The organism is Vibrio sinaloensis (assembly GCF_000808535.1).
GTDB classification, from domain to species: Bacteria; Pseudomonadota; Gammaproteobacteria; order Enterobacterales; family Vibrionaceae; genus Vibrio; species Vibrio sinaloensis_D.
Genome location: NZ_JWLV01000023.1, coordinates 1 through 57,671, shown reverse-complemented (window position 1 = coordinate 57,671; position 57,671 = coordinate 1). Strand labels below are relative to the sequence as shown.

Genomic DNA, 57,671 nt, shown 5'->3' with positions numbered 1-57,671 from the left:
TCGCGATTGAACGGGTCATTTTCAAATGGATTTTGCCCAAACTGGTCGCCATTGAAACTGCCATGGAAGCCCTGACCACCGACCGTTTTTACCACCATTTTGCTCATCAGGTACTTCGCAATAGCTGCTCGTGGGGCTGGCAGAAGCACCAACATGCCCAATGCGTCTGTCATAAAGCCAGGTGTGAGTAAAAGCACACCCGCAACGGCAAGCATGACTCCTTCAAAGATTTGCTGTGCTGGCAATTCACCTTGATTAAGGCGGTTTTGTACCGACATTAAGGTTTGCAAACCTTGGCTACGGACTAGCGATGCGCCAACAAACGCAGTGATCAGCACCAAAGCGATGGTTGGCCATAAACCTAGGAAACCACCAACTTGTATAAACAGGCCTATTTCAATAATAGGTACGAAGATAAACAGTAATAATAAGATAGGAAACACACGCCCTCCTTTGTTGATGTCAGTGTACGTGCTCTGATGTGTGAGCTCAAATTGAAGCTGTAAAAAAGCGTGATAAATCCCTCAATAGACGCCTACCCCTAAAGGGCTATTCATACCCTGTTCATATCTTGCAAAACTTTAACTAAACAAAAGCGAAAAAGGTGATCCAGTTACTATTTTTATGCGCTAGGTACAGTATTATGTGCCACATAAGTCAGGACGGATTTAACAGCCTAAAACTCTGACGAATGGATTCTTAAACTACAGATTGGCTAGTAATTCACTTTATTATCAGAATAATTATCTAAGGATCCTGTGATGGCTACCCTAACCGATGCTCCAAAAACAGCAGCCCCTGCTACCCGTATCGAAGAAGACCTACTAGGTGAGCGTCACGTACCGGCTGATGCCTACTACGGCATTCATACTCTACGTGCTATCGAGAACTTCAATATTTCTAACATGACCATTTCTGACGTACCTGAGTTTGTACGCGGTATGGTGATGACGAAGAAAGCAGCCGCTCTTGCCAACAAAGAGCTAGGCGTGATCCCAAAAGACGTTGCGAACTACATTCTTGAAGCGTGTGACTTGATTCTTGAAACAGGCAAGTGCATGGATCAGTTCCCTTCAGATGTTTTCCAAGGTGGTGCGGGCACTTCTGTCAATATGAACACCAACGAAGTGATCGCCAACGTTGCTCTTGAACTGATGGGCAAAGAGAAAGGCCAATACGAGTTCATTAACCCAAATGACCACGTCAACAAGAGCCAATCCACTAACTGTGCATACCCAACGGGGTTCCGTATTGCGGTTTACAACAGTGTTCACCAGCTAATGGAAGCGATTGAGTACCTAAAAGGTGCCTTCGAACTTAAAGCACAAGAATTTAAAGACGTATTGAAGATGGGTCGTACTCAGCTTCAAGACGCGGTACCGATGACAGTGGGTCAAGAGTTCCACGCATGGGCGGTAACCCTAAACGAAGAGATTCGTGCGTTGGATTACACTTCAAAACTGCTACTGGAAATCAACCTAGGTGCAACCGCTATCGGTACTGGCTTGAACGCAGCACAAGGCTACCAAGCGGCAGCAGTGAAACACCTAGCGGAAGTGACTGGCCTTGAAGTGGTGCCTGCTGAAGATCTTATCGAAGCGACCTCTGACTGTGGCGCTTACGTAATGACGCACGGCGCGCTAAAACGTCTAGCGGTTAAGCTGTCTAAGATCTGTAACGACCTACGTCTGCTTTCTTCTGGTCCTCGCGCGGGTCTCAACGAGCTGAACCTGCCTGAACTTCAAGCGGGCTCTTCAATCATGCCAGCAAAAGTAAACCCAGTAGTGCCAGAAGTGGTTAACCAAGTGTGTTTCAAAGTGCTTGGCAACGACAACACGATCTCGTTCGCAGCAGAAGGCGGCCAGCTTCAACTTAACGTGATGGAGCCAGTGATTGCTCAAAGCATGTTTGAATCAATCACCATCTTGAAAAACGCTTGTGTGAACCTACGTGATAAGTGCATCGATGGCATCACAGTCAACAAAGAAGTGTGTGAAGCCTACGTTTATAACTCTATCGGTATCGTCACTTACCTAAACCCATACATTGGCCACCACGAAGGTGACATCGTCGGTAAGATTTGTGCGGAAACCGGTAAGAGCGTGCGCGAAGTGGTATTGGAGCGTGGACTACTCACCGCAGAAGAGTTGGACGACATTCTTTCCGTCGAGAACTTTATGCACCCAACCTATAAAGCAAAACGCTACGAATAAGCGAATCGATAAGGCCCCAAACGGGGCCTTTTTTAGGCTTGCATACGGTTAACCCCACTCATTGCATGGTTTTTGCGAGCCTCATTATTTAAACATTCAACCGCAGAGCAGAGTGTTTAGATAATTAAAATCAAAATACACTTTATGAGGTAACAATATGGTAGCAGTCGAACTCATCGTCGTTCTGCTCTTCATCTATTTGGGAGCAAGAATTGGTGGTATCGGTATTGGTTTAGCGGGTGGTGCGGGTGTGATAGCCCTATCACTGGTCTTGGGTGTTCCTACTAGCCAGGCGTTTATTCCGATCGATGTCATCTTAATTATCATGTCAGTGATTACCGCAATCGCAGCGATGCAGGTTGCTGGTGGTATGGACTGGTTAGTACAAGTGGCAGAAAACTTTTTGCGTAAGCACCCCGAGCGCATCACCTTTTACGCGCCGATTGTCACTTTCCTAATGACACTAATGGCAGGTACTGGTCACACTGCGTTTTCAACCTTGCCAGTGATCGCTGAAGTTGCGAAAGGCCAAGGCGTACGTCCGTCTCGCCCGCTTTCTATCGCGGTTGTCGCATCACAAATCGCGATTACGGCTTCGCCAATCTCGGCAGCGGTAGTTGCGTTTGCCGCGATGCTTGCGCCAATGGGTGTTGACTACCTAACGCTGCTTGCGGTTTGTATTCCAACCACTTTTGTCGCTTGTATGATTGGTGCGTTTGTAGCGAACTTTATGGGCAGTGAGTTGAAAGATGATCCGATTTATCAAGATCGTCTAGAAAAAGGACTCATCAAGCTATCGACGGAAACAAAGCGTGAGATCTTGCCAACGGCGAAGACAGCCACCTACATCTTCCTTGCGGCAATTGGCTTTGTTGTTTGCTACGCAGCCGCCATTTCTAAGTCTGTAGGTCTGATTGTGGACCCTGCACTAGGACGCAACGAAGCCATCATGACGGTAATGTTGGCGGCGGCAGCTGCAATCGTGATGATCACTAAAATTGACGCGGCAAAAATTCCATCGGCTGCAACATTCCGCTCTGGTATGACGGCTTGTGTGTGTGTTCTTGGTGTGGCATGGCTAGGCTCAACATTCGTTAATGCGCACGTTGACGGCATTAAAGAAGTCGCTGGCGCGCTATTGGCAGACTACCCTTGGATGCTTGCGTTGGTTCTATTCTTTGCATCCATGCTGCTTTACTCACAAGGTGCAACCACTGTCGCGCTCATGCCAGCAGCACTCGCAATCGGTGTTGCCCCGCTGACAGCCGTTGCTTCTTTTGCAGCAGTGAGTGCGCTGTTTGTACTGCCCACTTACCCAACGCTGCTTGCCGCGGTTGAAATGGACGACACAGGCTCAACACGCATTGGTAGCTACGTCTTTAACCACCCGTTCTTTATTCCGGGAGTAGTGACGATTGCCTCTGCCGTTGCGCTAGGCTTTACGTTCGGCAGTCTATTTATTTAGACTCACCAATGACTGATAGAGGAGCTTCGGCTCCTCTTTTTTTATTTCATCCTTAGTAAAAAAACCTAGGTCACAAATCAAGTTTGATATTAATCAAAAAAGTTCTCGAAAGTTCTTTGTGCATTTAAATCCGCCGCTTTGAATAAAATTCCCACCTATCTTTTTTTTACTGGTTTACCGCCCCTGACAAAAGGGTTTACATCAATCCTTTGGCATAGAAATCCCTTCTTTCTAACCAATTAACCACATAAAAAAAACACTCATCACACCACCTATTTTTTACTGAATATTTTTGTGAAGATCACCAAAGTTACAGAGTGAATGACATTTTAAAATAACCCACAAGAGCTAATAAGTTCCTAATTAAATAAAAACAAATTTACCAATAACTTATTCCCTAAGTTATTTATTTTTTAAATCTAATAGTCGCTGATTCACTTTTATTTGTGGACACATAAATAAAAGTAAGGAGATCACCATGACAACCCAAACTGTACCTACTGAAGAAAAAAAAGGTGGCTTCTTTGCCAACTTTAAATTCCCTTCCGCCTATACAATTCTTTTCGTACTGATTGCACTGGTTGCTCTACTGACATGGATAGTGCCAGCAGGTCAATATGATCGCGTAATGAATGAAGACTTAGGTCGAGAAGTCCCTGTTACTGGCACCTATCAGCCGGTAGACGGTAACCCTCAAGGCGTGATTGACGTACTTCTTGCACCGATTGATGGTTTCTATGACCACAATAGCTACGAAGCTGCGGCGATTGACGTTTCACTATTCATTTTGATCATCGGTGGCTTCCTTGGACTTGTAACCAAAACAGGGGCCATTGATGCTGGTATCGAACGCGTGACCGATCGCTTAAAAGGTCGTGAAGAGTTGATGATACCTATCTTGATGGCACTGTTTGCGGCCGGCGGTACCGTCTATGGTATGGCAGAAGAATCATTGCCTTTCTATACCCTACTTGTTCCAGTCATGATGGCGGCGCGCTTTGACCCTCTAGTTGCTGCAGCTACTGTTTTACTTGGCGCGGGTATTGGTACTCTAGGTTCGACAATCAACCCATTCGCCACCGTTATCGCGGCAAACGCAGCGGGCATTCCATTTACAGATGGTATCGTGCTACGTGTAATCGCTCTGCTTATCGGTTGGGTTATCTGTGTCGCTTACGTGATGCGTTATGCTCGTATGGTTCGCAACGACCCAACAACGTCTGTGGTTTACGATAAATACGAAGAAAACAAAGCTCACTTCCTAGGTAACCAAACTGGCGAGCGCTTAGAATTCACCGGAACTCGCAAGCTTATTCTAAGTATCTTTGGTGCCTCGTTCGCAGTCATGATCTACGGTGTATCGGTTGCAGGTTGGTGGATGGCTGAGATCTCAGCGATGTTCCTAGCATCAACCATCATCATTGGTCTGGTTGCTCGCATGAGCGAAGAAGAGTTTACCAACAGCTTTATTGACGGCGCTCGTGACCTACTGGGTGTTGCGCTAATCATTGGTATCGCACGTGGTATCGTAGTGGTCATGGACCGCGGTATGATCACTGACACGATTCTGTTCTCAGCTGAGCAAATGGTGACAGGTCTATCGTCTGTTGTGTTCATCAACGTAATGTTCTTCCTTGAAGTACTGTTGTCATTCCTAGTGCCTTCAAGCTCAGGTCTGGCGGTATTGACCATGCCAATTATGGCGCCATTGGCTGACTTTGCAGGCGTAGGTCGCGACCTAGTTGTAACGGCGTACCAATCTGCTTCAGGCCTGGTGAACCTAGTGACTCCAACGTCGGCAGTGGTTATGGGTGGCCTTGCGATTGCCCGAGTTCCTTACGTCCGTTACGTCAAATGGGTAGCGCCACTGCTTGCGATTCTAGCTCTGTTCTGCATCGCAGTACTCAGTGTCGGTGCAATCATCTAACACTGACTTTTCCTTGCCCAGGCTCACAGAACAACGAGCCTTACTCAAAAGCCGCCTTGTGCGGCTTTTTTATTTGGCCTAATCACCGTTGCCCGCAAAGTCGAACGCATCTTCAATGACGCAAACCCAGCGTTTTTCACGCCTCTCCCTTTACGAATCAACCACCTAACACTCACCCTTCATCTGGCAGCTAAGCCACGCTAAATAGCGTTGTCATCAAGGTTATAGCGATAACAAATAAAAAGAGTAAATAACAGAACGTTTTTATATTAGATATTTTATCTTCATGGCACAGTTTTATTTATTTCAAACAGAAAATTTCTAGGAACTAGCAAACTGAGTTTTGTGATCTATGTATAAGTTACCAACAAAACATTTGTTACCAGAGGATTAATTTCGACCTAAAAAACACTTATCTAGAAAGTTTGAGTGCATATTTCTAACCTATTCACTTTTTTATCACGCAATTATTTTTGAATACATTTCCCTTTCTACACCTAACAACAAACCTTGGTGAATATTTCATGCATAAACTTCCCCAAATAATGCGTGATTAGGGTGTTCACAGCGAAATAACAAGTGCATAGATATTGTTAAAACCCTTTAAATACGGGGCTTTGAGCATAAAAAATGAATTGTGAGCGATCTCTAAGATTCCTCCCCAGAGAGGCGTAATATTAATTCCAGAACAAATAAGTGAATAAATAAATTCACTCTTCTTTTCCCTACAAATTAAATATTAGCTTTATTTAAAAGCTAATTAAAAATAAGAGAGATACGATCATGAGTAAGTTTTACGTAGGTTCTGAAATCGGTCAATTACGTCGCGTTCTTGTTCACCGCCCTAGACGAGCTCTGACTCACCTAACACCATCTAACTGTCACGATCTGCTATTTGATGACGTGTTGGCAGTAGAGCGTGCAGGTAAAGAACATGACGTATTTACTCAAACTCTACGCGATCAAGGTGTTGAAGTTCTTCTTCTTACTGACCTACTAGCGGATACGCTAGCCGTGCCAGAAGCGAAAGAATGGTTACTAAACCGCCAAGTATCAGACTACCGTTTGGGTAAAACATTCGCCAATGACGTTCGTTGCTACCTAGGTGATCTTCCAAACCTAGAGCTAGCAAAAATTCTAACGGGTGGCCTTTCTTACGCAGAGATGCCAATGAAGTCTTCCTCAATGATGCAAGGCCTACATGCGCCAACAGACTTCATTATTGAACCTCTACCAAACCACCTATTCACTCGCGATACGTCTTGCTGGGTTTACGGCGGCGTATCAATCAACCCAATGGCGAAACCAGCTCGTCAACGTGAAACAAACCATGTTCGCGCAATCTACCGCTGGCACCCAACATTCGCTGGCCAAGACTTCATTAAGTACTTCGGCGATGAAGAGAGCATTAACTACGACAACTCAACCATCGAAGGCGGTGACGTTCTTGTTATCGGTCGTGGCACTGTTCTTATCGGTATGTCTGAGCGTACAACGGCTCAAGGTGTTGAGCACTTGGCATCTAGCCTATTCAAACATGGTCAAGCGAAACAAATCATCGCAATGGAGCTACCAAAACACCGCTCTTGCATGCACCTAGACACAGTAATGACACACATGAACGAAGACACCTTCTCGGTTTACCCAGAAGTGGTTCGCAAAGATGTGAAATGCTGGAGCCTAACTGGCGATGAGTCTGGCGCTGTCAACGTGAAAGAAGAAGGCTACTTCGTTACCGCTATCGAGAAAGCGCTGGGCGTAGACAAGCTGAACCTAATCACAACAGGTGGTGACAACTTCCACGCAGAACGCGAACAGTGGAACGATGCAAACAACGTTCTAACCGTGAAACCAGGCGTTGTTATTGGCTACGAAGGCAACACTTACACCAACGAAAAATACGACAAAGCAGGCATCACAGTTCTACCTATCCCAGGTGATGAGCTAGGTCGTGGTCGCGGCGGCGCTCGCTGCATGAGCTGCCCAATCGAACGTGACGGCATCTAAGTAAGTGATTAAAAGGCGAGAGTTCTGGCTCTCGCCCCCTGCAGAGAGATTTTCAACATGACAAAACAAACAGTTGTTGTAGCACTAGGTGGTAACGCTCTACTTCGTCGCGGTGAGCCATTAGAAGCAGAAGTACAACGCCACAATATCGAAATCGCGGTTAAGACCATTTCTGAAATCGCACAAGAGTACAACGTCGTACTTGTTCATGGTAACGGCCCACAAGTTGGCTTATTGGCACTGCAAGGTTTGGAATACAAAAAAGTCGCCCCTTACCCACTTGATGTACTAGGCAGCGAAACGCAAGGCATGATCGGTTACATGCTAATGCAAGAGTTCAAAAACCAAATGCCGAACGTCAACGCAACTTGCATGCTAACGCAAATGACCGTGGATCCAAACGACCCAGCATTTGCGGACCCAACTAAGCCAATTGGCCCAATTTACGAAGAAGCCGAAGCACGTGAACTGGCTGAGAAATACCACTGGACCATCAAGCCAGACGGCAAGCACTTCCGCCGCGTGGTTCCTAGCCCACAACCAACAGGCATCATCGAGCACGAAGCGATCACAGCGCTTATTGAACAAGGCCACTTGGTGATTTGTACTGGCGGTGGCGGCATCCCAGTGAAGCGCGAAAACGGCAAACTGGTGGGTGTTGAAGCGGTAATCGATAAAGACATGTCTGCAGCGTTCCTCGCGAAACAACTTGATGCCGATGCACTGCTTATCCTGACTGACGCTGATGCTGTTTACCTAGATTGGGGTAAACCAACACAGCACGCACTGCGCGGCACAACGCCAACTGAACTAGCGAAATACGAGTTTGATGCAGGATCCATGGGACCAAAAATCGAAGCCTCGTGCGAGTTCATCAAGCAAGGCGGAAAAGTGGTCGGTATCGGCTCTTTGGAAGATGGTTTACGCATCCTTCAAGGCACCGCGGGTACCAATATCACGAAAGGCTAAACGAATTATTACCCCATAGCTGGAGCGAGACATCGAGAGGTCGACCCTCGTTGAATCATGACACTCATGCCTCGCTCCCCACTGTGGCAAAACTTAAAGCAACAAACACTATTAATTTCTGCGTTTTCTTACCTCTTTCCCTGCAATAAGAGAGCGCTAAACCCTAAGAAGGAAAACATCATGGCTTTCAACCTACGCAACCGTAACTTCCTAAAACTACTAGACTTTACTCCACGTGAAATCCAACACTTCTTGGATCTATCAGCGGAGCTGAAAAAAGCGAAATACAACGGCTATGAGCAACCTCGTCTAAAAGGCAAAAACATTGCCCTAATCTTCGAGAAAACATCAACTCGTACACGTTGTGCATTTGAAGTTGCAGCATTTGACCAAGGCGCTCAAGTTTCTTACTTAGGCCCATCTGGCTCTCAAATCGGTCACAAAGAGTCAATGAAAGATACAGCACGCGTTCTTGGCCGCATGTATGACGGCATCGAGTACCGTGGTTTCGGTCAAGAAATCGTTGAAGAGCTAGGCGCTTACGCTGGCGTGCCAGTATGGAACGGCCTAACAGACGAATTCCACCCAACTCAAATCCTAGCTGACTTCCTAACTATGATGGAACACGGCCGTGGTAAACAGCTACACGAAATGAAGTTTGCTTACCTAGGTGATGCGCGCAACAACATGGGTAACTCTCTAATGGTTGGCGCAGCGAAAATGGGCATGGACATTCGCCTAGTAGCACCAAAAGCATTCTGGCCAGAAGAAGAGCTAGTAGCAACATGTCGCGAAATCGCAGAAGAAACAGGTGCGAAGATCACTCTAACTGAAGACGTTCAAGAAGGCGTTCAAGGCTGTGACTACCTATACACTGACGTATGGGTATCGATGGGCGAAGCGAAAGAAGCATGGGCTGAGCGTATCAACCTAATGATGCCTTACCAAGTCAACATGGACATGCTAAAAGCAACAGGCAACCCACATGTGAAATTCATGCACTGCCTACCAGCATTCCACGGTGAAGACACAACAGTTGGTAAACAGCTTGCGGCGGAATACCCACAACTGAAAGACGGTGTGGAAGTAACAGACGAAGTGGTTGAGTCTAAACACTCTATCGTATTCGACGAAGCAGAAAACCGCATGCACACCATCAAAGCTGTAATGGTTGCTACTCTAGGCGACTAATCTGCAGGGAAATGCGGACGGCAGGATTAGAGTTATCACTCCATGAATAAAGTCCGCATTTTTTTTCACACAGATTGAAACAAAATAGCGACCCAAACGCCTTCAAGCAAGTTCTCACAATGACTGAGAAAACGAAGCGAAAATATGCGAAATTCGCATAAAAATCCAATTTCTGGATACTTTTCGCAAACGCTTGCAAGGCGTTTTTTTGTGCGTATAATCCTCCGCAATTTGTCTAAGGAGTAGCAAAAATGACACAGCCACTGACAACAAATTGTTGTTACCAAACGCGCCCAGAATCGGGATCGTTGTCTGTTTCATTTTCTCCATTGATTCTATTTTAAAGCCTCCTATTTTAGGGGGCTTTTTTTTGTCTGTAATTTACGTTTGATTTGAGACAAGGACACACTGTTATGGCGCATTCATTGTTTAAAAAGCACATCATCTCCATCCCAGAGCTCAGCCGCAAAGAGCTAGAGCTTATCGTCGATACCGCAGCAAGATTAAAGGCAGAACCCAACCCTGAATTGCTGAAAAACAAAGTAGTAGCCAGCTGCTTCTTTGAGCCTTCAACGCGTACTCGCCTATCGTTTGAAACGGCAGTTGAGCGTTTGGGTGGCAGCGTAATCGGTTTTGACAACGGTGGTAACACGTCTCTAGCGAAAAAAGGCGAGACATTGGCGGACTCGGTTCAAGTTATCTCATCGTATGTGGATGCGTTTGTGATGCGTCACCCACAAGAAGGGGCAGCGCGTCTTGCTTCTGAGTTTTCTAATGGCGTGCCGATTGTTAACGGCGGTGACGGAGCAAACCAACACCCGACTCAAACGCTGCTCGACCTGTTCTCTATCCATGAAACGCAAGGCACTTTAGACAACCTCAACGTCGCTTTTGTCGGTGATTTGAAATACGGCCGCACCGTACACTCTCTTACTCAAGCGCTAGCGAAATTCGACAATGTGCGCTTCTTCTTTATCGCACCAGAAGCGTTAGCTATGCCTGATTACATCTGTGAAGAGCTTGAGGAAGCAGGCATCAAGTTCAGCATGCACAACAACATTGAAGAAGTGGTGCCAGAGCTGGATGTTTTATACATGACTCGCGTACAAAAAGAGCGTTTTGATGAGTCTGAGTACGCGCACATGAAGTCTGCGTTCATCTTAACCGCCGCCACTCTTGAAGGAGCGCGCGACAATCTAAAAGTGCTTCACCCTCTACCACGTGTTGACGAGATCACTGTCGATGTCGATAAAACCAAGCATGCTTACTACTTCGAACAAGCAGAAAATGGCGTCTACGCCCGCGAAGCATTACTTGCCCTAGTTCTTAACGAAAACATTTAATCAGCTGGAGAGACATCATGGTGAAAGAAACTCAACTACAAGTAGAAGCAATCCGCAACGGCTCTGTGATTGACCATATTCCTGCGCACGTTGGTATCAAAGTGCTAAAGCTGTTCAAAATGCACAAAGCGAATCAGCGCATAACGATTGGTCTTAACTTGCCATCTTCAGCGCTGGGCGCAAAAGATCTGATCAAGATTGAGAACACCTACTTAACCAAAGAGCAAGCAAGTCAACTGGCACTCTACGCACCAAAAGCGACGGTTAATCAAATCGAAGAGTACAAGGTGGTCAGCAAGCTGAACTTAACGCTACCAGAGAGCATTGAAAGTGTGTTTGTCTGCCCGAACAGCAACTGTATTTCTCATGGTGAACCGGTAGAAAGCCGCTTTAAAGTTCAACAAAAACAGGAAAACGTGCACCTGAAATGTCACTACTGTGAAAAAGTATTCTCACGCGAAATCATGGCCGAAGCACGTTAAGCTCACTTTTCAAGGGCTACCATCTGTAGCCCTTTGATTCGTTGGATATTTATTCAACCAATAGGATAAATATCCAATCCATTCAGAACAAATCACCAAAAATCAAGATTTTACTTAGTTTTTTATTTGGCGATCCCATTCACAAAGCCGCACTATCTTTGGTGGTAAACTGGCTCCATATTCAACTAAGTCACCACGATAGAGTGACCGCTCAAGCGTTGGGCACAGAAGGGAGAATGGAGTGCCTAAGTTTACATGGACGATTTATCCGTACGTCACCTGAGGAGTTCCCATGAGTGAAACTCTAAACCCTATGAACATCGATTATACCGAAGATAAAACCCTGACAGCGGCTTGTAAGCGCTTGCTACAACAACAGAGTTTTGCCACTCAAAACGAACTGCGTGAAGCCTTAATTAACATTGGTTTCGAAGGCATCAGCCAATCGACTGTGTCACGCTTGTTGTCACAGTTGGGTGTGGTTAAAGTGCAAAATGCGTGTGGCAAAAAAGTCTACTGCATTACGGTAGAGACCGCCCCTGTGCGCGTCGAATCTTCGATATCTTCGCAAATAGAGTTCATTACCCACAACCAAGCCATGGTTGTGGTAAAGACACACCCAGGCAGCGCCCAGTTAGTGGCTCGCTTAGTCGATATTGATCCGCATACCGAGATCCTAGGTACCGTTGGCGGTAACGACACGGTATTGGTGATCCCGAAAGACACCGACAACATCGACGCATGTGAGCGCGTGGTTCGCACTCGACTTGGCGTCGCATAAGATTTCGGGCTAGGCGAAAACCTAGCCCAACATCATCGCTGATAGTAATTTTCTTATCGATGAAACTAATTGCCGCCCTTCCCTGTCTTATTGAGTTAAAATAAACCAAATTTTACTCAAGTGACGAATTTATGCGCTTTGCCTTATCACTGCTTATTCTCTGTTTTACGGTCGTTTCTGCACCTGCATTGGCGCTCTTTGGCAATTCCAACTCCAGTCCGAGTTTTGCAAACAACAGCAATACGTTTGTTCCTGTCGATGAAGCCTTTCCGTTTAATTTCTACCAACAGGGTAATCGTGTCTTCCTCGATTGGCAGGTAAAACCCGACTACTACCTGTATCAGCATCGTATTTCCGTCACAGGAGAGAATGTCAATGTCGCCCAGGTTGAGATGCGTGATGGGGATCCCTACAAAGATGAATTTTTCGGTGATGTAAACATTTACACCACACCACTTTTTGCTGAAATTAACCTAGCCGATTACCAATCTGGGGCGCGTCTGATTGTCCAATATCAAGGCTGCGCAAAAGCGGGGTTTTGTTACCCACCAGAGACACGGGTGATTGATGTCACCAGCTTTGAGTTTGACTCGGCGTCTAATGTCATCCCAGCGCAAAGTGGGACTAAAGCCGACGCCATCAATACTCCAAGCAAAGAAAGCGCACCACAATCTAAGGAAACAAGTCTAGCAGCCCAACTTAGCGACAGTTGGTGGACACCACTGCTGTTTCTTGCCCTTGGTGTGGGTTTGGCTTTTACGCCTTGTGTCTTGCCTATGTACCCTATTTTAACCAGCATCGTGTTAGGCAGCGGCAAGCTTAGCCACCGACGCGCATTAGGTTTGGCCTTTATTTATGTGCAAGGGATGGCGTTGACCTACACCCTACTCGGTTTGGTCGTTGCCTCTGCTGGCTTGCAGTTCCAAGCCGCCATGCAGCACCCTTATGTCTTGATTGGTTTGAGTGTTTTGTTTGTCGCGCTGGCGCTGTCGATGTTTGGCTTATACACCATTCAGCTGCCAAGTAGTGCACAAACTTGGCTCAACAACCTCAGCAACAAGCAGCAAGGCGGAAGCTCTTGGGGCGTCTTTGCTATGGGGGCGATTTCTGGACTAGTTTGTTCACCTTGCACCACCGCCCCACTGTCGGGCGCACTTCTTTACGTAGCTCAAAGCGGCGATTTGCTCACCGGTGGTGTGGCGCTCTACGCACTTGCGCTTGGGATGGGCATTCCACTGATGCTGGTTGCCGTGTTTGGTAATAAACTGCTACCAAAAGCAGGTAACTGGATGGATCGCGTGAAGACGCTATTTGGGTTCGTGTTACTTGCTGCGCCAATCTTCTTGCTTGAGCGCATCTTGCCGGAAGCATGGGCAACAGGCTTGTGGTCAGCACTGGGTATCGCGGCATTCGGTTGGCTTTACCATATTAAGAACAGTTTAGAGTTTGGCGGCTGGAAGCAGAGTACAGTCGGTATTATTGCCGTTTTGGGCTTGTTTGCGTCCGCCCAACCAACGCTCAATTATTGGTTTGGCAATCACAGCGAGCAGCAAGTGCTGTCAACCATTGAGTTTCAGCGCATCAACAATGTCGCGGAATTGAATCAGCAACTCGCGCTCGCCAAACAAGCGGGCAAACCGGTGATGCTCGACTTCTACGCTGATTGGTGTGTCGCCTGTAAAGAGTTTGAGAAATACACCTTCCACCAGCCAGATGTCGAAAACAAGTTGCAAGGTTTTGTTCTCCTCCAAGCAGATGTCACTAAGAACACACCGCAAGATATTGAGCTGCTTAAAGAACTGAAGGTGTTAGGCCTACCCACTATCGATTTCTGGGACGCAAACGGAAATGCGATCAGCAATGCACGCGTCACCGGCTTTATGCAAGCCGAACCTTTCTTAGCGCATTTGGTCACCCATAACCTATAAGCGCCATTTATATCGCGCCTTGAAGACTCAAGGCGCGACGACTCATCCCATCTCTTTTCAGCCTAACTATCGCTAGATGAGCTTTAGGCTACCCATAAGCCAAATGCCTTATAACCTGCCACGAACGTTGACGCGGCTATAGTTCCAAAACGCAATTCGCTCATCTATATGCAATTTTTCTAATAAAACCCGATACAGTTCAGACTTTTAGTGCATAAACATTGTCCACATTGCTAAAGGTGACAATAATTCTGTTAACCAAATTGTTATAAGTGCTTAACGTCATGGATTCGACCTACAACATCATCATCGCTGACGATCACCCGCTATTTCGCAATGCCCTGTTTCAATCTGTGCATATGGCGGTCAGCGGCGCGAACTTGCTCGAAGCGGATTCCTTAGACGCCCTACTTGCCGTACTCGCTCGTGAAGAGGATCCTGATCTTCTGCTGCTTGATCTCAAGATGCCTGGTGCGAATGGCATGTCTGGCTTAATTCATCTGAGAGCCGAGTATCCAGATCTGCCTATTGTGGTGGTGTCTGCCAGTGAAGAGCCGTCGGTCGTCACCCAAGTGAAAAGCCATGGCGCGTTTGGCTTTATTCCAAAATCAAGTGACATGCGTGAGCTCGTTAGCGCACTGAATCAAGTACTCAATGGTGAACCCTTCTTCCCTGAAGGTTCGATCACCAACAATGCGGCATGCAACGATTTGGCTCAGAAAATTGCCACCTTAACGCCTCAGCAATACAAAGTCCTCGGAATGCTATCTGATGGCCTACTCAATAAGCAGATTGCGTATGAATTAAATGTTTCAGAAGCGACAATAAAAGCCCATATGACGGCGATATTTAGGAAGTTAGGGGTAAAAAACCGAACTCAAGCTGTCATTCTACTTCAGCAGCTTGAATCTGAAGCTTAACTGACGCCAACCTGACACTTTTTAATAATAAACTTTGCTAAACTCTCCGAGTCAGGCAACAATCTGATTTACCCCTCTGTTCACTAACTCTGGGAGTACATCTCTTGCTAAGTGTCTTAATCACTCAATTCGTCGTTTTGTGGGCCGTGATTGATCCGGTCGGCTCCGTCCCTGTCTACCTATCACAAACTCATCACTTAACCGCTAAGCAGCGCAGACTTGTTGCGTTAAAAGCGGTGGGCATCGCCACTGGGGTGCTGTTGTTTTTCCTTGTAGTGGGTCAGCTTTTACTTGAAGCCATGCAAATCCCTTTACCCGCCTTCCAAGCAGCGGGAGGGCTGGTACTGTTGCTATTTGCACTGACCATGATTTTTGGTGAGTCCAAACCTGAACAAGAGACAAAACTCAGTGAGGAAATCAGTCATTCCGATCTGGCTGATCTGGCTGTGTACCCTCTCGCCATTCCGTCGATTGCATCACCGGGGGCGATGATGGCGATCGTGATGCTTACTGACAACCATCGCTATTCGCTGATCGACCAAGGATTAACCGCAGCCGTGATGATTGCGGTGCTACTAATTACGTTGCTTTTGCTGCTGGGTGCGACTCATATCCAGAAATGGATTGGCAATGTCGGCGCTGCGATTATTAGTCGGGTGATGGGGCTTATTTTAGCCGCGGTAGCCGTGAATAATCTGCTGATGGGAATTAAAGATTTCTATGTCGGTGGATAAATTTCCGCTGAATAGACCAGCAAACATTAGACTTTTGGCTAATTTAACACAACATTAACATCACAGTTTCTTACCAGATCTATTTAAGCGCCTAATTTTTAGGCACTTTTTGTTTTATACGCCCCGACTAAAGTTGAAAAGAGTTCTTGCCCCACCCTTGCTAATGTAGATATTGAAACATTTTCTTAACAACAAAACCAATCGTAAGGAGGCGGCAATGGCGTTTGAAAGTCAGGATAAAGCCAAAGCCTATTGGGACAAAAACGTAAAACTGATGATCAACCTAATGGTGGTTTGGTTTGTCGTTTCTTTTGGCTGCGGCATCTTATTTGTCGACGTACTTAATCAATTTCAACTAGGTGGTTACAAGCTAGGCTTCTGGTTTGCTCAGCAAGGCTCTATCTATACCTTCCTAGGTATTATTTTCTACTACGCGTGGAAAATGCGCCAAATTGACCGTGAATTCGGCGTAGATGAGTAAGGAGTAACTCAGATGGATTTGAAAACTATCACTTACCTCGTTGTTGGTGCGACCTTTATCCTCTACATCGGTATTGCGATTTGGGCACGTGCTGGTTCAACTAAAGAGTTCTATGTTGCAGGCGGTGGTGTAAACCCTATCGCTAACGGCATGGCAACCGCAGCTGACTGGATGTCTGCAGCATCGTTTATCTCAATGGCAGGTCTGATTGCCTTTATGGGTTACGGCGGCTCTGTATTCCTAATGGGTTGGACAGGCGGTTACGTACTTCTCGCACTACTACTTGCGCCTTACCTACGTAAGTTCGGCAAGTTTACTGTACCAGAGTTCGTAGGTGAGCGTTTCTACTCAAACGCGGCACGTATCGTTGCGGTTGTGTGTCTTATCATCGCATCGGTCACGTACGTTATCGGTCAGATGAAAGGTGTAGGTGTTGCATTCGGTCGTTTCCTAGAAGTGGATTACTCAACGGGTCTTCTGATCGGTATGTGTATCGTATTCATGTACGCAGTAATGGGCGGCATGAAGGGCATTACCTACACGCAGATTGCTCAATATTGCGTACTCATTTTAGCTTACACTATCCCTGCAATCTTTATCTCTCTGCAACTGACGGGTAACCCACTGCCTCAACTTGGCTTGGGTAGTACCATACAGGGCACCGATGTTTATCTACTCGATAGGCTCGACCAAGTGGTGACCGAACTCGGCTTTAGTGAATACACCACGCAAGTCCGTGGCGACACGCTGAACATGTTCGTTTACACCATGTCACTAATGATCGGTACAGCAGGTCTACCACACGTAATTATCCGTTTCTTCACGGTACCTAAGGTACGCGACGCACGTACATCTGCGGGTTGGGCTCTAGTCTTTATCGCTATCCTATACACAACGGCTCCAGCAGTATCTGCAATGGCTCGTCTAAACCTAATGGATACAGTGAATCCAGCGCCAGGTCAGCACCTTGCTTACGATGAGCGTCCAGACTGGTTCAAGAACTGGGAGAAAACAGGTCTACTTGGTTTCGACGATAAGAACGGTGATGGCAACATCCAGTACACGTCTAGCGCAGCGACTAACGAGTTAAAAGTTGACCGTGACATCATGGTACTGGCTAACCCTGAGATTGCTAAGCTACCGAACTGGGTAATCGCTTTGGTTGCTGCAGGTGGTCTAGCGGCAGCACTATCAACGGCGGCTGGTCTCTTATTGGCTATCTCGTCCGCGATATCCCATGACTTAATCAAAGGCGTAATAAATCCAAATATATCCGAGAAGAAAGAGCTACTCGCCAGTCGAATCTCCATGGCAGTGGCGATTGCGGTGGCTGGTTATCTCGGCCTCAATCCGCCAGGCTTTGCCGCCGGTACGGTAGCGTTAGCCTTCGGTCTTGCTGCATCGTCCATCTTCCCGGCACTAATGATGGGTATCTTCAGCAAAGGCATCAACAAAGAAGGCGCAATCGCAGGTATGATTGCAGGTATCAGTATCACGCTATTCTACGTATTCCAACACAAAGGCATCCTATTCATTGCTGATTGGAAATACCTAGAAAGCTGGGGTAGCAACTGGTTCCTAGGCATCGAGCCAAACGCATTCGGTGCAATTGGTGCTCTATTTAACTTCATCGTTGCATTCGGTGTGTCGAAAGTCACTGCTGAAACACCACAAGAAGTGAAAGACTTGGTGGAACACGTACGTGTACCTGCAGGTGCTGGCGACGCTGTTGACCACTAATAACAATACCTAAACCACAAAAGCCCCTATTGGGGCTTTTTTATTCCAAATTTTGCGTTACCGTATTCGAAGTCTGTTGTAGCAAGGAAGCCAAGATGTTCAAAAATAAGCACTTTATAGTCGCTCTATTAGTCGCCCCAATTCTATCGATCATCGCCTATTTCGGTGCTGATATGGCGGTCAGTGAGAAACCTCACGCAGCCAAAGAAGGGCAAAGCTATAAGTTGATTGCCAAATCCAACTGCCGATATACCAGCGGTCTTTGCGGAATGGAAAATGGTGAATTTAAAGTGCAGTTTCGTTCAGAAAAGCTCACCCCATCTGAGCTACAGCTCTCATTGAAGTCTCAATTTCCACTCGAGGGCATCAAACTCTCATTGGTCGACAGCCAAGATCAAACAGGTCAACCTATCGATATGGTTTCAGCCGATCAAGCAGGTCAAAACTGGTACATTACGTTACCCAAACCTGCCTCAGCGGAAAGTTGGCTCCGCGTCGCGATTCAAGCCGAAGGCACGCTCTACTATGGCGAAACTCAAACCGCCTTTGTGAAATACGAGACGTTATTTACTGAATAATGTTCATCAAGAAATATTGAAGGGTTGGCACAAATGCCAACCCTTTTTTCTTCTAGCCAACTGCCTTAGACTCGATTCAATATTGCTCTTAGTTTTAGCGGTTTCACTGGTTTGGGTATAAAGGCAAACCCATTCGACTTAATGCCATCCATCATGTCGTTGGTACGGTCAGCACTGATGATTACACCTTCAAAGCTGTCTCCCAGACGCAATCGGCACTGCTGCAATACCTCAAGGCCTGTTCGACCGTTATCGAGTCGATAGTCCGACAAAATCACATCAGGAAGCCAACTGTCTTCGATGGATTTCAAACTCGTTACAATATCCGTTGCAGTGCGTACGTCACAGCCCCAACGCGCGAGCAGATTCTCCATCCCAACCAGGATGTCCGTTTCATTATCCACACACAGCACTTTCAAGTGACTTAAGTCAGAAACGGGGGCCGCAGGTTGCACTTGCGGTTGGACGAGCGCCTCCAACCCTCGTTTTAAGGTAATCGAAAAAACACTGCCTTGCCCCGGCCATGAGCGCATTGAAATCTGATGGCCGAGAACATGCGCGATACCCTTAGATATCGCTAAACCTAAGCCCAGACCTTGATCAGATCGCACTTGGCTACCGCGCGTAAACTCTTCAAAGATCTCTTGCTGCTTCTCTTCCTCAATGCCCGTGCCGTTGTCCCAAACCTCAATCCGAGCTTGGCCATCGACGCGACGTACGCCAAGCACCACCTTACCCTTTGGATTATACCGAAACGCATTGGTTAAGAAGTTTTGCACCACGCGACGCAGCAGTTTTGGGTCTGACTGAACGATCAACTGGCTCGGAACCATTTCGAAATCAATCCCCTGCTGCTTAGCGAGCGCACTAAATTCCGCATTGAGGTTAGCCAGCACATCATTGATCGCAAAGGCATGCACGTTGACATCTAGCTTCCCAGACTCAAGACGTGAAATATCCAGCAAGTCACCAATCAAATCTTCCGCCGCGCCTAACGCACTCTCTATGTGTTGCGAGAGTTTCTTGGTCTCTTCTTCTTGCGCGACTTCCGACAAAGACGATGCAAATAAACGCGCAGCATTGAGCGGCTGCATTAAGTCGTGACTCACCGCAGCCAAAAAGCGAGACTTCGATTGAGACTCTAACTCTGAACGTTGCGTTGCAGCAACAAGCTGTTTATTGAGGTTTTCCAGTTCTTGAGTCCGCTTGTGTACACGCTCCTCCAAGGATTCGTTGGCTTCTTTTAGGGCCTGCTCTGCATCTCTAAATACGGTGATATCGGTAAAGCTCATTACGAACCCACCACCCGGCATCGGATTACCTTGCACTTCAATCACTCGCCCGTCAGGACGGATACGTGATGAGGTATGACGCGTGCCTTGCTCCAAGTGATACACACGGCGGCGTACATGCTCTTCCGGATCGCCCGGGCCACAGAGTCCTTGTTGTGCATTGTGTCGAATCACATCCGCAATCGGCCGACCAACCTGAATCAATCCCGTCGGAAAGGTAAACAGCTCCAAATAACGCTGGTTCCAAGCCACCAGCCTGAGCTGCTTATCAACCACCGCAATGCCTTGACCAATGTGTTCAATCGCCCCTTGCAGTAACCCGCGACTAAAGTCATACAGCTCAGAAGCTTCATCGACAATGGTTGCGACTTCTTCCAACTGCATATTGCGCCCTTGCAAAGCGGACGTAAGTACCAACTTCGCTGACGAGGCACCAAATACCCCTGCCAACACTCGCTCTGTATGGCGAATGAGGGTGGAAGGCGCTTGTTGATTCGGCAACATGGTTTCATGCTGCTGCATCCAATATTGTTTGAAGGCATTGCGCACCCGCTGCCTGCCCACAAAGCGAGACGCGAGCATCTCCAATTCGCCGACCGTAACTCGGCTTTGGTAGAGACTCATGTTTTCACTTTCCGGCAACGGCGTACCGACAAAGGAGGCAGACTGTAGTCGCTCACTCAAACTTGAGCGAGTAACCAAAGAGACCAACACATAGCTGATCGCGTTGATGGTCACACTGAGCACAATGCCCCAATCGGAACTTTTTATTCCGGCGTTTTCTAATAGATCGGGTGGTGTCACGACCCACAATAAGAAGTTGCTGCTGGCATCCCCGGCTAGCATGTCGGTTTGGCTCATCAGGGTAATCAACCAGATGGTAAACCCTAATCCAAGCCCAACATAGGCGCCTTTTCGGTTGCCCTGACGCCAATACATCCCACCGAGGATGGCTGGAGCAAACTGGGTAATAGCAGCAAAAGAGAGAAAACCAATCGCCGACAAAGAGTGAATATTGCCCAAAGCTTGATAAAAGCCCCATGCCCCAAGCAAGAGAAGTAAAATAAGACCGCGTCGAATAATCAGCAGTAGCCCTGAAAAATGACGATGATTGCGCTGCGACAATCGCATTCTGCGCAGTAACAGAGGCATCACCAAATCGTTCGACACCATAATCGCCAGCGCAATGGTTGATACGATCACCATACCACTCGCCGCTGATGTCCCGCCCAAGAAGGCGAGTAAGGCAATATCTTGAGCCCCCACAGCCATCGGTAAACTGATCACATAAGTGTCGGCACTGACGCCAGAAAGCATACTCTGCCCCACCCAAGCAATAGGAAGAACAAACAGCCCCATCAACACCAAATAAGCAGGAAACAACCAACGCGCCGTGTGCAGGTCTTGCGCTCGTTCATTCTCCACCACCATGGTATGAAACTGACGCGGCAAACAGACGATCGCCATCATGGTCAGCAAGGTGTGAATTACCAAGGTTGGGATGTTAGGGGATTGATAGGTTTGCGAGGCGATGTCGAGCAGTTCTATGTCACTGCGATTGAGCGCAAGATAGAGAATAAAGCAGCCCACCACTAAGAAAGCGACTAACTTAAGCAAAGATTCAAATGCGATGGCCATCATCATGCCGCGATGATGCTCGGTGTTATCGATATGACGAGTACCAAACAGCATAGTGAAGATGGCTAATGCGGCGACAACAAACCAAGAGACATCAAACCCTTGCCCGGAAACATTGTCCGCGAGATCAGGCGCGATGATCTCGAGCCCCATGGTAATGCCGCGTAGTTGAAGGGCAATGTACGGCAAGATACCCGCGACCGCAATTAAGGTGACGACCACCGCTAACCCTTGCGACTTACCATAGCGGGCAGCAATAAAGTCGGCGATTGAGGTAATGTGTTCGCGTTTTGCGGTAATGATCAAACGCGCAAGTATTCGCCACCCAAGGGTAAACACAATAATCGGGGCGATATAAATGGGCAGAAAAGACCAAGGGTTATTACTCGCTTGCCCGACCGTGCCATAGAAGGTCCAAGAAGTACAATAAACCGCAATCGACAAGCTATAAATCCATGGTCGCCATTTTGCCAACCACTTCGTCTGCTTGTCACCGTACCAGGCAATGAGAAACAATAGCCCTAGATACAGCAGCGACACTAAGATCACCAACCAACCTTGCATCAGATATCCTTATCGAATCGTCGATTCTCTTTTTATCATCAATAAAAAAGCCCTCCATCATGGAGAGCTTTCATTTAACTAAGGATATCTACTGAACTCAATCAGACAGGGTTAATTCTGTGGTTCAGGCTCCATAACCTTGCGTGGCGATTTCACCTTAGGTTCAACACGAATAAACAACGCCAGTACACCCATTGCAGCCATCGCCCAGAAGACATTCGCCCCCCAGTGCTCGTAACCCCAACCACTTAGCGTCGTCATTAACGCAATAAAGGCGCCCAAAGGAATCGCGTTGTACAGCGCCTGGAGCGCCACCATTTTGCGTGGTTCTGAATCTTGGATGTATTGGATGGCGGCAATGTGGCCAATCGCAAACGTCACGCCATGCAACAGCTGGATCAACACCAACGCCAACAGCATCGTCGTTGATGCCGTTAAGCCCCAGCGCACAATAACGCCAATAGCGGCCACCACAAACAACGCACGCAGTGTCCACCCAGAGAACAAACGCTTACTCAGCGCGAAGATTGCTACTTCAGAGACCACACCTAGGCTCCACAAGTAGCCGATAATATCTTCCGAGTACCCCGCTTCTTTCCAATAAATGGAACTGAAACTGTAATATGCCGCGTGACTGCCTTGAATCAATGCGACCAAGACAAGAAACTTGACTACTGGCCCTTCACGAAGCAAGTCCATCAACTTGGGTCTTTCGGTGTGTTCTTCGACTTCCGTTACTGGCATTGGATTGATGCTGCGCATCGAGAAGATAAGCGCCGACACTATCCCCGCCAATGCGGTAAACAGAATCATATCGCTGCCATATTGAGCCACTAAAAAGCCCACCACGGTCGAGCCTGCAATAAACGCAATCGAGCCCCACAAGCGAGTGCGACCATAATCAAGCATCTTCAAGCGAGAGTAGTAATTCGCCATCGCATCGGACAGCGGGACAACCGGACCACAGCAGAGATTAAATAGCACCGTCGCCAGCGCCATCATCCAGAAGCTACCGCCGGTGAAGAAATGGAATGCAATAAAGAGTAACGAGGCAAAACTTAACCAACGTAATGCTGGCATTAAATGCTCGACTTTATGAAGTCGCGGCGTCAACACTAAGTTAGCAACACAGCGGGTCGCAAAACCAATACCAACCAAAAGACCAATATCGGTCGGAGAGACGCCCTGCTCTTCAAACCACAAGGCCCAAAACGGCAAATAGACACCATACGCAAAGAAAAAACCAACAAAATACTGGGATATCCAGCCGTAGGGGGTAGGGGTCAGCATCGTTACCTCGGATTGCTAAAGAACAGAAACCCTATTATCCACGTTGTTACCCCAGTTAAAAGGGAAGATTATTCCTATTACCTTTTCCCTTATTGTCCAACTGGCTAGCCCTGAAAAACAGCGTTTAACCCAATTCGACCAAAGTCGTCTGGCGAATCCAACCAGATCAGGCACACTTACTCTATGGTCTCTTGCACACTTGTAGGTCGCTCATGCCAGACAAATTTAACATGCAATCCCCACCGTTTGATCGCTTAGATGAGAAACAACAAACCTCACTGCGCGCCTCATTAGATGTGGCTTACTTTCGCGAAAAAGAGGTCATTTTAAAGGCCAACAGTGACAGCCAGCATCTCTATATCTTGATCAAGGGGGCGGTTGAAGAGCGCAGCGAGGATGGCCAAGAGATCTTTGCTCACTACGCGAATGACGATTTATTTGATGTGCGCGCCTTATTTGAGGGGCAAGCCAAACATCATTATGTCGCCCTTGAAGATACCCTCGTCTACTTGTTACCTAAGTCGGTTTTTCTTGAGCTCTATAATGAAAACGGCCAGTTTGCCGCCTACTTCGATACCAACCTAGCCAAACGGCAAGAGCTGATTGAAGCGGCGCAGCAGCAACAGAATTTAGCCGAGTTTATTCTGACCAAAGTCGACCGTGGCATTTATCACCCACCAATGATTTTGCAGCCAGAACAACCATTGAATGAAGTCACCAAAACCTTAAAAGAGAACGGTTTGGACTCCGCATTGGTCAGACTGCATGACGACGACATTCGCTTATTGGATGACCCACACAATCTGCCTTATGGCATCGTCACACGCACTAACATGCTGCATGCGGTGATGCTCGATGATCATCCGTTAGATACCCCCGTTGGGCGCATTGCCACTTTCCCTGTGGTACACATCGACGACGGTGACTTTCTCTTCAACGCCATGATCAAAATGACGCGTAATCGCATGAAGCGAGTCATGGTCGCTGACGGAAAAGAAGCGGTGGGCATGTTGGACATGACGCAAATCTTAAGTGCGTTTTCAACCCACTCCCATGTCCTGACGTTGAGTATTGCTCGCTCATCCAGCGTAGAAGAGCTGGCGATGGCTTCAAACCGCCAGCGTCAATTGGTCGATAGCCTATTAAGCAACGGTATCCGCACCCGATTTATCATGGAGCTTATCTCTGCGGTCAATGAGCAAATCATCGAAAAAGCCTTTGAACTGATTGTTCCTCCTGCCCTTCACGACCACTGTTGTTTGGTCGTTCTAGGCTCAGAAGGGCGTGGAGAACAAATCCTAAAAACCGATCAAGACAACGCTCTAATCATCAAAGATGGTTTGCATTGGCACCAGTGTGAAAAGGTGATGGATCAACTGACGCACACACTGCAACAGCTAGGCTACCCACTCTGCCCCGGCAACGTCATGGTCAACAACCCTAAATGGGTCAAGAGCCAAACGGATTGGAAAAAAGTGCTCACCAAGTGGTCCAAACCCACCTCATCTGAGCAGGTGATGGATCTGGCGATCTTTACCGATGCCCACGCCGTCGCGGGGAACAAAGAGCTGCTTGCCCCAGTAAGACACCACCTTCGAGAATTGATGCTTAACAATATGTTGGCACTGCAAGACTTCTGCCGACCAGCGCTGCAATTCTCTTTGCCCCTCACTCTGTTTGGCAACGTAAAAAAGGACAAGCAAGGGGTCGATTTAAAAAGTGGCGGCATTTTTCCTATCGTCCACGGCGTGCGTACGTTGGCTCTCGAATACGGCATCGAAGAGAGCAATACCTTTGATCGTATTGAAGCATTGCGCACCAAGCGGATTCTCGAACATGATACCGCCGATAACCTTAACGAAGCGCTCAAGTTATTTTTTAAATTACGTCTTGGTCAGCAGCTGGCCAATCAACACAGCAGTAATCGAATCGATTTAACACAACTTGAACGCACCGAGCGCGATCTGCTGCGTCATAGTTTTCACGTGGTTAAGAAATTCAAACAGTTTCTTGGCTATCATTATCAGATACGGGATTAAGGGAGACCGCGATGAACTGGCTTCAGCGTCGTTATTGGTATCTCAAGTTGAAAGGCTCGCCCTATCGACCGCTGTTTGGCACGCTACAAAAAGGCGAGTATGTCTCGTTAGACTGCGAAACCACCAGCTTGGATCCCAATCGAGCTGAGCTAGTGACCATTGCGGCCACCAAGATTATTGATAACCGCATCATAACCAGCCGCCCCTTTGAAGTGCGGCTACGAGCGCCTCAATCGTTGGACTCTAGCTCAATCAAGATTCATCAAATGCGCCATCAAGATTTGGTCGATGGGCTCGATGAAAAACAGGCTCTGATTAAATTACTCGAGTTTGTTGGCAATCGCCCTTTAGTGGGCTATCACATCCGTTATGATAAAAAAATTCTCGATTTAGCCTGTCGCCGCCACCTTGGGTTTCCCCTCCCCAACCCGCTGATTGAAGTGAGCCAGATTTATCACGACAAACTCGAACGCCATTTACCCAATGCGTATTTTGACTTGAGTCTGGATGCCATTTGCAAGCACCTGGACTTACCAATGCAGGATAAACATGACGCTCTGCAAGACGCCATTTCCGCAGCCTTGGTCTTTGTCCGCTTAACAAAAGGTGATCTTCCTAGCCTAAATTTGCCTTACGTCAGATAAATTATCATACGACCGAGTTCTCAATTTGCGTTTTAATTCCTTAATTTTTAAGCATAAGTCTCTCTCTCATCCTAAAGTCTAATTGTCGAATCTCAGCCTGTGATTGAAAGTTATAGCCATAGGGAATTTACAACGTCAGGGTCGAGTGACCTTATCGTTTAAAACGGACACTTGCTCGATTCAAATGAATTAAGCACAAGGAGAAAAGCAATGAGTGAAGCCCATATCTATCCGGTAAAAGAAAACATCAAAAAAAATACCCACGCGGATAACGATACTTACCAAGCCATGTACCAACAATCGGTCACTGATCCTGTCGGCTTCTGGAGCGAGCACGGAAAAATCGTCGATTGGATGAAGCCTTTCACCAAAGTAAAGAATACCTCTTTCGACACAGGCCACGTTGATATCCGCTGGTTTGAAGATGGCACACTCAATGTTTCTGCTAACTGTATTGACCGCCACCTAGCCGAGCGTGGTGATGACGTTGCCATCATTTGGGAAGGTGACGATCCAAATGATGACAGCACACTCACTTTCAAAGAACTGCACAAAGAAGTGTGTCAGTTTGCTAACGCACTTAAAGAGCAAGGCGTTCGCAAAGGAGACGTGGTGTGCCTTTACATGCCAATGGTGACTGAAGCTGCCGTTGCCATGCTTGCTTGTACTCGAATCGGCGCAGTCCACACTGTGGTATTTGGTGGTTTCTCTCCGGAAGCCCTGTCAGGTCGTATCATCGATTCAGATGCGAAAGTCGTCATCACCGCAGACGAAGGCGTTCGTGGTGGTCGCGCTGTACCGCTGAAGAAAAACGTTGACGAAGCACTGACTAACCCAGAAGTGAAGACCATCGAAAAAGTGATCGTAATGAAGCGTACCGGTGGTGACATCGACTGGCACGAACACCGCGACGTTTGGTGGCATGAAGCGACAGCAAACGTCTCTTCAGACTGCCCACCAGAAGAGATGAAAGCCGAAGACCCGCTATTTATCCTTTACACGTCAGGCTCAACAGGCAAACCAAAAGGCGTACTTCACACCACAGGCGGCTACCTAGTGTATGCAGCAATGACGTTCAAATACGTCTTTGACTACCAACCAGGGGAAACCTTCTGGTGTACCGCGGATGTGGGTTGGATTACTGGTCACACTTACCTAATCTACGGTCCATTGGCAAACGGCGCGAAGACCATTCTATTTGAAGGTGTACCAAACTACCCAAGCACCAACCGTATGAGCCAAGTGGTCGACAAGCACCAAGTCAATATCCTTTACACAGCGCCAACTGCCATCCGCGCACTGATGGCGAAAGGTAACGAAGCGGTGGAAGGCACCTCTCGTAGCAGCCTACGTATCATGGGCTCAGTGGGCGAACCGATTAACCCAGAAGCGTGGGAGTGGTACTACAAGACCATCGGTAATGAAAACTCTCCAATCGTTGACACTTGGTGGCAAACCGAAACTGGCGGCATCCTAATCGCCCCACTTCCTGGTGCGACGGATCTAAAACCAGGTTCGGCAACACGTCCATTCTTCGGTGTTCAGCCAGCGCTTGTTGATAACATGGGTAACATCATTGAAGGCGCAACAGACGGCAACCTAGTGATTCTAGATTCATGGCCAGGTCAGATGCGTACGGTTTATGGTGACCATGACCGCTTTGAACAAACTTACTTCTCTACCTTTAAAGGCATGTACTTCACCAGTGATGGCGCTCGTCGTGATGAAGATGGTTACTACTGGATCACAGGTCGTGTTGATGACGTTCTAAACGTATCGGGCCACCGCATGGGTACTGCTGAAATCGAATCAGCACTGGTTGCACACGATAAGATTGCCGAAGCAGCGATTGTCGGTATCCCACACGATATCAAAGGTCAGGCTATCTACGCTTACATCACGCTTAATGATGGTGAATTCCCAAGCGCAGAACTGCACGCAGAAGTGAAAAACTGGGTACGTAAAGAGATTGGCCCAATCGCAACACCAGACGTGCTGCACTGGACGGACTCTCTACCGAAGACGCGTTCAGGTAAAATCATGCGTCGTATTCTGCGTAAGATTGCGACGGGCGATACCAGTAACCTAGGAGATACCTCAACGCTCGCCGATCCAAGCGTGGTTGATAAACTCATCGCAGAGAAAGCAGAGCTGGTATAAGCCAAACCTGTTTAAAACACCTACCAAAACCCAAAGTCGCCGCTTATGTGGCGACTTTTTTGTTTGTTGGAGCACAAAATCGCCCAAGGAAATGGCTCGAAAATGACCAATTTTGTTACCTTGGTTGCAAAATCGCCCCGCACCTCTGGCTGATTAGACCAGTAAATTGCTGCTAAATGCGCTGAATTAGCTATAATCTGGGTCTATTTCAAAGATCCGGCCGAATTTCTTACAAAGAAACCATGCTGAATCGACGATAATATGGGAATATCTAAGTTCGACTCATGTACTAGGAAGATAGCGACATAATGACAGCAAAATCACGCATTCTTGTCTTAAACGGTCCAAATCTCAACCTGCTAGGGCTACGTGAACCCGCTCACTACGGTTCTCAAACGCTTTCGCAGATCATTGATTCCCTGACCGAACAAGCACAACTTGCCAATGTAGAACTGGAACATCTACAGTCAAATCGCGAGTACGAACTGATTGAAAAAATCCACGCAGCGTATGGCAACGTGGATTTTATTATTATCAATCCAGCAGCGTTTACGCACACCAGTGTCGCGCTACGTGATGCTCTACTGGGCGTTGCCATCCCATTTATCGAAGTGCATTTATCCAATGTACATGCCCGAGAACCTTTCCGTCATCACTCTTATCTGTCTGATAAAGCAGAAGGGGTGATTTGTGGTTTAGGGGCTCAAGGCTATGAATTCGCATTGTCGGCAGCCATTAATAAGTTGCAGGCAAGCTAACCCAACAAACGTTAAAGTCACTGGCTATTAACGTCACAGAATCACTCTGCAGCTCTATTGAGCTGTCTTATTCACAAGATAAAAGAGAAAGAAAAGATGGATATCCGTAAAATCAAGAAGCTTATCGAGTTAGTAGAAGAGTCTGGCATTGCTGAGCTAGAAATCTCTGAAGGTGAAGAGTCGGTACGCATCAGTCGTAGCGGCAGCGCAGCACCTGCAGCGCCAATTCATTACGCAGCAGCGCCAGCACCTGTAGCAGCTCCTGCTCCAGCGGCAGCACCGGCTCCTGCCGCAGCTCCAGAAGCAGCAGCGCCAGCGACACCAGCGGGTCATCAAGTTCTTTCTCCAATGGTAGGTACTTTCTACCGTTCTCCAAGCCCAGACTCAAAAGCATTCATTGAAGTGGGTCAATCTGTTAACGCTGGCGACACACTATGTATCGTTGAAGCGATGAAGATGATGAACCAAATCGAAGCTGACAAGTCTGGCGTAGTAACAGCTATCTTAGTTGATGACGGCCAACCAGTTGAATTCGACCAACCACTTGTTGTTATCGAATAATAGAGGCTCTCTCTTATGCTAGATAAATTAGTCATCGCGAACCGAGGTGAAATCGCACTTCGAATTCTTCGCGCATGTAAAGAATTAGGCATCAAAACGGTTGCTGTTCACTCAACAGCAGACCGCGACCTAAAACACGTCCTATTGGCAGACGAGACCGTATGTATCGGTCCTGCTCGCGGTATCGACAGCTACCTAAACATCCCTCGCATCATTTCTGCAGCAGAAGTGACAGGCGCTGTGGCGATTCACCCAGGTTACGGTTTCTTATCTGAAAACGCAGATTTCGCTGAGCAAGTAGAGCGCAGCGGCTTTATCTTTGTGGGACCTAAAGCCGACACCATCCGCATGATGGGTGACAAAGTGTCTGCGATCACGGCAATGAAGAAAGCTGGCGTTCCTTGCGTACCTGGCTCTGACGGCCCGCTTGATAATGATGAAGTGAAGAACAAAGCGCACGCGAAACGCATCGGCTACCCAGTGATCATCAAAGCCTCTGGTGGCGGCGGCGGTCGTGGTATGCGTGTGGTTCGTAGCGAAGCTGAACTGGTTGAAGCTATCGCTATGACGCGTGCAGAAGCGAAAGCAGCGTTCAACAATGACATGGTTTACATGGAAAAATTCCTAGAAAACCCTCGTCACGTTGAAGTTCAAGTGATTGCTGACGGTCAAGGTGGTGCTATCCACCTAGGTGAACGTGACTGTTCTATGCAGCGTCGTCATCAAAAAGTTGTCGAAGAAGCGCCAGCTCCAGGTATTACTGAAGAAATGCGTAAGTACATCGGTGAACGTTGTACTCGTGCGTGTCTAGAAATCGGTTACCGCGGCGCAGGTACATTCGAGTTCCTATACGAGAACGGTGAATTCTACTTCATCGAAATGAACACTCGTATTCAGGTTGAGCACCCAGTAACTGAAATGGTAACAGGCGTCGACCTAATCAAAGAGCAGTTGCGTGTTGCAGCGGGTCAACCTCTGTCATTTACGCAAGATGACATCAAGATTCGCGGCCATGCGATTGAGTGTCGTATCAACGCGGAAGATCCAGAGCGCTTCCTACCGTCTCCGGGTAAGATTGAACGCTTCCATGCGCCAGGCGGCATGGGCGTGCGTTGGGAATCGCACATCTACACGGGCTACACAGTCCCACCTCACTACGATTCAATGATCGGTAAGCTGATCACATTCGGTGAGAACCGTGATGTTGCAATTGCACGTATGAAAAACGCACTGGGCGAGATGATCGTTGAAGGCATCAAGACTAACGTTCCTCTGCAAGAAATGATTATGAATGACGAGAACTTCCAGCACGGCGGTGCGAACATTCATTACCTAGAGAAAAAACTGGGTCTGCAATAAACCTAGATTCTCTCACTTAAACAAATGCTCACTTCGGTGGGCATTTTTGTTTAGGGCATTTAATAACCTATAAAAATGGCCAATTTCTGCTACACTCTGCGCCAAATCACATCAATCAAGTAAAGAGCTGATACTCATGCCTTGGATTCAAATCAAACTCAACGCGACCAATGATAACGCTGAACAGATCGGCGATATGTTAATGGAAGAAACGGGCGCCCTTTCTGTTACCTTTCTAGATGCTCACGATACTCCTGTATTCGAGCCTCTACCGGGTGAGACACGCTTGTGGGGTGATACTGATATCCTTGCACTTTATGATGCAGAGGCTGACACCAACTTCATCATTGAGCAAACTAAGCTCAGCGGTTTACTTCCTGAAGGCTTTGCTTACAAAGTTGAGCAACTTGAAGATAAAGACTGGGAACGTGAGTGGATGGATAACTTCCACCCAATGAAATTTGGTGAGCGTCTATGGATTTGCCCAAGCTGGCGTGACATCCCTGAGCCTGACGCGGTCAACGTAATGTTAGACCCAGGTTTGGCCTTTGGTACTGGTACTCACCCGACTACGGCTCTCTGTCTTGAATGGCTAGAAGGCTTAGATTTAACGGGTAAAACCGTCATCGACTTTGGCTGCGGATCGGGCATTCTCGCGATCGCTGCGATCAAGCTTGGTGCTGAGAAAGTCATCGGGATCGATATTGATCCTCAAGCATTGCTCGCCTCTAAAGACAATGCAGAGCGTAATGGCGTTGCTGACCAACTGGAAGTGTTCCTTCCTCAAGATCAACCTGAAGGCCTGATCGCCGACGTTGTGGTAGCGAACATCCTAGCAGGTCCTCTGCGCGATCTTTCGCCAATTATTAAGTCATTGGTGAAGCCAAATGGTGAGCTGGCAATGTCCGGTGTTTTGGATACGCAAGCGGAAGATGTTGCTAACTATTACCGTGACGAGCTTCACATTGATCCTATCAAAGAGCAGAGTGAATGGTGTCGCATCTCTGGTCGCAAGCAAGGCTAGACAAGACTTTGCGAGTTAATTGACTGATTTTTGGGCATTTTGCGAAAACAATTTGTAAATGCTCAAATATTAGTCTTTTCACGGCGCTAAAAAATGCGTAAAATGCGCGCCCTTACTGGTCCTAAGCTGTTTGATATTTTGAAAATCGGAAATTACCAACTTAAGAACAATCTCATCGTTGCCCCTATGGCAGGTGTGACGGATAGACCATTCCGAGAGTTGTGTCTCCGCTATGGTGCGGGTATGGCCGTCAGTGAAATGATGTCGTCTAATCCGAAACTATGGAAAACCTCAAAATCAAAGCAGCGCATGGTACATGAAGGCGAATCGGGCATTCGCTCTGTACAGATTGCGGGTGCTGACCCACAGCTTATGGCCGACGCTGCTCAGTTTAGTGTTGAAAACGGTGCGCAAATCATCGATATCAACATGGGCTGTCCAGCCAAAAAAGTGAATAAAAAGCTAGCCGGCTCTGCGCTACTACAGTATCCAGATATCATCGAAGATATCCTGAAAGCTGTGGTGAATGCAGTCGATGTTCCTGTGACATTAAAAACCCGTACTGGCTGGGATACAGACAACAAAAACTGTGTCCAAATCGCTAAATTAGCCGAAGACTGCGGCATACAAGCTCTCGCCCTTCACGGACGTACCAAAGCATGTATGTACAAAGGCGAGGCCGAATACGACAGCATTAAAGCGGTCAAACAAGCGATCTCTATTCCGGTTATTGCTAACGGTGATATCGATAGCCCAGAGAAAGCAAAATTTGTCCTAGAGTACACTGGGGCAGACGCTTTGATGATTGGACGCCCTGCCCAAGGTCGTCCGTGGATTTTTCAGGAAATCCAACACTTTTTGGAAAACGGCACCACGATGCCTGATCTTCCCCTTGCGGAAGTGAAAGACATCCTGCTTGGTCATGTGAATGCGCTCCATGAGTTTTATGGAGAGTATTTAGGTCCACGTATCGCGCGTAAGCACGTGGGTTGGTACCTAAAAGAACATGAACAAGCAAGTGAGTTTCGCCGTACCTTCAATGCCATCGATGTAGCAGAGCTGCAACTTGAAGCATTAGAAGGTTATTTTGATTTAGCCTAAATATTTGCGGCGATTGCTGCAGGTATGACGGGTTTAACGTTGCATCATAATTAAGAGAAGAGCTAGACCGAATATGTTCGAACAAAATCTGACTTCAGAAGCATTAACAGTAACTACAGTAACGTCACAAGACCAGATTACTCAAAAGCCTTTACGTGACTCTGTTAAAGCATCTCTTAAAAACTACTTGGCACAACTAAACGGCCAAGAAGTAACAGAGCTATACGAATTAGTTCTAGCTGAAGTTGAACAGCCACTACTAGATACTATCATGCAGTACACTCGCGGTAACCAAACTCGCGCAGCAACGATGATGGGTATCAACCGCGGTACTCTTCGCAAGAAACTTAAGAAATACGGCATGAACTAATTCGTTAGTGCATTATTTCTGACTTTGGAAAAGCCGAATCTTACCGATTCGGCTTTTTCTTTTCTGTTAGTCCGAAATTTTGTAGCTCGTACCGAACGTAGTACTTATTGACTAAATTATAATCAAAGTGTGATCTATTGAGATTGATCACAACAACCACCCTTATATAATGGTCAATTCTTTGGTGATCTGGATTGAACTACATGATTGATATGCAACGGGAAGAATGGCTTCAGCTATTGCTGAATGAGCTCCCCGAACAGCTATTTGTACTCGATCAATATGGTCAATTTGTCGAAGGGTTTGGTGGTACGTTCCACGCAACTCGCCTAGATACGTCAAAGACAAGCTCTCTGAGCACAACTCTAAGCAAGCCTAAAGCAGAAGAATTACTGCAAGCACTCAACAGTGTCCTTAAATCTCAGAAACCAAGCGTCATTCAATACGCCATTTCGCCTCTCGACTGCCAACAGCTCTCAATTGAAGAGTTGGATCAACTGCATGGTGAAGCCTGGTTTGAAGCGACAATCAAGCCGCTTTGCACGCTTGCAGGTAGGCAATATGTTTTGTGGCAAGAACGAGATATCACCGATGCTCATCAGCGTGAGCAAACTTTAAAGCGTCTCTCTGAAACGGATGAACTGACTAAGGTTCTCAACCGCCGAGCTTTCATGTTAGAGCTCGATCAAGCCTTTATGGCAGCCAGACAAGCTAAAGAGCACGTCAGTTACTTGATGATCGACATCGACCATTTTAAAGAGATCAATGATCAAGTGGGTCACTTGTCGGGAGATGAGGTGATCGCTCACGTCGCACGCATCTGCCAACAGCAGATTCGTTCTAGCGATGCTATTGGCCGATTAGGAGGAGAAGAGTTTGGCATCATGCTCAGCAAGATTGGCGCAATTCAAGCCTATGATATTGCTGAACGTATTCGTGAATCGATCGAAATGACGCCTTGTGAGGTAGATGGCAAACTGATTTATCCTACCGTCAGTATTGGTATTGCCGAAGCTGACGACACGCTTTCTGATGTCAAAACCTTGTTGGTTCAAGCAGACAAAGCCATGTACTACTCCAAGCATACTGGCCGCAATCAGGTCACGATCTATTATGCCAACCTGCCCGATATGAAAATCGACTCGGACAGCAATAAAACCAAAATCCTTATCGCTTCTTAACTTGAGCCACCTCATCACAGCACGATTCGCTGTGTCGCTCATCGTCCGCCAACGCACCAAGTATCGAACAATGACTCGCATCATCATCTACGTGGCCGCAGCAAGCATCATTTATCTTCCGCAACGCACTACGAATTCTGGTCAATTCACGGATCTTCTCATCAATCAGCCTCAATTTGGCCGTAGTGATCGCTTTTACCTCCGCGCAACTGTGCTCGGTTGCCTCGAGTTTTATCTCTAAAAGCTCTTTAATTTCATCCAAACTCAACCCTAAATCTTTTGCTTTCAAGATGAAGCTGACTTGCCGCTGGTTTTCCTCATTGTACAAGCGATAGCCCGACTCACTGCGGCCTGCGGGGTTTATTAGCTGATTTTTCTCATAAAACCGAAGCGTATCTGCAGTCACACCGCAGCGTTTCGCCAATTCACCAATCTGAAACATAATTGTCCTAATTAACGTTTTCGTTACGTTTAAAGCCAAAGAGCGAGTTATTTGCAATTATTTTTGCGATGCCAAACGATTGCGCGAGCTTTTTTGTAATAAATTGGTTAGAATACGCGCCATCAATCTCAGAGACTGTTCCAATAGCAATAGTGCTAACAAAGGTCTTTACCAAAACTGGCCAATATTTTACTGCTAATTCAACGAGCAAAGTAAAAACAAGTTCATTTTTGGCAAACATCTTTATCTTACTGTGACTTTGAGGAAATAGAAGCATGAGTAACGCTCGTCCTATTCGCCGCGCACTTATCAGCGTATCAGACAAAACTGGCATTGTAGAATTCGCTCAGGCACTCGCTGAACGCGGTGTCGATATTCTATCTACTGGTGGTACGGCTCGCCTACTGGCAGAAAAAGGCATCTCTGTAACGGAAGTCTCTGACTACACTGGCTTCCCTGAAATGATGGACGGCCGCGTTAAAACTCTACATCCTAAAGTTCATGGTGGTGTTCTAGGTCGCCGTGGTCAAGATGACGACGTAATGGAAAAGCACGGCATCAACCCAATCGACATGGTTGTAGTAAACCTTTACCCATTCGCAGAAACCGTTGCTAAAGAAGGCTGCACGCTAGCGGACGCGGTAGAGAACATCGACATCGGCGGCCCAACTATGGTTCGTTCAGCAGCGAAGAACCACAAAGATGTGACTATCGTTGTGAACGCTCACGACTACGACCGCGTTATCGCTGAAATGGACGCAAACGACAAGTCTCTGACTCTAGACACTCGCTTCGACCTTGCTATCGCAGCATTTGAGCACACAGCCTCTTACGATGGCATGATTGCGAACTACTTCGGCACTATGGTTCCATCATACGGTGAGAACAAAGAGGGTGACGAAGAGTCTAAATTCCCACGTACTTTCAACCAGCAATTCGAGAAAAAGCAGGACATGCGCTACGGTGAGAACAGCCACCAAGCAGCCGCTTTCTACGTTGAATCAAACCCTGAAGAAGCATCAGTATCTACTGCTCGCCAAATCCAAGGTAAAGCTCTTTCTTACAACAACATCGCTGACACTGACGCAGCCCTTGAGTGTGTGAAAGAGTTCGACGAGCCAGCGTGTGTCATCGTTAAGCACGCAAACCCATGTGGTGTGGCACTGGGTAAAGACATCCTCGAAGCTTACGACCGCGCATACCAAACTGACCCAACGTCAGCATTTGGCGGCATCATCGCGTTCAACCAAGAGTTAGACGCAGCAACAGCATCTGCAATCGTTGAGCGCCAATTCGTTGAAGTGATCATCGCCCCTTCTGTATCAGCTGAAGCAGTTGAAGTAGTAGCAGCTAAGAAGAACGTGCGTCTACTCGAGTGTGGCGAGTGGACAACTAAGACAACTGGCTTTGACGTGAAGCGCGTGAATGGTGGTCTACTGGTTCAAGACCGTGACCAAGGCATGGTAAGCCTAGACGACCTAAAAGTGGTTTCTAAGCGCCAGCCAACAGAAGAAGAGCTGAAAGATGCGCTGTTCTGCTGGAAAGTAGCGAAATACGTGAAATCAAACGCGATCGTTTACTCGAAAGGCGACATGACTATCGGTGTGGGCGCAGGCCAAATGAGCCGCGTTTACTCTGCGAAAATCGCAGGCATCAAAGCTGCAGACGAAGGTCTACAAGTCGAAGGTTGTGTGATGGCATCAGATGCATTCTTCCCATTCCGCGACGGTATCGACGCGGCTGCAGAAGCGGGCATCAAGTGTGTGATTCAACCAGGCGGCTCTATGCGTGATGACGAAGTTATCGCAGCAGCAGATGAACACGGCATGGCGATGATCTTTACGGGCATGCGTCACTTCCGCCACTAATATCCTCTTCGTATTTGGCACTGTGGCGTCGTTAGCTGCTTTCGCCCACCCCGGTCACATAGCGAGCTATGCTCCCGGGGATGGGCTCAATTGCTGCCTAGCCACATCACCAACTACTTTGAGCAAAACTTATAATTTTGTTTTTTAAATATTCCAATATTTGAAATACGTAGAGCAAGTCAGTGATTTTAGTTCAAGGAAAGCATGCGGAGCTTATGACTATAAGTGAGCATGTTTGACACAGAAATAAAGGCTCTGAAGCAGCTATAAGGATTTTAAAACATGAATGTATTGATTATCGGTGCCGGCGGCCGTGAGCACGCACTTGGTTGGAAAGCAGCACAAAACCCAAATGTTGAGACAGTATTCGTTGCCCCTGGTAATGCAGGCACAGCGCTTGAGCCAAAGCTTGAGAATGTAAACATCGGCGTTGAAGCCATCTCTGAGCTGGTTGCTTTCGCTCAAGAGAAGAAAATCGAGCTAACGATTGTTGGCCCTGAAGCGCCGCTAGTTATCGGTGTGGTAGATGCTTTCCGCGAAGCAGGCCTTCCAATCTTTGGTCCAACAGAAGCTGCTGCGCAGCTAGAAGGCTCAAAAGCATTCACCAAAGACTTCCTTGCGCGCCACAAGATCCCAACAGGTGCTTACGCAAACTTCACTGAGATTGAGCCAGCTCTAGCTTACGTTCGTGAACAAGGCGCTCCAATCGTAGTGAAAGCTGACGGCCTTGCTGCAGGTAAAGGCGTTATCGTTGCGATGACCCTTGAAGAAGCAGAAGACGCAATCAAAGACATGCTAGCAGGCAACGCATTTGGCGAAGCGGGCAGCCGCGTGGTAATCGAAGAATTCCTTGAAGGTGAAGAAGCGAGCTTCATCGTAATGGTCGATGGCAAAAGCGTTCTACCAATGGCCACCAGCCAAGACCACAAACGCGTAGGCGATAAAGATACTGGCCCTAACACTGGCGGCATGGGGGCATACTCTCCTGCTCCTGTGGTAACGCCTGAAATCCACGAGCGTATCCTTGAAGAAGTTATCTACCCAACGGTACGTGGCATGGACGCAGAAGGCGCACCATACACAGGCTTCCTATACGCAGGTCTTATGATTGACAAAGACGGCACGCCGAAAGTTATCGAGTACAACTGCCGCTTCGGTGACCCAGAAACGCAGCCGATCATGATGCGCATGGAGTCTGACCTTGTTGAACTATGCCTGATGGCTATCGATGAGAAACTCGATGAAGCAGAGTCTAAATGGGATCCTCGCGCGTCTATCGGTGTTGTCCTCGCTGCTGGCGGTTATCCTGCGGACTACGCCAAAGGTGATGTTATCTCTCTACCAGCGGCAGAAGCAGAAGGTGAAAAGATTTTCCACGCGGGTACTGCAAATAACGCAGCGGGTGAAGTTGTCACCAATGGCGGTCGAGTATTGTGTGCAACAGCACTAGGAAACAGCGTCTCAGAAGCTCAGGAGCGCGCTTACGCACTAGCTAAGCAGGTTAGTTGGAATGGTATGTTCCACCGCAACGACATCGGCTACCGTGCGATTGCACGTGAGCAAGAGAAGTAGACAGCAATTTCAGTTGGCACATTAGGTAAAAGGCGCTCTTTATGAGCGCCTTTTTGATCTCGATAGTCGGTTTATTCTTCGATTAAATTCGGACGCTCAATGCAATCTTGGCTATCTTCTGCCAGCATCAAGAGCTCTTTGACCGTCACTTTGTTTCCGCGAGTTGATCCTAAAAGTGCAATGTAGTTGTCGACTGAAGACAAACGATCAACAACGAAGCTAGGCAAAGTCTGGTTGAACTCGATCGTTGAGTAGTTATTCTCTGAACAGGTTTCAAAAGTACTGCCATCCCAATACCCTTGGATAAGCTCAAGGCCATCTTTTTCCTGCTGCTTACTAATGGTTGCGATATCAAGCGCTTCTTGTTTCAGCCAAGCCAACTTATCACGACTGACGGGCAATACTCGTCCATCTAATCGATACTGCTGATAAACCGCCTCACCATTTTTGTTAAAACGCACATGAATTCGGTACGACACCAACTCTTGGTTATCGTTACGTTGCTCACCTTCACGCACCAGTTCGCGCAACTGCGCTTCTGACCAACGGTAACTGGTTTTATACCAACCGTAATCGCCTGCCGTAACATAATCTGCTGCGGTAAATGGATTGGAAAGCCGCTCTGTGTACCAATATAGGCTAGTGGCGTCGCCCATAGAGCGCCCACCAGTATATTCAGAGAACTGTTCAAGGTTTGCCGTTGACGGACCGGATGAACAACCAGTCACAAGAACGCCAACCAGTGCTGACAATAAAATTTTCTTCATAATAAAAATATACGCCAAGATAGAGGCTACCTTGGCGTATTTTAAACAATTCCAGCAAAAAACTCTGGAGTCGTTGTATTAATTATTTTACAGCGTCTTTCAGCGCTTTACCTGATACAAACGCAGGAACGTTTGCTGCAGCGATTTGGATCTCTTCACCAGTCTTTGGGTTACGACCAGTACGAGCTGCACGGTGGTTAACTTTGAATGTACCAAAACCAATTAGTTGAACTTGGTCACCCTCTTTAAGTGCATCAGTCACACCATCAAGAGTTGCTTCAAGAGCAGCTTTAGCTTGCGCTTTAGATAGGTCTGCTTTCTCTGCGATAAAGTCGATTAATTGGGTCTTGTTCATTAGGTTTCCCTTCTCATATGTTATCGAATTCAACTCACTCTAAAGCATAAATGCCCCATCTGGCAAAGGTTTGTAAGCGATCTTTCGCTCTCATGACGTACTTTTAACCATAATCTGAGTATTAACTCACAATTTGTTACCAGCCAGAGCGAATTGATCCCTTGTTTTTAACCAATTTCGACCTTATTTATAGCTTACTCAAAGCCTGAGAAGCTTGATTTTACAGGCATTAGAGCGGATAAAAACCAATCAGACCAGGCTTGTAAAGCGTGAAAATCCCGTTGGCTTGAATACCAATTTCGGTCGTGATACTGGCACCGTTTTCGGGTATAACAAGAATACCAAGCCCGACTCGCTGAGAAGTGTCGGTCATACATTAATCTTCATAGGAAAGTTATGTTTCTGCTAGCTCTATACGTCTCTGTTGCCATTGGCGTATCGTTTGTTTGCTCTGTGTTAGAGGCGGTGCTTCTAAGTATTTCACCTAGCTATATTGCTCAATTGCGCCAGCAAGGGCACCCTGCGGCAGAGGCTTTAACCAAGCTCAAAACCGACATCGACCGACCACTGGCCTCAATCTTAACTCTGAATACTATTGCTCATACCATTGGTGCAGCGATTGCAGGTGCGCAGGCAGCAGCCGTATTTGGTAGCCAGTGGTTAGGGGTTTTCTCTGCGGTCCTCACGTTTGCGGTCCTACTCCTGTCTGAAATCGTGCCAAAAACCATAGGTGCAACTTACTGGCGTCAACTCGCGCCTACAGCCGCGACCACATTGCGTTGGATGGTATGGGCGCTGACTCCATTTGTCTGGTTCTCGGAACAAATCACCAAACGCTTGGCTAGCGGTCATGAAGCACCAAAAATGCGCGACGAGCTGTCTGCGATGGCAATTCTAGCCAAGGAGAGCGGTGAGTTTGCAGAGGGTGAAACCAAAATCTTAAACAATCTATTGGGCATCCAAGATGTCCCTGTGACACAAGTGATGACTCCTCGCCCTGTCGTTTTCCGAGTAGACGCAGAGATGAGTATCAACCAGTTCTTGAGCGAGTATCGCGATACTCCATTCTCACGACCTTTGGTTTACAGTCAGTCAACAGACAACATCATTGGCTTTGTACACCGTTTGGAGCTGTTCAAGCTACAACAAAGCGGCTGTGGTGAAAAACAACTTGGTTCGGTGATGCGTCCAGTGCATGTGCTACTGAATACGATTGTGCTACCGAAAGCGTTCGAACAGATGATGGCGAACCGTTTGCAGTTGGCGATGATTGTCGATGAATATGGCACGGTTCAAGGTATATTGACTCTAGAAGATATTTTCGAGCACTTAGTCGGAGAAGAAATTGTCGACGAAGCCGATCGCACCACAGATATGCAAGAGCTGGCTTTTGAGCGTTGGGAAAAGTGGAAAGAGCGCCACGGCGTAATCGAGAATCGTGACGACGATGATGACGAGTCGGACGACCAAAACTCGAAGAAAGAAGACAACTAAAACAAAAGGGTTGATGTCATGCATCAACCCTTTTGCTATCAAACATTAACAGAGCAAGAGAGCTCCCTACACCGCAATCCCGATATTACTCACGCCTTCATCTTTGAGCTCAGCGCGCAGGTCTTTGATCAACTCAATATCACGCTCTTGCGCATCCTTCAACGGACGGAAGATGGCCCACTGTACGTCCCACTCAGCACAAACAGCTTCATTATCTTTTTGATTCTCGTTGGTAATTTCTTCGCCCGTTTGAGCTTCTTCTAGCTGTGCTACCGTCATCACCGATTGTTGACTGAGTTTTTGCATGTTTTCATACAAGTAATCGCGATCCAGCAAGCCATGAATTAGCGTCGACAAACCTACACACGCATCAATGGCTGGGTAAACACCGTAAAAATCAAAATCCTCAGAGCTAGGAATGATCTCTTCTAACTTTTCAAGCTGGCGCTCAAAATTCACTTTAGCGGTTTTCACCGTTAGTTGCTCCCAGATGCTATCTAGGATATCGCGGTAAATTCTCGCTTCCGCAAACTCTGTCGTTTGGCAAAACATGGCATAGTTTGGATACATGCGTTCACATAGACACGCCATAAAGGTAATCTGTTTCCAGGGTTCAAACTTCTCAAGGCGAAGTTGAAGAGGATTCTGTAGCATAGCGACTCTTAGGGTCTGTTGAAATAAACAGCGAAAGTGTACTTGATAACCAGCAGGGAAAAAAGCAAGCCGATGAACAATTTCACTTATAAAGTGTATCTTCTGACGGAAGATGACTCGAAGTACCAAGCGTTACTCGAACAAGCCAATTTGCCAGACTTAGAGATCAGCACCTCTCGCGAAGAGGCGAATATACTATTGGCCTCTCCTCCCCTCGCCTCATCGCAGATTGAGCAGTTTCCCAATGTTGAGTGGATTCAATCCATATTCGCTGGCGTTGATGCACTGCTTCCGTCTTTAGATGAGTTTAGTGGTGAATTAACCAATGTGAAAGGCATCTTCGGCCAGCAAATATCGGAATACGTACTCGGTTATCTTATTCAGCATCAGCGCCACTTTAAGCACTACGCCAAGCAACAAGAAGCATCGACTTGGCACCCTATGCCTTATCAATCATTGAATCATTTAAAAATGGTGGTTCTTGGCACAGGCTCGATTGGCAGCTATTTAGCCACTACCGCAAAAGCGTTCGGCATACATGTCTCAGGGGTAAATCGCAGCGGAATTCCCGCTAAAAACAGTCCATTTGATACCACCTACCATATCCAAGAGTTGGCCACGGCGTTCAAAAACGCCGATGTCATTGTTAACACCCTGCCGAACACGCCAGAAACCCATCATATTTTCAATCGAGAAAGTCTAAGCTACTGCAGCCAAACCTTGCTGTTTAATGTTGGGCGAGGGAGTGCAGTTGACGAATCGGCACTATCGGACGCATTAGATAACCAATGGCTTGCTCACGCTTACTTAGATGTGTTCGATACGGAGCCCCTACCTAATGAACACCCTTTCTGGGCTCGCCGCGACATCACCATTACCCCGCACATAGCTGCCTTAAGTTTTCCTGAGCAGGTCGTTGATATCTTTGCTGAGAACTTCCAAAGATGGCGAGATGGGTTTGCGCTACTAAACCAAGTAGATATAGACAAAGGTTATTAAGCGGCCCAGCATGAGCAAACTAGAACAACTTTTATATCAAGTTAGACAATGCGATATCTGCAAGCCTCACTTAGAGCATGGCTGTAACCCCGTTATTCAAGCAAGCCCATCAGCAAAGCTGCTCATTATAGGTCAGGCACCAGGGCTGAAAGTACATCAAACCTCCATTCCTTGGAATGACCCCAGCGGTGATAGACTAAGGGAGTGGTTACAGTTGGACAAAGCCCAGTTTTACAACAAGAAACAAATTGCGATTATGCCGATGGGGCTTTGCTACCCAGGGAAAGGAAAAAGCGGCGACCTTCCCCCAAGAAAAGAGTGCGCTCCAACTTGGCATAGTGCAATTCTAAAGCAGTTACCAAACGTCGGCATGACGCTACTCATCGGGCAATATGCGCAGAATTACTACCTAGATGACAAACCGAATACACTGACAGAAACGGTTAAAGACTGGCACCGATGGGCACCTCATTACCTGCCTTTACCTCATCCGTCACCGAGAAACACGCTGTGGCTAAAAAGAAACCCGTGGTTTGAGGAGGAAGTAGTTCCGTATATAAGGCAATATGTTCATCAGCATCTCAAAAACAAATAAAGCTCCATTTGGAGCTTTATTTGTTAAGGGGTTTTAGCTAGTCAGAACCAAACAAATCGCGGGTGTATACTTTGTCTGCCACGTCGACCAACTCTTCAGCCATGCGATTGGAAACAATAACATCCGACTGCGCTTTAAACGCTTCCAAGTCGCGAATGACCTTGGAGTGGAAAAACTCGTCTTCTTCCAGCACAGGTTCATAAACCACAACGGTAATCCCTTTCGCTTTCAGTCGCTTCATAATGCCTTGGATGGATGAGGCTCTGAAGTTGTCCGAACCAGCTTTCATAATTAAGCGATAGATACCCACCACTTCAGGGTTGCGTTTAAGAATAGCGTCTGCGACAAAGTCTTTGCGCGTTCGGTTTGCTTCAACGATCGCACCAATAATGTTGTTTGGAACTTCTTGGTAATTTGCAAGTAGCTGCTTAGTGTCTTTTGGCAAGCAGTAGCCACCATAGCCAAATGAAGGGTTATTGTAGTGATTGCCAATACGCGGGTCTAAGCCAACCCCTTGGATGATTTGACGACTGTCCAAGCCATGCGCTTCAGCATACGAGTCTAGCTCATTAAAGTAAGCAACTCGCATAGCAAGATAAGTATTGGAGAACAGCTTAACCGCTTCTGCTTCAGTGGAGTTAGTCAGCAGAACTTCAATATCCTGCTTCTGTGCCCCTTCAACCAACAAGTTAGCAAACTCTTGTGCACGCTCACTTTGCTCACCTACGATAATACGTGATGGATGTAAGTTGTCGTAAAGTGCCTTACCTTCGCGAAGAAATTCCGGAGAGAAAATCAGATTGTCACAGCCTAATTCTTGTTTAACACGTTCGGTATAACCAACTGGAACGGTGGACTTAATGATCATCACTGCATCAGGGTTGATTAACATGACATCTTTTATCACAGATTCCACTGACGAAGTATTGAAGTAGTTTGTCACCGGATCGTAATCAGTCGGTGTCGCAATCACCACAAAACGAGCATCTTGATAGGCGAGTTGCTTATCCGTGGTCGCGACAAAGTTTAGCGACCGATTGGTAAGAAAGTCCTCTATCTCTGCATCTACAATTGGTGACACTTTGTTGTTCAATAACTCAACTTTCTTCTCTACAACATCTAAAGCCACCACTTGATGGTTTTGCGCTAGTAACATTGCATTGGACAAACCGACATAACCTGTCCCTGCGACAGCAATTTTCATCGCTTACCTCTTAATAAAAAACTAATAGGTATTGTACGGCTCTACTTAAAATGTAAAGTCTGATTCCTACCCAAACACCCTTTAACGACTTAAAGGAAACTGACGAGATGCGCATAATATCATCAAGTTACAAAAAACTTAACTTAAACCAATATTACATTTGAGACACAGACTAAATACAAAAACGGAGACCGAAGTCTCCGTTTTCAATTTCACTATGAATAGCGAGGGGATGATTACATCATACCGCCCATGCCACCCATACCGCCCATACCACCCATATCAGGCATTGCAGGCGCGTCTTTCGCTGGTAGGTCAGTCACCATCGCTTCAGTTGTGATCATTAGACCCGCTACTGATGCTGCAAATTGAAGAGCGCTGCGAGTTACTTTAGTTGGATCTAGGATACCCATCTCGATCATGTCACCGTATTCGCCAGTTGCCGCGTTGTAACCGTAGTTACCTTCACCTGCGCGAACGTTGTTAGCAACAACAGACTCTTCATCACCTGCGTTCTTAGTGATTTGACGGATTGGCGCTTCCATTGCACGTAGTGCTACACGGATACCCACATTTTGCTCTTCGTTGTCACCTTCAAGGTTAGCCACTTTAGATGCTGCGCGAATAAGTGCGACACCACCACCAGCAACCACACCCTCTTCAACCGCTGCGCGAGTTGCGTGAAGTGCATCTTCGACGCGGTCTTTCTTCTCTTTCATTTCAACTTCAGTTGCTGCGCCAACTTTGATTACTGCAACACCGCCAGCTAGTTTAGCTACGCGCTCTTGTAGTTTCTCTTTGTCGTAATCTGACGTTGCTTCTTCGATTTGCTGACGGATTTGAGCAACACGACCTTGGATCATTGCTTCTTCACCCGCGCCATCGATGATGGTTGAGTTTTCTTTAGTGATAGTCACGCGCTTCGCTTGACCTAGGTCTTCTAGGACAACCTTCTCTAGCTCAAGACCAACTTCTTCAGAAATCACTGTACCGCCAGTTAGAATAGCGATGTCTTGTAGCATTGCTTTACGACGATCACCAAAACCAGGCGCTTTAACAGCGGCTACTTTCACGATGCCACGCATGTTGTTCACAACTAAAGTTGCCAGTGCCTCGCCTTCTACATCTTCAGCAATGATTAGAAGTGGGCGAGATGCTTTCGCTACTGCTTCTAACGTTGGCAGAAGCTCACGGATGTTCGACACTTTCTTATCGATAAGAAGGATGAATGGGCTTTCTAGGTCAACAGAACCTGCTTCTTGGTTGTTGATGAAGTAAGGGGATAGGTAACCGCGATCAAACTGCATACCTTCCACTACGTCTAGTTCATCTTGTAGAGCCTGACCTTCTTCAACAGTAATAACGCCATCACGACCTACTTTTTCCATCGCTTCAGCAATGATATTACCGACTGTCGCGTCAGAGTTCGCAGAGATAGTACCAACTTGAGCAATTGCTTTTGTATCTGCACATGGAACTGAAAGTGCTTTTAGCTCTTCAACCGCGGCAACTACTGCTTTATCGATGCCGCGCTTAAGATCCATTGGGTTCATACCCGCAGCGACGGCTTTAAGGCCTTCGTTAACGATAGCTTGCGCTAGTACGGTTGCCGTTGTTGTACCGTCACCCGCCGCGTCATTTGCCTGAGACGCGACTTCTTTAACCATTTGCGCGCCCATGTTTTGGAACTTGTCTTCAAGCTCGATTTCACGCGCGACAGACACACCATCTTTAGTGATCGTTGGTGCGCCGAATGATTTGTCTAGAACAACGTTACGGCCTTTAGGGCCTAGCGTTACTTTTACTGCGTCCGCTAGAACGTTTACGCCTTCTAGCATTTTAATACGTGCGTCGTTACCAAATTTAACGTCTTTAGCAGCCATCTTTAGTTTCCTTTTCTAAATTCTTAGTTTTGATTAGCAGTTGAATCTGAGCAAAAAATTACTCAATGATTGCTATTACTCAACGATCGCCATGATGTCGTTTTCAGACATCACTAGCACTTCTTTACCATCGATTTTTTCAGTCTTAGTGCCGTAGCCTTCAGCGAAGATAACCATGTCGCCAACTTTAACGTCCAATGGCAGCACTGTGCCGTTTTCTAGAATGCGGCCTTTGCCTACAGCTAGAACTACGCCGCGAGTTGATTTTTCTGCAGCTGAACCAGTCAAAACAATGCCACCTGCTGATTTAGATTCAACTTCTTGACGTTCTACGATAACTCGGTCGTGTAATGGACGAATGTTCATCGGTCGTCTCTCCTGAAATGTCTATGTTTGATTTGATAAGCGGCTTTGAAAGCCTTGTGGTAACTATATGTGGGACGGTTTTAGTAAACCCAAGGGCACAGGAGAGATTTTTTGTGATCAAGCTCAGATAAGAAAGAAGTAAGAACGGTGCAAAGGAAGAGCAAACTAGCGTAGCAATCTGCGAAGTGAAGGCGTTGCTGGCAAAGCTAAACGCCTAATCCTATCCATCAACTGCAAAGCGAATTAGGCTTATCGCCAAGAATCAAATGGAATAACTTCGGCATCTGATTTAGGTTCATCGTAGCCGTCTTGCTCAATCACATCTTGGAATTTGATCATTTGGGAAACAAGTTCTCTCATAAGAAGAACGTTGGCCTGATTAGGATTTTTGCAATGGTTCACAACCCTATCGATATGGCTTTGCTGGGCCCAAAGCCGATCCTGCATTGCGTCGGACGCAGACAAAATCAACTCTTCACACATATCCTGCTTAAATTGGCGAAACGCTTCTGGGTTTTGCTGCGCCAACTCAACTAACTCATCAAACGGGGGGAGAGTTTGGTTTACTAGTGGTGAGCTCATACTGCCTCCTTGGTGTTGATTCTTCTATCAACAAGATACAATAATAATAGTCGATAACAGCCAATCGCCTAGTCACTTCACCGCTCGTCTTAATAATGAGACAAAAGTTCGAAGAGAAGGGGCTGCTCTCACCAAAGTAGACCTTCATACTGATACCTCTCTATGCGTGCCCACTCAAATCCGGAACCTTTCTCCCACTATTTATGCGTTCATAATTGCAGCAGCGCTGATTGTATGGATAATTAGGTGATTAACCGTATGCATAGTACAATCGCCGCAAACACTTCTAGACAACAATTGTTTACAGAATATTGAAGTTTGGCATGTGCTTTTTATTTAAACTCTTCTATTACGACATGAAGGTTGTAATACATAATTAATTTAATGACTTAGCAAACATGGAATTTAAAAAAAAGCTTTTGCTTGCGATGGTAATCCCAGCGTTATTGGCAGGATGTACAACTCCAGGCTCACATCTCTCGACAGACAATAAAAACATCGTCGAAACAGAAACAAATCAAGAATCCACGGTTTCTGAACAAGTTAACCTCTATCCACTTACTGCTCAGACCGTTAGCACGCTGCCTAAAGAGCGCAGCTTTGTATCCCAAGCCAACCCTGAATTAGATCAAATGATCGCCAACTACGAGTATCGAGTTGGCCCTGGCGATATCTTGAATGTTACCGTGTGGGATCACCCAGAACTTACGATTCCTGCCGGCTCATATCGCAGTGCTTCTGAATCAGGTAACTGGGTTCATGCTGATGGCACAATTTTCTACCCGTACATAGGCACTGTAGAAGTTAAAGGCAAAACCGTTCGTGAAATAAGAACTGATATTGCAGAACGTTTGGCCAAGTATCTGGAGAGCCCGCAAGTTGATGTAAGTGTAGCCTCATTTCGCTCGCAAAAAACTTACATTACTGGCGCAATATCTCAGCCAGGCCAGCAAGCGATTACTAACATTCCCCTTACGCTATTGGATGCTATCAATCACGCTGGTGGACTCGCAGAAGATGCCGATTGGCGCAATGTCACGCTTACGCGTAACGGGGTAGAAGAATCTCTTTCACTTTATGCTCTCATGCAGCGTGGTGACCTAAAGCAAAATCGCTTATTGCAATCTGGCGACATCATCCACGTACCTCGTGACGACAATCAAAAAGTGTTTGTTATGGGTGAAGTGAATGACCCTAAACTGCTGAAAATGGATCGCGCCGGCATGAGCCTCACTGAGGCGCTCAGCAATGTGGGTGGTATTAATGAGCTATCAGCGGATGCAACAGGCGTATTTGTAATTCGCACAGCAGGTGACAAATCCGAACACCTTGCTGATATTTTCCAACTGAATATCAAAGATGCGTCCGCACTAGTGATTGGTACAGAGTTTGATCTTAAGCCTTACGATATTGTCTACGTTACCGCTGCGCCACTTACCCGTTGGAATCGCGTGATCAGTCAATTAATGCCAACAATCACTGGCTTTAACGAGCTTACCGAAGGTGCATTACGTATCAAGACTTGGCCGTAATATCCAGTTGAATTAAATGGAGCTCCCGGCAAGCTAAACTCTTGCTGGGAAATGAAGATATGTTTAATAAAATTCTCGTCGTCTGTGTAGGCAACATTTGTCGCTCTCCAACTGGTGAGCGAGTTTTACAAAAGTTACTTCCTGAAAAACACATTGCTTCTGCCGGTATCGCCGCCGAAAAGAGTGGGCTTGTCGGTAAGTCTGCTGACAATATGGCAACGGAGCTTGCCGCAGAAAATGATGTTGACTTAACTGGGCACCAAGCTCAACAACTTACCTCTTCGCTGTGCGCGCAATACGACCTAATTTTGGTTATGGAGAAAGGACATATGGAAGCGTTGACCTCAATTGCACCAGAAGCTCGAGGAAAAACCATGCTATTCGGCCAATGGATTGGACAACAGGACATACCCGACCCTTTCCGTCAAAGTCGAGAAGCCTTTGAACACGCTTACCAACTTATTGAAAAATCTGCAGAGGCATGGGCTAAAAAGCTCTAACTCCACGTTGCCAGGAATTAAAGAACCTTAATACATTATGACAACACAACAATCTCGACAAACAACCGATAATTCCTCTGACGAAATCGATCTAGGGAAATTGCTTGGAATTTTATTGGACGCGAAGTGGCTAATTATCGTTGTGACAGCCATTTTTGCCGTAGCTGGGGTAGCCATTGCTCTGCTTTCAACTCCAATTTACAAAGCGGATGCTTTGATTCAGATCGAGCAAAAGAGCTCTGGTGGTATTTCTGCTATGGTCGGCGATATGGGGGAACTCTTTTCACAAGAATCTTCCGCGACTACCGAAATTGAAATTATTAAATCCCGCATGATCCTGGGTGATACGGTTGACAAGTTTAATCTTACGACCGTTGCCTCACCATCATACCTACCGCTTGTGGGTAAAGGCATTGCTCGTCTAAGTGGTGACCTCAATCGGATCACCATTAGCCGCTATGAACTACCTGACTACGCACTGGGGATGGAGCACAAGCTCATCGTTCTTGATGCAGATAAAAAACAGTATCAACTGGTGCGTGAAGATGAGCGCGTGGTTCTTGAAGGTACAGCAGGTAAACTCGCACAAAACGAAGACTACACTCTGTTTGTTACGGATCTTCAATCAAGTACTGGATTTGAATTTGGTATTGCTAAGCGTTCTCGTTTAGAAGCGATTGAATGGTTAAAGCGCAACCTTTCTATTAGCGAGCGCGGTAAGCAAACGGGTATTTTAAATATTAGCTTTGAAGGTGAAGACCGCACATTAATCAGCGACATTCTGAACCATATTAGCCAAACCTATTTCTTGCAAAATGTTGAGCGTAACTCTGCTGAAGCAGAAAAAAGCTTAACGTTTTTAAAACAACATTTGCCGGAAATAAAAACGAACTTAACCTCTTCAGAAGATATCCTCAATCAATATCGCCAAGAGAACGAGTCGGTAGATTTAGGTCTTGAAGCGCAATCGACACTGAAAGTGATGGTGGAACTTGAAGCGCAGTTAAATGAGTTGACCTTTAAAGAAAGCGACATTAGCCAGCGCTTTACCAAAGATCACCCAGCGTACCGTTCACTGCTAGACAAACGTCAAACACTACTTAATGAAAAAGAGCGCCTCAATCAACAAGTACAAAAACTACCTAAGACTCAGCGCGAAATTCTTCGTATGACGCGTGATGTGGAAGTCAACCAACAGATCTACATCCAACTACTCAACAAGGTTCAAGAGCTGAGCATTATCAAAGCTGGTACTGTGGGGAACGTACGCATCCTCGATTCAGCTCAAACTTACATGGTCCCAGTTAAACCTAAGAAGCCATTGATTGCAGTACTTGCTACTCTATTGGGCGGTATGTTGAGCGTTGCCTTTGTATTAGTAAAAGCTGCGTTTCATCGTGGCGTTGAGAACCCGGATGAAATTGAACAGATTGGCCTATCGGTGTATGCAAGTGTGCCACGTTCAGAGATGCAAGAGAGCCTCTTTAGTAAGGTGAAGAAGAAACACCGAGACGGTCAAATGGCACTGCTCGCCGAAGCTAACCCTGCCGATCTTTCTGTAGAAGCCCTACGCGGTCTGCGTACTAGTTTGCACTTTGCCATGATGGAAGCAGACAATAATGTATTGATGATTTCCGGTCCCGCACCTGGTATTGGTAAGTCTTTTGTATCAACTAACTTTGCCGCAGTCGCGGCTAAAACCGGTCAACGCGTACTATTGATTGATGCGGATATGCGTAAAGGCTACCTACAGAAACCTTTTGGTTTAAAGTGGGACAATGGTTTGTCGGATCTACTGAGTGGCAAAATCGATACAGCACAATCAATAAAAACTACTTCCATAGAAAATCTGGATATCATTGCTCGCGGGCAAGTTCCGCCGAACCCGTCCGAACTGCTAATGCACCGACGTTTCAAAGAGCTATTAGATTGGGCGAGCAGTGAGTATGACCTAGTTATTGTCGATACCCCACCAGTACTTGCAGTGACTGACCCGAGTATTGTTGGTGCACTGGCTGGCACAACATTAATGGTGGCGCGATTTGGCCAAAATACGGTCAAAGAGATCGATGTTGCACGCGACCGATTTGAAAAAGCGGGTATCGAAGTGAAAGGCGTGATCTTGAACGCTGTCGAGAAAAAGGCCTCTAGCTCTTATGGCTACGGTTACTACAACTATGCTTATAAGAGTGATAGCTAAACATAGCTGCGATAGCCTGCTGGTATGTAAAACAAGTTGTTAACTATTTTACACTTTGCCTGATGTCGCATAGAATAAGCAACGGAGTGATTAAAATTCCTCCAACATCGATGTTAAAACTGTAAATTTACAAGGATAATTTTATGAAGAATATTGCTCTAGCAATGTTAGTTGCACTAGGTGCAGCAACAAATGCATTTGCTGCTGGTGAAGCTGGTGTAGCAACTGCTGGTGGTGCAAGCGGTGGTGCTGCTGGTGGTGCTGCGGCAGCTGGCGTTGCAGGCGGTGCTGCGGCAACTACGGCAGCGGTAACTGTTGCAGCTGCTGTAGCCGTTGGCGTTGTTGCTGTAGCTTCATCTGACAACGACGGTACTGACGGTACTGACGGTACTAACTAATCCGTAGTACTAACTGGCAAACACCCTTAGCATCGCTAAGGGTGTTTTTTTAGTTTTCTGTAATCACCTCTGTCATTGTCAGGATGAACAAATGACTTACTTTCGTAGTGCACTCCTAATCCTATTTGTTTTTTTCTTGTCTGGGTGCTCCCAACGCTTTCAAGATGTTAATTCAACACTTGATGAAGCTCTGTTTGGCTTTGACGATTTCACCCATGATCAAGAATATGTCGCAGGTCTGCCTTATGCCAGCATGTACGTGCGCATTAATCAAGGGCCGCAGCTCTTTATGGTGCTTGCCTACGCAGAAACAAACCCTGTGACGGGTAATACTCAGCTAAAATGGTTTTCTAGCGACAAAGCAATGATCACCACAGAAAACGGCCGTATTGTCAAAACCAATCGCCTTCCTGGTGCCAATCTCGTTGGACTATCCTCTTCTACCCAGCTTGCTGTACCGACAAGCGACACAATAGCTTGGCAAGCAGAATATGATTGGCAACCGAATTACCATTTTTCTCAGCGTGCTCAGGTAGAAAGCTACCCTGTTGGTACAGGGGTGACGAAGTCCCTATTGTGGGAAAAACAAACCCGTCATATTAAAGAAGTTGTTACCTTCAATCACAGTCAACAAGTGATGGAAAACAATTACTGGATTGATGAGCGAGGTAGCGTAGTAAAAAGTCATCAACAGTTAATCCCTCACCTTTTAGAAGTTGAGTTTGAAGTATTAAAGCCTTACGTTGAGTAATTACTATGAATCGATTATTAGACAAGCGTGTCAAATCTATACTAGGCAGAATGTTACTTGGCTGTTTACTTATTCCGGCTCCAGTTTATGCCACAGAGTTAAGCATATCTCTTCCTGCTGATCAGCTAGCCCTAGAGTACCCTCACCCCGTTCGCATTGAGCAAGTGTTTACTGATGTCATTGCTCTGCAAGGGGCAACACAACCGACTGTTTACCCTCTTGCCAATCAATTGTTTAATTTAAACAAACAGTTTCAAGCTGATGTGGAGAAGCAAGACGTACTTGAACAACTGAAAGCTCTAGCCGATAGACAGCTCATTTCAGCAGAAGCAGCAGGGGTACTCAAACTACAGATTCAAAGCTGGGACGTCGCTTATCGAGAGAAGATTGACCTCGACTTTGACCAAATACGGACCGATGCTGCCGACAACCCGATGCTTCAAGGCAATTACGAGTTGATTACTCCAGAGCGCACTCGGACGATCTCATTTGAAGGCGCTTTGTATACACCGCAAGACGTAGAGTTTGACGAGTCATTATCGCTCTCTGGTTACCTTAGCCGACTCAATCTACTCAAAAAAGCTCATCCGAGTTACGCGTGGGTTATTTACCCTGATGGGAACTTTGTGCGTAGCGGATATGCTTATTGGAACAGTCAAAATACATCACTCACTCCAGGCAGTGTTATTTTTATTGGTTTCAACTCTAGCAACAAAGAAGTACAGCAACTTGAACAGCAAATTGTTCAGCTAATCACAATGAGAAGAAGTGCAAAATGAAAAACAACAAACCCACTTTAATCCTCTCCACGCTGACTCTTCTTTCTGTACCGACTTTTGCAAGTGATGCGACTTGGAAAGTCTCGCAAACTGACTTCGGCGGCACAGGCCTTATACAAACGCCAACCGCTCGGATGGCAGCTGAAGGCGAATTCAATATGGGGGCGAGCTTCAATGATGATTATCATCATTATATGGTGTCTCTACAATTAATGAGTTGGCTTGAAACCACGATTCGCTACACCCGAGTTCCCGATCTGTATTTCAGTAATGATCCTGAATACAGCGGCGATAACTCGTATACCGACAAAGGTATTGATTTTAAAATTCGCTTACTTGAGGAAAGTTATTGGCTGCCAGAGACCTCTATAGGAGTACGTGATTTTGGCGGAACCGGCTTATTTGACGCGGAATACCTTGCGGCAACTAAACGCTTTGGCAATCTTGATTTCACTCTTGGTTTGGGCTGGGGTTATTTGGGCCAAAGTGGTAATGTAACGAATCCATTTTGTAGATTCAGTGACAAGTATTGCACTCGACCAACTGACTTTAAAGGCACTGGCGGCAGTGTGGATTTTGAGCGTTGGTTTAAAGGTCCAGCTTCCGTGTTTGGTGGCATTGAATACCAGACCCCTCACCAGCCTTTGCGTATAAAGGTTGAGTACGACAGCAACGACTATAGCCAAGATTTCCCTGTCACCCGTGGCGGTAAGTCCATGCCTCAGCATACTCCTTGGAACTTTGGGGTGAACTACCGCTTGACCGATTGGGCAGATGCGAAACTGAGCTATCAACGTGGGGATACTTTGACACTGGGCTTTAACATCGACACCAACTTCAATGAAATGAAAGCCATTTGGCGTGATGAGCCAAAACCACAGGCTCAACTCAGACCAACAGAAGCAGACACTGATTGGCAGATCGTTGCTAAGCAAATCGAGCGCAACGCGGGATACAAGCAAAATACTCTAACGAAAGAGGGTGATACGCTTACCGTAAAAGGTGAACAAAGAAAGTACCGCGACAGAAACGAAGCGTTGGATCGCACTGCAGCCATTTTGTCTAACAACAGCGATGACTCAATTAAAACATTTAAAGTCGTCGAGACCCAAGATGGAATGACACTGACGGAGACAACCATCGATCGTAGGCAGTACCTCGAAGCAGCCAATCATATGGCAATCGATGCAAACGTTGAAGATAGCTTTTCAACGTCTGAACCTACTGAGGAAACCACAACAGATACACTCGCTTCAACCAAACAACGATGGGATTACGGCATCGATCCTGTGCTCAAACAAAGCATTGGTGCACCGGAAGATTTTTACTTGTACAGCATCGGCCTTAACGCGAAGTCTAACTTTTGGCTTGCGGATAATCTTGAGTTAGCTGGCTCTGTTTATTTCAACTTAACCGACAACTACGACAAGTTTAACTACGTTGAGTACTCACCGCACGTGCGCAACTATGCTACGCCTCGTGTGCGTACTATGTTCCGAGCCTATGTGCACGACAACCCAATCCGTTTGAACAGATTGCAACTCACTTGGTTTGAGCAACCAACCAAGTCGGTTTACACCCAAATATATGGCGGCTACTTGGAATCCATGTTTGCCGGTGTAGGTGGTGAAGTACTCTATCGACCACTCAACGCCAATTGGGCAATCGGTGCGGATGCTAACTTAGTAAGCCAGCGAGATCCTGATTCCTGGTTTAGTACTTTTAGCGAAGACTACTTCTTTTACGATGAAGCCGCATGTAACGCCCCTATCCCGCAATGCCAAGCCTATGTATTGAGCCAAGGTACAACTGGTCACGTGACTGGCTACTATATGCCGCAGTGGCAATTCTTAGACAGCATCTTGTTGAAAGTGAGTGCGGGTAAATTCCTTGGTGGCGATATGGGAGCTCGCATCGACTTTTCGAAACAGTTTAAGTCAGGAGTTATTGTTGGTGCGTACGCCACCTTTACCGATTTAACGGCAGAAGAATATGGTGAAGGCAGTTACAACAAAGGCTTCTACGTCTCAATTCCGATGGACATCATGACCATCAAGCCGAGCACGAGTCGAGCACAAATTGCTTGGGAACCGATCACTCGTGATGGTGGCCAAATGCTTCGCAAGCAGTACTACTTATTTGATAAGACTGATGCGAGATCGCAATGGGGCCAAAGACCTAGTAGCGTTGAATAGCGATATTGTGAGCTAGTTTAAGGGCTGATGTGAGAACATCAGCCCTTTTTAGCTCTAGAGGCTAAGTGAAGTGTGATGAGATTCTACAATGCCCAAAGACCGAGCGTTCAAGGCACATTTATTGCTAGAAAGTTAGCAGACTAGAATGACTTAGGACAAAAAATTGACGATGAAAGCAGCAAAGAGTGCTCTATTACTGACCTTACCTGCCCTAATGGTAGGCTGTGGCGGCGGAAGCGGTGGAAGCAGTGGTGGTGGCAACGGTGGTGGCACAGCACCTACCACTTATACTTGGCAGTTTGTAGAAATGAGAGAAGATACGATGACAAATATGAATGCTATTTGTCGCAACTCTCAAGCAACAATTTTTAATGTCGATGATAGTTCGTCAGACCAGAATAGCTGGCAGTACATATTTGCAGTAAAAGCTCCTCTAGGAGAGCGCTCTTTAGAACGTATTTATATCTTCAATGCTGATGGGAGCCGCTATACGGAAAGCAATCTAAACAAAGATGATATAGATCCAATAGAAGGCACTCTTAAGTTTACCAAGAATGATATTCCTGATGGCGGTTATATCGCAGTAGTTGATCGCGTAGGAAATCAAGATAACATTCTTATTTTAGATAAAGGGTCTATTTCTGACGCCCTAATCAAAATCAATTACCCTCAAGGACAGCAGTCATGCATTACCAAAGGTGCATTGCTAGCTGACAACAATCTAAAAAAAGTGAACATTGGCTATGAAGGGCAACACGTAACATCAACCTCTGTAGAAACATATCTTGGAGGCAAGTCTCCAACACAAAGCAGCACATTAAAAAATGATATTAATGTGCTCGCGTCAAACGAGTACATTCTTGTATCGGGTTACGACACTAATCTAAATATCCTTGAATATGCTTATGTAGATAAAGGATCATTAATTAATTCGTCGTCTCCAGTAAATCCTAATACTGTTTTTCTAGAAGGCATTCAGGATACAACTACTATAGACTTTATGAATACAGCTAACGCCGTGTTTTCCGCTCTACACCTGAAATCCACATACCAAAATAACACTTTTGATTGGTTCAATTGGAATACTAGCAACACCTCTTTTACAACTAGGGCTCCTGAGAAAGCTGATTATTCATATGCAACACAATATAATGGAAGTCTAAACGGTTGGGATGTTCAGCACACAAAAACTATCGACAATGGTTATGTCAATATAAACCTTAGTAACCTAGACCCATCACCTTCAAGTGTCAGCTTGGATTGCTCAAACTCTAGCTGCCAACTCAATTTGTCAGATATAACTTCACTTGATACCACAGCACTAAAACTCACGTTTACTGAAGGTAACGCCAACTATACGGTCCATACCCAAGGAGACTTAGTCCTTCCTAGGATTCCAAACGTCAGCTATCCAGACCAAAATACTGCCCTGACAACTTCGCTTCTGATTAGTGAAACCAGCAATTCTGAGTTATCAACTGCATTTCGAGTTCTAGGAAATACTAGAGACTATCAACCAGCAAACAATTTTGTTGATTTGCTATTGGCACCCGCTGATGATTTACTCCATCAAAAAGTAATGCTGTCTCATGATTACACAATCATAACTAAATAAAAGAAAGGGCAGCGCTAACACGCTAATGCCGTTCACTTAAGGTGAGCGGCATTGTTTTTTCTAGGGTATCGGCTTGGTTTTTTCTTCACTACTCTAGGGAAGGATCTTTCCCGTCTTGGCTCTAATATTAAACTCTCGCTTATTGAGTAAAAGTTCTGAAGTTGCCTAGGTATTGCTCCT

At 46.5% G+C, this 57,671-nt stretch carries 51 protein-coding genes and 1 pseudogene (1 of these 52 running past the window's edge); 38 read left to right on the top strand and 14 right to left on the bottom strand.

Features of this window, described 5'->3' with window-relative positions; all coding sequences use genetic code 11:
• Positions 1-443 carry the 5' portion of an FxsA family protein gene (locus tag RJ47_RS13645; protein ID WP_039484443.1) on the bottom strand. The gene continues 82 nt to the left of window position 1, outside the view, so 443 of the gene's 525 nt are visible here — the first part of the coding sequence; the start codon lies at positions 441-443; the stop codon falls past the left edge of the window.
• Positions 444-761: 318 nt separating this feature from the next.
• Here RJ47_RS13645 and aspA point away from each other — a divergent pair, with 318 nt between their 5' ends.
• From aspA to RJ47_RS13565, 15 genes are all read left to right on the top strand, one after another.
• Positions 762-2,213, top strand: coding sequence for an aspartate ammonia-lyase (aspA, locus tag RJ47_RS13640; RefSeq protein ID WP_005470944.1), 1,452 nt, complete (start codon positions 762-764; stop codon positions 2,211-2,213).
• Positions 2,214-2,370: 157 nt separating this feature from the next.
• On the top strand, positions 2,371-3,678 hold the full coding sequence (locus RJ47_RS13635) for an anaerobic C4-dicarboxylate transporter (protein WP_005471049.1): 1,308 nt from the start codon (positions 2,371-2,373) through the stop codon (positions 3,676-3,678).
• A 478-nt stretch (positions 3,679-4,156) separates the two neighbouring features.
• Complete coding sequence (locus tag RJ47_RS13630) at positions 4,157-5,605, top strand: YfcC family protein (protein WP_038192730.1); 1,449 nt, start codon at positions 4,157-4,159, stop codon at positions 5,603-5,605.
• A gap of 783 nt (positions 5,606-6,388) precedes the next feature.
• On the top strand, positions 6,389-7,612 hold the full coding sequence (gene arcA / locus RJ47_RS13625) for an arginine deiminase (protein ID WP_005470929.1): 1,224 nt from the start codon (positions 6,389-6,391) through the stop codon (positions 7,610-7,612).
• A 57-nt stretch (positions 7,613-7,669) separates the two neighbouring features.
• A complete protein-coding gene (gene arcC / locus RJ47_RS13620; protein WP_005471046.1) occupies positions 7,670-8,581 on the top strand; it encodes a carbamate kinase in 912 nt (303 codons plus the stop codon).
• A 180-nt stretch (positions 8,582-8,761) separates the two neighbouring features.
• A complete protein-coding gene (locus tag RJ47_RS13615) occupies positions 8,762-9,772 on the top strand; it encodes an ornithine carbamoyltransferase (protein ID WP_005470961.1) in 1,011 nt (336 codons plus the stop codon).
• A 413-nt stretch (positions 9,773-10,185) separates the two neighbouring features.
• Positions 10,186-11,115, top strand: a complete 930-nt coding sequence (gene pyrB, locus RJ47_RS13605; protein ID WP_039484439.1) for an aspartate carbamoyltransferase — start codon at positions 10,186-10,188, stop codon at positions 11,113-11,115.
• 17 nt (positions 11,116-11,132) lie between these two features.
• The gene (gene pyrI, locus RJ47_RS13600; RefSeq protein WP_038139221.1) at positions 11,133-11,597 is read left to right on the top strand and encodes an aspartate carbamoyltransferase regulatory subunit; all 465 of its coding nucleotides are present in this window, start codon (positions 11,133-11,135) and stop codon (positions 11,595-11,597) included.
• A 292-nt stretch (positions 11,598-11,889) separates the two neighbouring features.
• Positions 11,890-12,378 (top strand): arginine repressor, encoded by a 489-nt coding sequence (locus tag RJ47_RS13595; RefSeq protein WP_005471135.1) that lies wholly within the window; start codon positions 11,890-11,892, stop codon positions 12,376-12,378.
• Positions 12,379-12,509: 131 nt separating this feature from the next.
• Entirely contained in the window at positions 12,510-14,306 is a 1,797-nt protein-coding gene (locus RJ47_RS13590) for a protein-disulfide reductase DsbD (protein ID WP_039484436.1), read from the top strand.
• Between the two features lie 284 nt (positions 14,307-14,590).
• The gene (locus RJ47_RS13585; RefSeq protein ID WP_039484433.1) at positions 14,591-15,226 is read left to right on the top strand and encodes a response regulator transcription factor; all 636 of its coding nucleotides are present in this window, start codon (positions 14,591-14,593) and stop codon (positions 15,224-15,226) included.
• 104 nt (positions 15,227-15,330) lie between these two features.
• Complete coding sequence (locus RJ47_RS13580; RefSeq protein WP_039484431.1) at positions 15,331-15,960, top strand: MarC family protein; 630 nt, start codon at positions 15,331-15,333, stop codon at positions 15,958-15,960.
• A 217-nt stretch (positions 15,961-16,177) separates the two neighbouring features.
• Positions 16,178-16,441, top strand: coding sequence for a DUF4212 domain-containing protein (locus tag RJ47_RS13575; RefSeq protein WP_005470918.1), 264 nt, complete (start codon positions 16,178-16,180; stop codon positions 16,439-16,441).
• Between the two features lie 12 nt (positions 16,442-16,453).
• Positions 16,454-18,181 (top strand): sodium:solute symporter family protein, encoded by a 1,728-nt coding sequence (locus RJ47_RS13570; RefSeq protein ID WP_039484429.1) that lies wholly within the window; start codon positions 16,454-16,456, stop codon positions 18,179-18,181.
• 95 nt (positions 18,182-18,276) lie between these two features.
• Positions 18,277-18,759, top strand: coding sequence for a hypothetical protein (locus tag RJ47_RS13565; protein ID WP_038192714.1), 483 nt, complete (start codon positions 18,277-18,279; stop codon positions 18,757-18,759).
• Positions 18,760-18,824: 65 nt separating this feature from the next.
• Here the strand turns inward: RJ47_RS13565 and RJ47_RS13560 are convergent, their stop codons facing one another.
• Both RJ47_RS13560 and RJ47_RS13555 read right to left on the bottom strand, forming a co-directional pair.
• Entirely contained in the window at positions 18,825-22,253 is a 3,429-nt protein-coding gene (locus RJ47_RS13560) for a PAS-domain containing protein (protein WP_039484426.1), read from the bottom strand.
• 111 nt (positions 22,254-22,364) lie between these two features.
• Positions 22,365-23,543, bottom strand: coding sequence for a 3-phenylpropionate MFS transporter (locus tag RJ47_RS13555; RefSeq protein WP_039484423.1), 1,179 nt, complete (start codon positions 23,541-23,543; stop codon positions 22,365-22,367).
• Between the two features lie 212 nt (positions 23,544-23,755).
• Here RJ47_RS13555 and RJ47_RS13550 point away from each other — a divergent pair, with 212 nt between their 5' ends.
• From RJ47_RS13550 to RJ47_RS13505, 10 genes are all read left to right on the top strand, one after another.
• On the top strand, positions 23,756-25,582 hold the full coding sequence (locus tag RJ47_RS13550; protein ID WP_039484420.1) for a DUF294 nucleotidyltransferase-like domain-containing protein: 1,827 nt from the start codon (positions 23,756-23,758) through the stop codon (positions 25,580-25,582).
• A gap of 11 nt (positions 25,583-25,593) precedes the next feature.
• Positions 25,594-26,226, top strand: coding sequence for a 3'-5' exonuclease (locus RJ47_RS13545; RefSeq protein ID WP_039484417.1), 633 nt, complete (start codon positions 25,594-25,596; stop codon positions 26,224-26,226).
• A gap of 210 nt (positions 26,227-26,436) precedes the next feature.
• Entirely contained in the window at positions 26,437-28,386 is a 1,950-nt protein-coding gene (acs, locus tag RJ47_RS13540; protein ID WP_038192701.1) for an acetate--CoA ligase, read from the top strand.
• A gap of 308 nt (positions 28,387-28,694) precedes the next feature.
• Positions 28,695-29,144, top strand: a complete 450-nt coding sequence (gene aroQ, locus RJ47_RS13535; RefSeq protein WP_005471140.1) for a type II 3-dehydroquinate dehydratase — start codon at positions 28,695-28,697, stop codon at positions 29,142-29,144.
• A 96-nt stretch (positions 29,145-29,240) separates the two neighbouring features.
• Complete coding sequence (gene accB / locus RJ47_RS13530; protein ID WP_038139190.1) at positions 29,241-29,705, top strand: acetyl-CoA carboxylase biotin carboxyl carrier protein; 465 nt, start codon at positions 29,241-29,243, stop codon at positions 29,703-29,705.
• Positions 29,706-29,720: 15 nt separating this feature from the next.
• Positions 29,721-31,064 (top strand): acetyl-CoA carboxylase biotin carboxylase subunit, encoded by a 1,344-nt coding sequence (gene accC, locus RJ47_RS13525; protein ID WP_038139187.1) that lies wholly within the window; start codon positions 29,721-29,723, stop codon positions 31,062-31,064.
• Positions 31,065-31,200: 136 nt separating this feature from the next.
• Positions 31,201-32,088 carry a 50S ribosomal protein L11 methyltransferase gene (prmA, locus tag RJ47_RS13520; RefSeq protein WP_038139185.1) on the top strand — a complete coding sequence of 296 codons (888 nt, stop codon included), beginning with the start codon at positions 31,201-31,203 and terminating at the stop codon, positions 32,086-32,088.
• A 138-nt stretch (positions 32,089-32,226) separates the two neighbouring features.
• Complete coding sequence (dusB, locus tag RJ47_RS13515; RefSeq protein ID WP_039484529.1) at positions 32,227-33,189, top strand: tRNA dihydrouridine synthase DusB; 963 nt, start codon at positions 32,227-32,229, stop codon at positions 33,187-33,189.
• Between the two features lie 73 nt (positions 33,190-33,262).
• The gene (fis, locus tag RJ47_RS13510) at positions 33,263-33,559 is read left to right on the top strand and encodes a DNA-binding transcriptional regulator Fis (protein ID WP_000462885.1); all 297 of its coding nucleotides are present in this window, start codon (positions 33,263-33,265) and stop codon (positions 33,557-33,559) included.
• A gap of 203 nt (positions 33,560-33,762) precedes the next feature.
• Positions 33,763-34,740, top strand: a complete 978-nt coding sequence (locus tag RJ47_RS13505; RefSeq protein WP_039484414.1) for a GGDEF domain-containing protein — start codon at positions 33,763-33,765, stop codon at positions 34,738-34,740.
• On the opposite strand, the gene zntR is transcribed toward RJ47_RS13505, so the two are convergent.
• Positions 34,727-35,182 (bottom strand): Zn(2+)-responsive transcriptional regulator, encoded by a 456-nt coding sequence (zntR, locus tag RJ47_RS13500; protein ID WP_005471139.1) that lies wholly within the window; start codon positions 35,180-35,182, stop codon positions 34,727-34,729. The genes RJ47_RS13505 and zntR overlap by 14 nt on opposite strands.
• Positions 35,183-35,189: 7 nt before the next feature.
• On the bottom strand, positions 35,190-35,423 hold the full coding sequence (locus tag RJ47_RS13495; protein ID WP_150114104.1) for a hypothetical protein: 234 nt from the start codon (positions 35,421-35,423) through the stop codon (positions 35,190-35,192).
• 34 nt (positions 35,424-35,457) lie between these two features.
• Here RJ47_RS13495 and purH point away from each other — a divergent pair, with 34 nt between their 5' ends.
• Together purH and purD are read left to right on the top strand one after the other, a co-directional pair.
• Positions 35,458-37,050 carry a bifunctional phosphoribosylaminoimidazolecarboxamide formyltransferase/IMP cyclohydrolase gene (gene purH / locus RJ47_RS13490; protein WP_039484411.1) on the top strand — a complete coding sequence of 531 codons (1,593 nt, stop codon included), beginning with the start codon at positions 35,458-35,460 and terminating at the stop codon, positions 37,048-37,050.
• A gap of 282 nt (positions 37,051-37,332) precedes the next feature.
• The gene (gene purD / locus RJ47_RS13485) at positions 37,333-38,622 is read left to right on the top strand and encodes a phosphoribosylamine--glycine ligase (RefSeq protein WP_039473111.1); all 1,290 of its coding nucleotides are present in this window, start codon (positions 37,333-37,335) and stop codon (positions 38,620-38,622) included.
• 71 nt (positions 38,623-38,693) lie between these two features.
• Here purD and RJ47_RS13480 read toward each other — a convergent pair whose 3' ends face one another.
• The 3 genes from RJ47_RS13480 to RJ47_RS21260 all read right to left on the bottom strand — a co-directional run bounded on the left by RJ47_RS13480 (position 38,694) and on the right by RJ47_RS21260 (position 40,117).
• A complete protein-coding gene (locus RJ47_RS13480) occupies positions 38,694-39,389 on the bottom strand; it encodes a DUF1481 domain-containing protein (RefSeq protein ID WP_039484407.1) in 696 nt (231 codons plus the stop codon).
• A gap of 82 nt (positions 39,390-39,471) precedes the next feature.
• Positions 39,472-39,744 carry a nucleoid-associated protein HU-alpha gene (gene hupA / locus RJ47_RS13475; RefSeq protein ID WP_005470906.1) on the bottom strand — a complete coding sequence of 91 codons (273 nt, stop codon included), beginning with the start codon at positions 39,742-39,744 and terminating at the stop codon, positions 39,472-39,474.
• 229 nt (positions 39,745-39,973) lie between these two features.
• The gene (locus RJ47_RS21260; RefSeq protein WP_005471052.1) at positions 39,974-40,117 is read right to left on the bottom strand and encodes a hypothetical protein; all 144 of its coding nucleotides are present in this window, start codon (positions 40,115-40,117) and stop codon (positions 39,974-39,976) included.
• Between the two features lie 23 nt (positions 40,118-40,140).
• Between RJ47_RS21260 and RJ47_RS13470 the strand changes: the two genes are divergently transcribed.
• Positions 40,141-41,238: a CNNM domain-containing protein gene (locus tag RJ47_RS13470; RefSeq protein WP_038139167.1), complete on the top strand. Its 1,098-nt coding sequence runs from the start codon at positions 40,141-40,143 to the stop codon at positions 41,236-41,238.
• 66 nt (positions 41,239-41,304) lie between these two features.
• On the opposite strand, the gene RJ47_RS13465 is transcribed toward RJ47_RS13470, so the two are convergent.
• Positions 41,305-41,892, bottom strand: coding sequence for a YjaG family protein (locus RJ47_RS13465; protein ID WP_005471016.1), 588 nt, complete (start codon positions 41,890-41,892; stop codon positions 41,305-41,307).
• A 72-nt stretch (positions 41,893-41,964) separates the two neighbouring features.
• Here RJ47_RS13465 and RJ47_RS13460 point away from each other — a divergent pair, with 72 nt between their 5' ends.
• Together RJ47_RS13460 and RJ47_RS13455 are read left to right on the top strand one after the other, a co-directional pair.
• Positions 41,965-42,891, top strand: coding sequence for a D-2-hydroxyacid dehydrogenase (locus tag RJ47_RS13460; protein ID WP_039484402.1), 927 nt, complete (start codon positions 41,965-41,967; stop codon positions 42,889-42,891).
• 10 nt (positions 42,892-42,901) lie between these two features.
• On the top strand, positions 42,902-43,486 hold the full coding sequence (locus RJ47_RS13455; protein WP_039484400.1) for a uracil-DNA glycosylase family protein: 585 nt from the start codon (positions 42,902-42,904) through the stop codon (positions 43,484-43,486).
• A gap of 37 nt (positions 43,487-43,523) precedes the next feature.
• On the opposite strand, the gene RJ47_RS13450 is transcribed toward RJ47_RS13455, so the two are convergent.
• From RJ47_RS13450 to RJ47_RS13435, 4 genes are all read right to left on the bottom strand, one after another.
• Positions 43,524-44,690: a nucleotide sugar dehydrogenase gene (locus RJ47_RS13450; protein WP_039484398.1), complete on the bottom strand. Its 1,167-nt coding sequence runs from the start codon at positions 44,688-44,690 to the stop codon at positions 43,524-43,526.
• A 236-nt stretch (positions 44,691-44,926) separates the two neighbouring features.
• The gene (gene groL / locus RJ47_RS13445) at positions 44,927-46,573 is read right to left on the bottom strand and encodes a chaperonin GroEL (RefSeq protein ID WP_005471093.1); all 1,647 of its coding nucleotides are present in this window, start codon (positions 46,571-46,573) and stop codon (positions 44,927-44,929) included.
• A 75-nt stretch (positions 46,574-46,648) separates the two neighbouring features.
• Positions 46,649-46,939 carry a co-chaperone GroES gene (locus tag RJ47_RS13440; RefSeq protein WP_005471099.1) on the bottom strand — a complete coding sequence of 97 codons (291 nt, stop codon included), beginning with the start codon at positions 46,937-46,939 and terminating at the stop codon, positions 46,649-46,651.
• A gap of 249 nt (positions 46,940-47,188) precedes the next feature.
• Complete coding sequence (locus RJ47_RS13435; RefSeq protein ID WP_005471095.1) at positions 47,189-47,521, bottom strand: DUF3135 domain-containing protein; 333 nt, start codon at positions 47,519-47,521, stop codon at positions 47,189-47,191.
• A 398-nt stretch (positions 47,522-47,919) separates the two neighbouring features.
• Between RJ47_RS13435 and RJ47_RS13430 the strand changes: the two genes are divergently transcribed.
• The 8 genes from RJ47_RS13430 (at position 47,920) to RJ47_RS13395 (ending at position 57,491) form a co-directional block, all read left to right on the top strand.
• Entirely contained in the window at positions 47,920-49,053 is a 1,134-nt protein-coding gene (locus tag RJ47_RS13430) for a polysaccharide export protein (RefSeq protein WP_039484395.1), read from the top strand.
• 59 nt (positions 49,054-49,112) lie between these two features.
• The gene (locus tag RJ47_RS13425) at positions 49,113-49,553 is read left to right on the top strand and encodes a phosphotyrosine protein phosphatase (RefSeq protein WP_005471015.1); all 441 of its coding nucleotides are present in this window, start codon (positions 49,113-49,115) and stop codon (positions 49,551-49,553) included.
• 37 nt (positions 49,554-49,590) lie between these two features.
• On the top strand, positions 49,591-51,753 hold the full coding sequence (locus RJ47_RS13420) for a polysaccharide biosynthesis tyrosine autokinase (RefSeq protein WP_038213118.1): 2,163 nt from the start codon (positions 49,591-49,593) through the stop codon (positions 51,751-51,753).
• Between the two features lie 143 nt (positions 51,754-51,896).
• A complete protein-coding gene (locus RJ47_RS13415; protein ID WP_038213121.1) occupies positions 51,897-52,151 on the top strand; it encodes a hypothetical protein in 255 nt (84 codons plus the stop codon).
• A gap of 91 nt (positions 52,152-52,242) precedes the next feature.
• Positions 52,243-52,902: a YjbF family lipoprotein gene (locus tag RJ47_RS13410; protein ID WP_039484393.1), complete on the top strand. Its 660-nt coding sequence runs from the start codon at positions 52,243-52,245 to the stop codon at positions 52,900-52,902.
• 5 nt (positions 52,903-52,907) lie between these two features.
• On the top strand, positions 52,908-53,681 hold the full coding sequence (locus RJ47_RS13405) for a capsule biosynthesis GfcC family protein (protein WP_231565956.1): 774 nt from the start codon (positions 52,908-52,910) through the stop codon (positions 53,679-53,681).
• The gene (locus tag RJ47_RS13400; RefSeq protein WP_039484392.1) at positions 53,678-55,876 is read left to right on the top strand and encodes a YjbH domain-containing protein; all 2,199 of its coding nucleotides are present in this window, start codon (positions 53,678-53,680) and stop codon (positions 55,874-55,876) included. Before RJ47_RS13405 ends, RJ47_RS13400 begins: the two co-directional genes overlap by 4 nt.
• Before the next feature lie 169 nt (positions 55,877-56,045).
• The gene (locus RJ47_RS13395; protein ID WP_039484389.1) at positions 56,046-57,491 is read left to right on the top strand and encodes a hypothetical protein; all 1,446 of its coding nucleotides are present in this window, start codon (positions 56,046-56,048) and stop codon (positions 57,489-57,491) included.
• A 32-nt stretch (positions 57,492-57,523) separates the two neighbouring features.
• Here RJ47_RS13395 and RJ47_RS21545 read toward each other — a convergent pair.
• Positions 57,524-57,671 (bottom strand): annotated as a pseudogene (locus RJ47_RS21545) (IS4 family transposase); the annotation flags it as partial.

Excerpts from the sequence above, each read along its gene's own strand:
- RJ47_RS13545 (WP_039484417.1), top strand. The coding sequence starts at position 25,594 with ATGAACTGGCTTCAGCGTCGTTATTGGTATCTCAAGTTGAAAGGCTCG.
- RJ47_RS13400 (WP_039484392.1), top strand. The coding sequence starts at position 53,678 with ATGAAAAACAACAAACCCACTTTAATCCTCTCCACGCTGACTCTTCTT.
- RJ47_RS13415 (WP_038213121.1), top strand. The coding sequence starts at position 51,897 with ATGAAGAATATTGCTCTAGCAATGTTAGTTGCACTAGGTGCAGCAACA.
- pyrI (WP_038139221.1), top strand. The coding sequence starts at position 11,133 with ATGGTGAAAGAAACTCAACTACAAGTAGAAGCAATCCGCAACGGCTCT.
- RJ47_RS13430 (WP_039484395.1), top strand. The coding sequence starts at position 47,920 with ATGGAATTTAAAAAAAAGCTTTTGCTTGCGATGGTAATCCCAGCGTTA.
- RJ47_RS13555 (WP_039484423.1), bottom strand. The coding sequence starts at position 23,543 with ATGCTGACCCCTACCCCCTACGGCTGGATATCCCAGTATTTTGTTGGT.
- RJ47_RS13460 (WP_039484402.1), top strand. The coding sequence starts at position 41,965 with ATGAACAATTTCACTTATAAAGTGTATCTTCTGACGGAAGATGACTCG.
- RJ47_RS13410 (WP_039484393.1), top strand. The coding sequence starts at position 52,243 with ATGACTTACTTTCGTAGTGCACTCCTAATCCTATTTGTTTTTTTCTTG.
- accB (WP_038139190.1), top strand. The coding sequence starts at position 29,241 with ATGGATATCCGTAAAATCAAGAAGCTTATCGAGTTAGTAGAAGAGTCT.
- RJ47_RS13595 (WP_005471135.1), top strand. The coding sequence starts at position 11,890 with ATGAGTGAAACTCTAAACCCTATGAACATCGATTATACCGAAGATAAA.
- RJ47_RS13450 (WP_039484398.1), bottom strand. The coding sequence starts at position 44,690 with ATGAAAATTGCTGTCGCAGGGACAGGTTATGTCGGTTTGTCCAATGCA.
- RJ47_RS13550 (WP_039484420.1), top strand. The coding sequence starts at position 23,756 with ATGCCAGACAAATTTAACATGCAATCCCCACCGTTTGATCGCTTAGAT.
- RJ47_RS13495 (WP_150114104.1), bottom strand. The coding sequence starts at position 35,423 with ATGTTTGCCAAAAATGAACTTGTTTTTACTTTGCTCGTTGAATTAGCA.
- prmA (WP_038139185.1), top strand. The coding sequence starts at position 31,201 with ATGCCTTGGATTCAAATCAAACTCAACGCGACCAATGATAACGCTGAA.
- RJ47_RS13570 (WP_039484429.1), top strand. The coding sequence starts at position 16,454 with ATGGATTTGAAAACTATCACTTACCTCGTTGTTGGTGCGACCTTTATC.
- groL (WP_005471093.1), bottom strand. The coding sequence starts at position 46,573 with ATGGCTGCTAAAGACGTTAAATTTGGTAACGACGCACGTATTAAAATG.
- RJ47_RS13455 (WP_039484400.1), top strand. The coding sequence starts at position 42,902 with ATGAGCAAACTAGAACAACTTTTATATCAAGTTAGACAATGCGATATC.
- RJ47_RS21260 (WP_005471052.1), bottom strand. The coding sequence starts at position 40,117 with ATGACCGACACTTCTCAGCGAGTCGGGCTTGGTATTCTTGTTATACCC.
- RJ47_RS13590 (WP_039484436.1), top strand. The coding sequence starts at position 12,510 with ATGCGCTTTGCCTTATCACTGCTTATTCTCTGTTTTACGGTCGTTTCT.
- RJ47_RS13470 (WP_038139167.1), top strand. The coding sequence starts at position 40,141 with ATGTTTCTGCTAGCTCTATACGTCTCTGTTGCCATTGGCGTATCGTTT.
- zntR (WP_005471139.1), bottom strand. The coding sequence starts at position 35,182 with ATGTTTCAGATTGGTGAATTGGCGAAACGCTGCGGTGTGACTGCAGAT.
- RJ47_RS13635 (WP_005471049.1), top strand. The coding sequence starts at position 2,371 with ATGGTAGCAGTCGAACTCATCGTCGTTCTGCTCTTCATCTATTTGGGA.
- RJ47_RS13505 (WP_039484414.1), top strand. The coding sequence starts at position 33,763 with ATGATTGATATGCAACGGGAAGAATGGCTTCAGCTATTGCTGAATGAG.
- purD (WP_039473111.1), top strand. The coding sequence starts at position 37,333 with ATGAATGTATTGATTATCGGTGCCGGCGGCCGTGAGCACGCACTTGGT.
- RJ47_RS13630 (WP_038192730.1), top strand. The coding sequence starts at position 4,157 with ATGACAACCCAAACTGTACCTACTGAAGAAAAAAAAGGTGGCTTCTTT.
- accC (WP_038139187.1), top strand. The coding sequence starts at position 29,721 with ATGCTAGATAAATTAGTCATCGCGAACCGAGGTGAAATCGCACTTCGA.
- acs (WP_038192701.1), top strand. The coding sequence starts at position 26,437 with ATGAGTGAAGCCCATATCTATCCGGTAAAAGAAAACATCAAAAAAAAT.
- RJ47_RS13425 (WP_005471015.1), top strand. The coding sequence starts at position 49,113 with ATGTTTAATAAAATTCTCGTCGTCTGTGTAGGCAACATTTGTCGCTCT.
- arcC (WP_005471046.1), top strand. The coding sequence starts at position 7,670 with ATGACAAAACAAACAGTTGTTGTAGCACTAGGTGGTAACGCTCTACTT.
- arcA (WP_005470929.1), top strand. The coding sequence starts at position 6,389 with ATGAGTAAGTTTTACGTAGGTTCTGAAATCGGTCAATTACGTCGCGTT.
- RJ47_RS13560 (WP_039484426.1), bottom strand. The coding sequence starts at position 22,253 with ATGCAAGGTTGGTTGGTGATCTTAGTGTCGCTGCTGTATCTAGGGCTA.
- RJ47_RS13585 (WP_039484433.1), top strand. The coding sequence starts at position 14,591 with ATGGATTCGACCTACAACATCATCATCGCTGACGATCACCCGCTATTT.
- purH (WP_039484411.1), top strand. The coding sequence starts at position 35,458 with ATGAGTAACGCTCGTCCTATTCGCCGCGCACTTATCAGCGTATCAGAC.
- fis (WP_000462885.1), top strand. The coding sequence starts at position 33,263 with ATGTTCGAACAAAATCTGACTTCAGAAGCATTAACAGTAACTACAGTA.
- RJ47_RS13575 (WP_005470918.1), top strand. The coding sequence starts at position 16,178 with ATGGCGTTTGAAAGTCAGGATAAAGCCAAAGCCTATTGGGACAAAAAC.
- hupA (WP_005470906.1), bottom strand. The coding sequence starts at position 39,744 with ATGAACAAGACCCAATTAATCGACTTTATCGCAGAGAAAGCAGACCTA.
- aspA (WP_005470944.1), top strand. The coding sequence starts at position 762 with ATGGCTACCCTAACCGATGCTCCAAAAACAGCAGCCCCTGCTACCCGT.
- RJ47_RS13405 (WP_231565956.1), top strand. The coding sequence starts at position 52,908 with ATGAATCGATTATTAGACAAGCGTGTCAAATCTATACTAGGCAGAATG.
- RJ47_RS13420 (WP_038213118.1), top strand. The coding sequence starts at position 49,591 with ATGACAACACAACAATCTCGACAAACAACCGATAATTCCTCTGACGAA.
- RJ47_RS13565 (WP_038192714.1), top strand. The coding sequence starts at position 18,277 with ATGTTCAAAAATAAGCACTTTATAGTCGCTCTATTAGTCGCCCCAATT.
- RJ47_RS13395 (WP_039484389.1), top strand. The coding sequence starts at position 56,046 with ATGAAAGCAGCAAAGAGTGCTCTATTACTGACCTTACCTGCCCTAATG.
- RJ47_RS13435 (WP_005471095.1), bottom strand. The coding sequence starts at position 47,521 with ATGAGCTCACCACTAGTAAACCAAACTCTCCCCCCGTTTGATGAGTTA.
- RJ47_RS13615 (WP_005470961.1), top strand. The coding sequence starts at position 8,762 with ATGGCTTTCAACCTACGCAACCGTAACTTCCTAAAACTACTAGACTTT.
- RJ47_RS13480 (WP_039484407.1), bottom strand. The coding sequence starts at position 39,389 with ATGAAGAAAATTTTATTGTCAGCACTGGTTGGCGTTCTTGTGACTGGT.
- RJ47_RS13440 (WP_005471099.1), bottom strand. The coding sequence starts at position 46,939 with ATGAACATTCGTCCATTACACGACCGAGTTATCGTAGAACGTCAAGAA.
- pyrB (WP_039484439.1), top strand. The coding sequence starts at position 10,186 with ATGGCGCATTCATTGTTTAAAAAGCACATCATCTCCATCCCAGAGCTC.
- aroQ (WP_005471140.1), top strand. The coding sequence starts at position 28,695 with ATGACAGCAAAATCACGCATTCTTGTCTTAAACGGTCCAAATCTCAAC.
- RJ47_RS13465 (WP_005471016.1), bottom strand. The coding sequence starts at position 41,892 with ATGCTACAGAATCCTCTTCAACTTCGCCTTGAGAAGTTTGAACCCTGG.